This is a genomic window from Mucilaginibacter arboris, assembly GCF_009754915.1.
Classification (GTDB): Bacteria; Bacteroidota; Bacteroidia; order Sphingobacteriales; family Sphingobacteriaceae; genus Mucilaginibacter_A; species Mucilaginibacter_A arboris.
In genome coordinates this window covers 171742-229412 of sequence record NZ_WPIK01000007.1, presented here as the reverse complement: position 1 = coordinate 229412, position 57671 = coordinate 171742, and the positions used below count along the sequence as shown (strand labels likewise).

The following is a 57671-nucleotide window of genomic DNA, read 5'->3' as shown; positions in this document are numbered from 1 at the left end:
AACAGAGCAGGACGTGGACCGGATCAAAACCAAGTACCTTAAAAATATCGAGCTTCAGCTTAACTCTTCCGAACAGATTGGTTTAGGGTTAAGCGAGTATATTGCACAAGGCGACTGGCGGCTGCTTTTTTACCAGCGCGATCAGTTGAAAAAAGTTTCTGCTGCCGATGTTGTACGGGTAGCAGATAAATACTTTAAAGCATCTAACCGTACCATGGGTACGTTTATACCTACCGAAAAACCGGAACGTGCAGAAATTCCTCCTGCACCAAACCTGGCTGCTTTGTTAAATGGTTATACCGGCTCGCAAAATATTGCACAAGGCGAAGCTTTTGATGCCACACCTGCTAATATACAAAGCCGGTTAACTACCAGTAAAATAGGTGGTATTACCGTTAACATGCTGACTAAGAAAAACCGCGGAGAAGCTGTAAATGCTTTATTAACCTTCCGTTTCGGAAACGAAAGCAACCTGCAAGGCAAAGGCATGGCGCCAAGCTTTACAGCAGCCATGTTAAACAAAGGCACTAAAAATAAAACCCGCCAGCAGATTCAGGATGAATTGGATAAACTGAAAGCCCGCGTTAATTTCGGCGGCGATGCTTCAGCAATTACGGCTAATATTGAAACAACACACGAAAACCTGCCCGCTGTGATCAAACTGGTGGCTGAAATGCTGAAAGAACCGGCTTTTCCATCAGCAGAACTTGATAAATTAAAATCAGACCGGATTACCGCGCTGGAAGCACAGCGCAGGGAACCTACCAATATTGCTGTATTAGAACTGCAGCGCTATGCAAGCCCTTACACTAAGGACGATCCTCGTTACGTACGCAGCATAGATGAATCTGTAGCGGCAATTAATGATGTAAAAGAAAGCGATGTCAAAAACTTTTATAAAGACTTTTACGGCGCATCAAACGGTTATATGACCGTTGTTGGCGATTTTGATGCCGCACCGGTAAAAGCTTTAATTACCAGTGAATTTGCCGACTGGAAAAGCCCGCAGCCTTATAGCCGCCTGGTATCAAAATTCAAAACCTATCCGGCCATCAACAAAAAAATTGAGACTCCCGACAAAGCAAATGCTTTCTTTTTTGCGATGACGCCAGTTAAACTAAGCATGAAAGATGCAGATTATCCGGCTATGATTATGGCTGATTATATGATTGGTGGCGGTTTCCTAAATTCCAGGTTAGCTGCCCGGATCCGTCAGAAAGAAGGCATTAGTTATGGTGTAGGTTCCAGTTTCAATGCTGGCTATTTTGATCAGAATAATGGTATGTTTTTAACGTATGCCATTTATGCGCCCGAAAATGCAAAACGCTTAGATGCTGCTTTTAAAGAAGAAATTGATAAAGTAGCCAAAGATGGTTTTACCGAACAGGAACTTACAGAAGCTAAAAAAGGCTTTCTGCAATCGCGGCAGGTAACCCTGGCACAGGACGCATCGCTGGCCAGCACGTTGAACAATTATAGTTATTATGGCGAGAAAATTGCTTTCTGGCAAAAAATGGATGATGAAATCAGCAAGCTTACTTCACAGCAGGTGAACAATGCGGTTAAGAAATATCTGAACAGCAGCAATATCAGCATTGTAAAAGCCGGTGATTTTGATAAAAAACCAACCCCGGCAACTGCTCCATCCGGAAAATAATATTTGCCGGATCCTTTTAAAAACCCGTAGCTGCTTTGGTTACGGGTTTTTTGTTTAGGCAATATTTATTATAATTACGGCCAGCTATTACTGAAGTTGTTTAAACTTTTTTTGGGTTGATGCTTCTTTTATCACCTAAAAATGTTGTACTTGTTTTTGATTGATTTAAGTGGATGCAAATACCAATTTTTACCCGGTAAAAGAAGCAGAAGATTTAGCATGACAGGATTTGTAAAAGCGCTTTATTCAAAGCCTAAGAAAAAAGAATGATACCGGGGACGAACAGACCAATCTAAAAAACATTAATCAGCAACTTCTTTTATAAATTTACCATCCGAAGTGTACCACAAGGTAGCATCAGGTGTTCCGTCAAGGCCAATTTTATAAGTGATCTTCCCTGCCGTATTGATCCATTCCACATCATCAATGGTTGCTTTTGGATATCTGGATCTAATGTTATCAGCAATAGTTTTCGGAAGTGATGAATTAGGAATATCTTTCCCGTAAGATACAGTTTTGCCTGCCGGCGTATAAGTTGCTTTGTGGTCAACTTTTCCCAGATCAAATGATACCTTGTAGTTTGAACCGGATCTTTTCCAATCAATGTCACTGGCATTAGGATATTGTTTGCTAAATGCCGCTTTAACTACAGCAGGAACGTCTTTTGTTTTGATATCCTGTGCCTTGCTGATGGCCAATCCTCCAATCAGAAAGCATATAGCCAGGCATAATTTTCTGTATTTCATTTCTAATCAACAGACGATTATTTGTATGGTTTTTAAAATCGGTTTAAATCATGAATGGTCAATCTATTGGTAATAAATGAAATGAGAAAGTGAGTACCTGTTTAAATCGATACCATCAAAATGTCCATGCTTCTTTGAGCCTGTTTAAAATTTATTCCATATTTTTTTGTATGCTTCTTTTTTTGGCTAAAGCCGCTACCTGCGTTTATATCACCCACGGCCTGAAGGCCGTGGCAATTTTAAAGCCTGGTTTTACGACAGGTTTTTGTTTGTTATGCTGAATTGTACCTGTTCAGACAGAACATTCCTTCATTTTCAAATGTGGTTGCCACGGCCTTCAGGCCGTGTATAAAGGATAACCGGCAACAGGCTTTAGCCAAAAAAAATAAAAAATGAGGGCATTAAAAGAGCATCAAACAAAAGGACAAAATTTAAACAGCTTCTTTTACTCCTATAAAAATTGTGTTGGTATCAAAACACTATCAGTCAATCCACTCAAACTTAGTATAAGGCACTAAAACCTCCGGGATTTTAATACCGTTCTCCGTCTGGTTATTTTCCAGCAACGTAGCAACAATACGCGGCAAAGCCAATGCACTGCCGTTTAAAGTATGCGCCAGTTGGTTTTTACCTTCGCTATTACGAAAACGTAATTTTAAACGGTTGCTCTGAAAAGTTTCAAAGTTGGAAACAGAAGAAACTTCCAGCCAGCGTTGCTGTGCCGCGCTCCAGGTTTCCATATCATAAGTTAAGGCGGAAGTAAAACCCATGTCGCCGCCACATAAACGCAGCACGCGGTAAGGCAAACCTAATTTTTGCAGCAGTGATTGTACATGCAGGCTCATTTCCTCCAAAATCTCATAAGATTTTTCGGGATGGGCAACCTGTACCACTTCAACTTTATCAAACTGGTGCAAACGATTTAAACCACGAACATGTGCGCCGTAAGAACCTGCTTCCCGGCGAAAGCAGGGCGTATAACCACAATTTTTAACCGGCAGTTCTTCTTCCTTTAAAATTACATCACGGTACAAATTGGTCATTGGCACTTCGGCTGTCGGGATCAAAAATAATTTATCTTCTCCCACAAAATACATTTGTCCTTCTTTATCTGGCAATTGCCCCGTTCCAAAACCGGAAGCTTCGTTTACCATTAAAGGCAACATGCGTTCATCGTAACCTGCTTTTTCGGCTTCATCCAGAAAGAAAGCAATCAGCGCACGTTGCAGTTTGGCGCCTTTTCCTTTATAAACCGGGAAACCGGCGCCGGTAATTTTTACACCTAATTCAAAATCAATTAAATTATATTTTGCAGCCAATTCCCAATGCGGCAAGGCATTTTCGGGCAAATTTGGTTTCTCGCCGTTCTCTAAAACCACTTCATTTTCTTCGGCCGTACTTCCTTTAGGCACAGAAATATGTGGTAAATTAGGCAGTAAAAAAAGCTTTTGCTGCTGTTCATTTTCCAGCGCAGCCAAATCCTCGCCCAAACTTTTGATCTCGTTTTTCCAGTTTGAAGTCTGATTTTTAATCGCTTCGGCTTCTTCTTTTTTGCCGCTGCGCATCAGTTCGCCTATTTTTTTTGCTGCGGAATTTGCTTCTGCCGAAACCTGCTCTAACCGGGTTTGTGTTGAACGGCGTTTTTCATCCAAAGTAATAATTTCATCAACCAGTTCCGGTTGTTTAAAATTTCTTACAGACAAACGTTCCAAAACCTTTTCCCTGTTTTCGCGGATATAACTAACTTGCAGCATTATTTTAATTTTTCAGCAAAGATAGTGGTCGGTTGCCGGTTTTCTGTTGCCGGTTGCGAGTTTTTTGGCGAAGAAATATCATGCGTTTAATGAATACCCAGAACTGACAACAGGCAACTTACCACTGGCAACCGAACAATGAACGGCAAACTTTACCTCGTACCCACGCCAATTGGCAATTTGGAAGACATGACTTTTCGCGCCATCCGCATATTAAAAGAAGCCGATCTGATCCTGGCGGAAGATACGCGAACATCTGCACCGATGCTAAAACATTTCGGCATTACCGGAAAAGTTTTCTCGCACCATCAGCATAACGAACATCAATCCACACAGGAAATTATGAAGTTTTTAGCTGAGGGAAAGCAAATTGCACTGATTTCTGATGCCGGAACGCCAGCGATTTCTGATCCGGGCTTTTACTTGGTCCGCGAAGCTTTAAAAAATGGTTTTCCGGTAGAATGTCTGCCTGGCGCAACCGCTTTTGTTCCGGCACTGGTAAATTCAGGCTTGCCAAACGACCGTTTTATTTTTGAAGGATTTTTACCGGTTAAAAAAGGCAGGCAAACGCGTTATTTAAGTTTGAAGGAAGAAGAACGGACGATGATCTTTTATGAATCGCCGCACCGATTACTCAAAACTTTGGACGAAATGATCACGCATTTCGGTGCAGAAAGATTAGCTTCCGTTTCACGGGAATTAACTAAACTATTTGAAGAAACCGTTCGAGGAACGCTAACCGAAATTAAAACTTACTACAAAACACATCCGGTAAAAGGCGAATTTGTTATTGTTGTTAATGGTTTATAGATTATGGTTCATTGTTAATAGTTCATTGTTAATGGTTAATAGTTCATGGTTAATAGATCATAGTTCATTGCCGCAGTTAATCGCCCAAACCTCATACCTGTTACCTCCAAACCTCATACCTGTAACCTCCTACCCTAAATGAAAAACAAACTCCTTTTTCTCTCTATAATTTCCGGTTTACTACTCTGGATTGCCTGGCCGCCAACGCATTATACTACTTTTTTACTCTTTGTAGGATTAGTGCCGATGCTTCTTTTACTGGAAGAAATTATGGAATCCAACTCTAACAGAAAAGGCTTTTTGATTTTCTGGATGAGTTTTCTCGGGTTTTTTATCTGGAACACGCTTTCTGTTTACTGGGTTTATAATTCCATCAAAACAATTGGTGCGTTGGTGGCCGTTCCGATTTCATTTATTCCCTACTCGCTTGGCCCGCTGCTGATGAGTACTGCTTGCTGGTTATACTATCGTTTAAGAAAAATTGCACCTTTAAACTGGAGTTTGGCCGGCTTGGTCTGCTTTTGGATCGGATATGAATATTTGCACCAAAGCTGGGACCTGGCTTTCCCCTGGATGACTTTGGGAAACGGTTTTGCCATCAGTCATCAATGGATACAATGGTACGAATACACCGGTGTTTATGGTGGAACAATCTGGATTTGGCTGGTTAATATTTTAATCTTTTTAATTTATCAGTCACTAAAAAAACAGTCGCAAAAGAAGCATCGGCAGCGTTTGGTGGCTGCTGTTGTACTGGCCATTGTGCTTCCGTTAAGCCTTTCCTTATTCATGTATTTTCAGTATAAAGAACAGGAAGACCCATCAAACATTGTTGTAGTGCAACCCAATATTGATCCTTATGAAAAAGTTGGAACGATATCAACATCAGATCAGATCAATACTTTAATTACACTTTCTAAAAAAGTTGCGCAGCCGAACACTGAATTTATTATCTGGCCGGAAACTGCAATTTTTGATGAAAAAGGCATTGATGAAGATCAGATCAGAAGCAGCAATTATTATTTACAGGTGCAACGCTTCCTTTATCCTTACAAAAATGCAAACGTGTTAACGGGGATCGAATCTTACAAATTCTACAGTCATGACCCAACGCCTTCGTCCGAGCAAATACCTGGATACACTATGTTTGTTGACCGCTTTGATGCAGCCGTAAATATTGAAAACTCGGCTAAAGTTCAATTTTACCACAAATCAAAATTAGTTCCGGGCGTAGAACAAATGCCTTTTGGTTCGGCTTTATCTTTTTTGAAACCGGTTTTTGCACATTTGGGCGGAAGCACAGGCAGTTATGGCAAACAGGATGAACCCACAGTTTTCTACTCGCAAAGCGGAATTGGCGCAGCGCCTGTTATTTGTTATGAATCAATTTATGGCGAATATGTAGGAAAATATGTGCTAAAAGGGGCACAGTTTATCGCCGTTATCACTAATGATGGCTGGTGGGAAAATACTTCCGGCAAAGACCAACATTTGGATTATGCCAAGTTAAGGGCAATTGAAACACGGCGCTGGGTTTGCCAATCGGGCAATACCGGTTTATCTGCTTTTATTAACCAGCGCGGCGATGTGGTGCAGCAAACCAAATGGTGGACACAAACTGCAATCAAACAAGACATCAACCTGAACAGCGACCTTACTTTTTATGTAAAACACGGCGATTACCTGGCCAAGGCTGCTTGTTTAATTGCTTTAATAATTATTATTTTCTTATTAGTTAATAAAGTTATAATAAAAGTAAAATAAAGCTTTACCTTTATTTCAGATTCATTTGTTTTTGAAATAAAGCGTTTTGCCTAAACATCAAAAAAAAATATTTTTTAGTAACAGGTACACGAAAGCCTTTTTCTGTACCATGCTTCTTTTATGCACCTTTTTTTATGCTGATGCGGCAACAATTACTTCTACCAGCACGGGTGGCAATTGGAATGATGGTACAACCTGGGTTGGAGGTGTAAAACCGGGTTCATCGGATGATGTAGTAATTGCACCCAATGCAGTAGTTTTGATGGATGCTGCAAATGTAACTGCAGGAATTGTAAGTTTAACTGTTGCAGCGGGAAGCAGTTTGCAAATGAGTTCTTCGGCTGTAAATAATATCCGTTTCAATATCAAGGGCAATATTGTTAACAACGGAACAATTAACTTTTGGTTAAGCAGTACCTCGGGAGCAAGTTTATATTTAACGGGCAGCAGTAGTACGTGGTCTGGAAACGGGGCCTGGAACCTGGCGCAACTGTTTATCAGCAATTCGGCTTTAGAATTTAACAGTGATTTATCTATCACCATTAACAGGACCATCAGTGTTGGTACAGGCTCTTTAAATGCTTTAAACAAACGCAGTGGTGTTACGTTTATATTATCAGGTACAGAAAATGCTACGCTTGCCAGTGAAAATGCAAGTATTTTTTACGGAAATATTATTGCCGATAAAAGTAACCGTGTAATCACTTTTGCACAAACCGGCACTACTGATGCATATAACCAAATCAATATTTTAGGTGATATTACCCTAAAACCTACTAACCGTTTAACCATAGGCAGTTATAATATTTTAGATATCCCTAATAATTTATCAGGGAGCGGAAGAATAGTTGGAGGAACAAATAGCGATGTACAAATTAGTGGCAGCGGCGCTGCTATTCTTTTTAATTCGGGTGGTTCCGGTTTCAGAAACTTTACGGTTACACGTCCAAACGGTGCAACTATTGACAGTACAGTTTCTGTTTACCAAACATTATCCTTACAAAACCAATGTAAATTATATCTTCCTGCCGGAAAATCAGCCAATGGCAATCAAACTTTTACTGTTGGCCAAAGCGCTTCTGCCGGAACAATTATTGGTGATGGTTATTTAGCACAACAAGCAGCAGCAAATGCTTATCAACTTACAGATTTAACTATCAATGGTACCGCGGCTGTTGTTAACCTCAGGTTTTCGCAAACAAGCAACGAAAACGTTGTCCATAATTTAACGATAAACAAAGCATCGGGCTCCGTTAATTTATTAGACGGAGGCATGCTCCAGGTAAAAAATACTGCTACCATAACTAACGGAACTTTTAATATTGGCAGCGGAACTTTAAAACTTACAGGTTCCATCGTGATGAATGCTAACGGAACTTTAACCGGTTCTTCGCTGGCTAACCTGATTATTGGCAATGATGTAAGCAGCAGCAATGCAACACTTTATTTTAACCAAACCGATGCCCAAAGCCGTTCTTTAAAATCTTATATCCAAACCCGGAACGGAACAATTACTTTAGCAAACCCGGTTGAAGTAAATACCCTGGTTGATTTAAACAGTACCAGCACAGCCAATATTTTAAACGCTGCAAGTAACTTAACTTTAATTTCTAACCAGGCCGGAACAGCAAGGGTCAATACTTTAGGTGCTGCTTCGATCATTGATTCGGTTATTGTACAGCGTTTTATTAAAGGCAGTGATATTTCAAGGCGAGGTTACCGTTTGCTCTCCTCGCCGGTTTACCAGGTCAACAATGCAAATTCGAGCTTGCGCAGGTTTTATTTCAGCCGTTTGCAGGACCAGATTTTAATTACCGGCGCAGGCGGAGCAGCAAATGGTTTTGATCCTTCTCCTGCAAATGGCCCTACTATCTGGAAATATAATGAACCTGCTGCAAATACTGCTTCGCAGGATTTTACCCCGATCGGCAGTATCAGTAAAAATCATTCTATCACTTCACAAGACTTTCTGACTTCTGCCAATGGCTTTTTTTTATTTTTTCGCGGAGACCGGACAAATAATTTAAATAATAAAACCACAGCGCCTTTTCCAGTTCCCGAAGATGTTATCATCAGTTATAAAGGCTTATTGAACCAGGGAAACATTACCGTTACTGCTCCTTCAGGTGCAACCGGCCTGTTATCCTATACAAATCATTCAGAATCAAATGATGGTTTTAATTTGGCTGGGAACCCTTATCCTTCTGCTATTGACTGGGAACTATCTGGCGGAAGCGGAGCGGCAATCGTTCTAACCAATCTTAATCCAACCATTTATATTCTCGACCCGGTTACCAAAAACTATGGCACTTATACCAAAGGTGGTGTTTCTACCGGCGCTGCTACGCGGTATATTGCTTCCGGACAAGGTTTTTTTATAAAAGCAAACAATGCAAACCCAGCCATGATGTTTACAGAAGCAGCTAAAGCAACCGACACTTCTAACCCGGCTGTTTTAGGAGGAAAAACACCTTTGGCAATGGATTTTTTAAGGTTGAAATTACAGCAGGACAGCCTGAACCAGGATGATATTTTGTTAACTTTTAAAGACGGACAAAGCGAAGATTATCATCAGGAAGAAGATGTAGATGATTTAACAGGTATGAATGCAAGTGTTTCTTTATCGGCATTAAGCAAAACCGAAAAAAAGTTATTAGCTGTTGATGCTTTACCGCAGGCAAAACAAGTTAGCACAATAGCCCTTTTTGTGGATGCTGCTGCTAATGGCCATTATCAATTAAAGCTGACTGATTTATCTGATAACTTTAAAAATACGCCTGTTTTTTTAAAAGATAATTTTACTGCCGATTCTGTTGATTTACACAATCAACCCCACTATGCTTTTTTTATCGATAAAAATAATACGGCTACTTTTGGCAGTGGCCGGTTTACCATTTATTTTGGGCCGGACCTAACCACAAGTCCATCTGTTGCAAACCCTAACGCCAGTGTTGTTAATCCGCTTCTAAATATTTCCGGTCCGGCTTCCGTAATGTTGTATCCTAATCCGGCAACAACAGAAGTAAATTTTTTGATCGGTAAAAGAAGCATCAGCAACATCAGGCTTACTATTTACAATAACAATGGTATCAAAATCCATTCGTCTGTCCACCAAAATCAAACCAGTATTAAACACAATGTAGCCATGTTGCCTGCAGGAGTTTATGTGGCAGAATTGCAGGACATTGCAAGCGGTGCTACACTTCAAAATATTAAATTTATTAAGAACTGACCTTGCTTCTTTTATCGAAGTTGTTTAAACTTTTTTTCTGCCCCTGTTTTTTAGATTGATGCTTCTTTTACCACCTAAAAATCTTAATCATGGGTTTTGATTTTTTAGGTTGATGCTTCTTTTATCACCTGAAAATGTTAGGGCCTGTTCAAATTTTGTCTTTTTTTGATGCTCCTTTGATGCCATCTTTTTTTGTGTTTTTGGTTTTTTGGCTAAAGCCGCTTGCCGGTTATCCTTTGTCCACGGCCTAAAGGCCGTGGCAACCGCAATTTAAACCTGACTATACGTCCTGTCCGCACAGCGCCAATTCAGCATTAGTAAACAAAGATCTGTCGTAAAAAACACGCTTTAAAATTGCCACGGCCTTCAGGCCGTGGTGGTATAAACGCAGGGGGCGGCTTTAGCCAAAAACAGGGGCACACAAAAAATTACGGAATAAATTTTAAACAGGCCTTAATGCTCCGGTTTTGATTTTTTTGGCCGATGCTTCTTTTATCACCTAAAAATGTTAATCGTTAGGTTTTGGTTCTTGGTGTCGATGCTTCCTGTGCAGGTTTAAACGGAGCCCTAAAAGTTTAAACAACTTCATTAATAGAAATTGTATATCCTATAATTTCATCCCTATAAATTCAGTTTAGGATTTTGTAAAAAGCTTTTGACAGTTACGTTCTGTTGCTTCAATTTGTAGAAATTTTGCCTTTTGTTGTCCTCCTAAAATTATTTTAATTGACAAACTATTGAAAACAGGCTTCATGTTCTGTGTGCTGAATTACTGATAACCAATACTTCATCTGTACCGTAAACAGGGGATTGATAATAGCGGCGGCTGGCTGAAATCAGTTTTCCATACAATGAGCAAATTTCATTCAAAAAGCATTAACATTTTTATGACCCTCGATCAGAACATGATTGATGGTTATTTTAATAAGCATGACCCTGCGCCTATATACAAAAGGCAATTGAGCCATCAGTTTGAGCAGTATATTTTAGAAACGGTAGCTACAGCTAAACGTTATGATGTGGTTTTTTACAAATTTAAATGTACAACCGAGAGTGATAAACAATATGCAGAACCTTTAATTTATGCCGTCCATCGCCACTTTTCTGATAAAAAAGCAGAAAGGATGAGAGATTTTGCCCGGTTTAAACAACGCAACTGGATTTTATTAGCTGTAGGAATAGTGGTAGCTGTTATATGCCAGGGCTTTTTACCCATTCTGTTAAGCAAGGAACATAACCTGCCTTCTGGTATAAGCAACAGCCTGGATATTTTTGCCTGGGTACTGCTCTGGCATCCTATGGATGAACTCATCTTCCATTGGAACCCTCACTTAAAAGATATTTTACTGCTGGAAAAATTAGGGTCGGCAGAATCAATTATCATAGAACATGAAAAAAAGACTGCTGCCAATAATGACCCTCTTCGGGTTGTGGCATAATGTAACCGCACAACCACATATCGGGCTTCAGCAATATTATTACATGGGGATATACAAAACGTTTACAATAGTGCCGATAGCTACTTACCAAAGCAGTAAAAACTGGTATGCAGAAGGGCGATATAATTATGAGGCAGTTAATACTTTATCTTTATACGGAGGCAAAACTTTTGAGAAAAAAGCTGCGGTTTCTTATTCCGCCAGTCCGATTTTAGGTGTAGTATTAGGGCAAATGAATGGCGGTTCTGCTGGAATAAACCTGGAAATGGATTACAGGAAATTTAATTTCAATACGCAAACGCAATTCACTTTTTCGGTACAGCAATTAACAAACAACTTTATTTACAGTTGGTCTGATTTGACTTATCAATTCTTAGAAAAATTTTCTGCCGGCGTATCCTTACAACAAACAAAATTATACCAGGTAAACGGAGCATTTGAAAAAGGCTTTTTAATAAAAACCGGAATTAAAAACTGGAATTTCCCGCTTTATGTTTTCAGGCCGGAATCTAACGAAAGGTATTTTGTATTGGGCATTAACTATGATTGGCAACAAAAAAATAGTGCTAAAAACAGCACCGGGCAATTATAAACTTACATATACAACTAACAGCTTAAAATAAACAACGCTATGAATACAGGTTGCCTTCTTATAATCTCTGCAGAAAACCTATTGCTTGTACCGTTTTGGTTAACGTGGTGGTTTTATTTACTGCTTATGGTAATTGTTGTAATTGCAGGATACATTTATCATCGGATAAATATGAACGCGGTACTGCACCAGAAAGCAGACGTGGAAAGGAAATTGCTGGAACGTACCGAGCTGCTTTCCTACTCTAAACTAAGTGTACAACGCGCACGTGAAGATGAAGCCCGTGCCAACCATAACAAAAGCTTACTAATTTCTAAGATCAGCCATGATATTCGTACACCTATGAATACGATTATGGGAATGACGGCATTGCTAAACGAAACGGCTTTAAATTATGAACAACAGGAATATACCAGTACTATTTTATACTCAGGAGAAAATTTGCTAAGCATCATTAATGAAATATTGATGAATGATATTTTAGAGTACTCAAAAATAGAATCGGGCCGGGAACTGGAAGCCAAAGAATTTGATTTGCGAACCAATATTGAAGAAGTTTTAGATATTTTTGCTTCAAAGGCCGGACAAACAGATATTGAACTGGCTTATGATATCAGCGAAAAAGTCCCGGTACAACTGATGGGCGATGCTTTGAGGTTACGCCAGATCCTAATGAATTTTGTGGAGAATGCCTTGCGGTTTACTACACGTGGAGAGGTATTTATTGGCGTAAAATTAGTAGAGCAAAAGGAAGATTACCGGTTAAAACTGGAGTTTGAAGTTAGGGATACAGGTGTTGGCTTATCACCCGAAAAATTAGCATCACTTGCAAATAACTTAAAATCAGAAACCACAGAAGGCACTAATTCGGGTTTAGATATAGCGCTTACCGTTTGTAAAAAACTGGTGCGTTTGATGGATGGTTCTGTTAAAGTTGAAAGCCAGGAGAAAAAAGGCACTACCTTTAAGTTCACTATTTTAATGTCGGCCGGCAAACAAACCCCGCATAAGAACACACAGGCAGAAATGTTAAAATTAACAGGTAAAAAAATCTTAATAGCAGATGATAGTTTTACTGTTGGCCATTTACTTAAAAAGCAATTTGACAGCTGGAAGCTTGTACCGTTTTTAGCAGATTCAGGAAAACAGGCTTTGGCGCTTTTAGCACAGCAAGGCAGTTTCGATTTAGCATTGATAGATATGCAAATGCCAGAAATGAATGGTATTGAACTGGCAAAATCTATAAAACAACTTTTCCCGGAACTGCCAATCATACTGCTGAATAAAACCGGAAATGAAGATTATAAAAAACACTCCGCTCTTTTTAGTTCGGTTATCGATAAACCTTTAAAACAGCATGTGTTAAGCGGGCAGGTTTTAAACTTGTTATGGCAAAAAGGCAAAGATGGCTTAGCAAACGATCAGCAAAAACAAAAACTTTCAGTAGAATTTGCTAAACAATATCCGTTAAATATTCTGATAGCTGAAGATGATAAAATGAACCAGAAACTGGTTTCCAAAGTTTTAAACAAACTGGGCTATGAACCGCATGTTTCTGAAAACGGAAAAGATGTATTGGAAGAGGTAAGCCAGAAAAATTACGATTTGATTTTAATGGATGTACAAATGCCGGAAATGGACGGACTGGAAGCAACGAGAATGATCCGGGTTTGCTTAACAGAACAACCTATTATCATTGCCATGACCGCAAACACTTTACAGGGCGACCGGGAAGAATGTTTAAAGGCCGGCATGGATGATTACATTTCAAAACCCGTTAGGCTTGATGGCTTAGTTAACATTATTGAAAAATGGGCATTGCAAGGACAGCAAGGACAATAATTTTCATGCCTTAGCACTACTACTAAGAGCGTGTTTAAATTTATATAATAAAAAATGTTAATGCTTCTTTTATCCTACAAAAATTGGTGTTTGAATCAACTTAAACTAATCAAAAACCAAATACACACAAATTTTTAGGCGGTAAAAGAAGCATAGAAAACTTAATAATTAAATTTTAAACAGGCTCTAAATTAATAAAATAAGTTTTACAGAAAAAATACTTATAAAACCCTGGCGAAATAAACTGCACGAATTACAAACAGGTATTTCTTAAAAATTTATAAAATATAACTAATACATAGTACGTCCCGTAAAACGGGGTGTATTAGTTATATTTCCATGAAAACTACTCCCTATCTCAAGGCTTTTGTATTGCTGTTTGGCATATTAGTAGCTAAAGCAGGTTTTGCACAAAATGTCGGCATCAGTTCAACAAGCAGCTTTACGCCGGATGCATCTGCAGGTTTAGATGTAAGTTATACCAATAAAGGATTGCTGGTCCCGCGTGTTGCACTAACGGCAACCAATGCTGCCGGCCCTATAACTTCCCCCGCAACTTCACTTTTGGTTTATAATACAGCTACGGCCGGCACATCCCCCAATAACGTTACCCCCGGTTATTATTACTGGAACGGCACGGCCTGGACTATGCTGACTACATCAACACAAACGAGTTCTTTATGGGCAACTATTGGTAATGCCGGAACCAGTTATCCAACAAATTTTTTAGGCACTACAGATAACTTTGGCTTACATTTCAAAACCAATAATACCCACCGGTTTTGGTTAGATAGTTTGGGCAGCGTGAGTGTAGGGCTTAATCCTGTATTTACAGCAGGAAGCGCGAGGGAAAGATTTCTTGTTGACGCAGGCTCTACTTCTGCTAACCCTACCCCAACAGGTGCATTTAATGTTATCAGTGGTAAAGGTTATTTAGATAGTTATTTGCAGTTGAATATACAAAATAACTCACCTACGGCTGCTGCAAGTTCTGATATTGTAGCCAGTAATGATGCTGCAACAGAAACGACAAATTATGTTGATATGGGTATTAACTCCAGCGCAAACACCAGTACAGGTGTACTTGGCGGTGCAAATACTGCTTATTTATATGGTGCAGGCAATGATTTTGCCATAGGCAACAGTACTTCTGGTAAAAACCTTCTCTTTTTTACCGGTGGAACAGCTTCTAACGAAAGAATGCGTATTGACGGGACAGGTAATATAGGAATAGGCAATACCGCACCAACCCAAAAAGTAGATATAACAGGAAACTTAAAATTCAGCGGCGCATTAATGCCTAATAATAATGCTGGTACAGCTGGCTATTTTCTAATATCTTCCGGTGCCAATGCAGCACCAACCTGGTATAATGCAACTGCTTACATTAATACAGCAGCCTGGGTGTTGGCTGGAAATGCAGGTACAACTGCCGGAACAAATTTTATAGGCACTACAGATGCTGTAGATTTTGTAGTTAAAACAAGCAATACAGAAAGGGCCAGGGTTAACAGCACCGGAAGTTTTGGAATTGGCAGTAATGCTTTTAACACCACAGCCCCCGAGAGGCTTTTGGTTGATGCGGGGGCTACGTCTTATAACGTTATCAGTGGAAAAGGGAATCTTAACAATTATCTGCAGTTAAACATTCAAAATACAAATGCCGGTACAGGGGCAAGTTCTGATGTAGTAGCTACAAATGACGCAGGAACTGAAGCCAATGGACTAAATTATATTGATATGGGCGTAAATTCAAGCGGTAATACCAGTACAGGGGTATTAGGTGGCGCCAATACAGCATATTTATACAGCACTGGCAATGACCTTGCAATTGGCAATGCAGCTTCGGGCAAAAATCTGCTCTTTTTTACAGGTGGTACAGGCACAAATGAACGGATGAGGGTTGATGGAACAGGAAATGTAGGGATTGCCAATAATGCGCCAACTGAAAAATTAGACATAACCGGAAACTTAAAATTTAGTGGTGCATTAATGCCTAATAATAATGCTGGTACAGCAGGGTATTTTTTGCAATCATCTGGAAGCGGTGCGCCACCTGTATGGTTTAATGCAAGTAATTTAGTTACTACACAAGCCTGGTCCCTTACTGGAAATGCAGGTACAACTGCCGGAACAAATTTTATCGGAACAACTGATGCCACAGATTTTGTTGTTAAAACAAATAGTATAGAAAGAGCAAGAGTTACCAGTGCCGGAAATATAGGTATTGGCACTATTGCGCCTTCGTCTGCATTACACGTGGTTGGTACTAATCCTTTAACGCTTAACGGCGTACAAACAGGAACAAACACCTCTACAGATAGTCTGCTAACCCTTTCTAACGGCGTGGTGAGAAAACTTCCTTTATCAAATTTTGCAGCAACAGCCAATGCTTGGTCAACTACAGGTAATGCTGGCACCACTGCCGGAACAAATTTTATAGGAACTACTGATGCAACAGATTTTATTATTAAAACCAATAATGCAGAAGTAGCCAGGTTTAACAGTGCGGGGAACGTTGCTATTGGTGGTACTGCTTTTAACAGTACAAATCCAGAACAGCTTTTGGTTGATGCAGGAACATCGGCTTCATCTTACAATGTAATTAGCGGAAAGGGAACGCTTAACAATTATTTACAGTTAAACATCCAGAATAACAGTTCTGGCACAGGTGCCAGTTCTGATATAGTGGCAAGCAATAATATAGCAACTGAATCTGCAAACTATATTGATATGGGTATAAATTCAAGCGGAAACACCAGTACAGGTGTTTTAGGCGGGGCAAGTACGGCTTATTTATATGGTACAGGCAATGATTTTGCAATAGGTAACGGGACTTCAGGCAAAAATCTTCTCTTTTTTACAGGTGGTACGGGTTCTACTGAACGCATGCGTATCAATAGTACAGGTTATGTTGGAATTACTAATACAAATCCACTTTCTACGTTAGATGTTATTGGCTCTGGTGGTTATGCTATCACCACCGTAACTACCACCAGTGTAACTTTGGGCGCATCTCACTACACAGTTATCATAACACCATCTGCTGCGGGTACAGTTACTTTGCCTGCTGCGTCAAGTACTACTACCAGAAGGATTTATATAATAGTTAATCAAAACAATACAGCTAAGACATTATTGGGAACCTATAACTATGTAGATTTTAGCGGTACACCAGTACCATCAGCAACTACACCTATATCTATACCGGCGAACAGTAGTATTACTATTCAATCCAGCGGTACTAATTGGTATAGAATTCAATAATTTATTGCGGTATAAATGCGCCTTATTAAAAACCTTCTGCAATGATAGTTCTAATTTAAAAATTGTATGAGTAAATCTAATTTAAACCGTATTACATTCCTACTCATGCTTCTTTTACCTGCATTTTCTTTTGCGCAAGGCATCACAAATAATGGGGCAGCTATTATTGTAAATGGAACATCTACCACTACTTCTAATGTTTATATTAATATTAACGGTACAACAGGTAATTACCTCAATACAGGAACTGGCGTAATCAACTGCACAAATATTGGTTATGATGTTAATGCCGATGGCAGCGCTACCAGTAATATTACTGTAGGCGGAAACTGGACAAACAATGGTTCAACTACCGGCATTACCGGCAATGGTTTAACTACCATTTTTAACAATGCAACTGCCACACAAACAATTGGCGGAACAAGTGCTACCACATTTTTTAATTTAATTTGTCAAGGCCTGGGTAAAACGTTTAGTGCTTCTTCATCAGCTTTTGCAGTTCAGGTTAATCAAAATTTTAGTGTGAGCAGTGCGGTTACTTATTCCAATATTTCTTCGATATTGATTGGAAAGAGTTTTATGGGCAATAGTTCAATAAATTCTGGCAGTTTGCCTGTTACTATTGGAGATGATTATTTGAATACAGCCACAGGTTATAACGTAACCGGAAATTATACTTATAATGGATCGGCAGCAAGTGCAAGCCCGTTAATTGTAGGGGCATTAAATTATAACAACTTAAATATTCTTTCTTCCGATGGCGTTACCAAAGCTGCTCCGGTTAACGGAACAACTACCGTTTCCGGGATTTTAACCGTTGCCGATAAATGTACTTTACAGGCTAATGGAAACCTGACCTTACTTTCTACAGCAAGCGGTACAGCCAGCATTGCTGCATTAACGGGTACTGCAAATATAACCGGAAATGTAAATGTGCAACGTTTTGTTACCGGTAGCTATGGCCGAAGCTACCGGCTGATCTCCTCTCCTGTTTATAACAGTACCAGTTTTTATACCATTGCATCGCTTATCAATAATACACCAATTACCGGCCCTAACCCGGGCACAGGCAGTTTTGATGCTTCCAATACCAATAATGCTTCCATCTGGATGTACCGGGAAGGCGATCCTTTTCCGGCCAATACCGTTATAAAGGATAGCGATTACAAAGGCATTTATTCTTTAACAGAAAACATCCCTGTTGGCACCGGTTTGCTTTTTTTTAACCGTGGCAGCCGCACCAACCTAACTACAAAATTAAGAGGGCCGGTTTTTCCCACACCAGACGATAATGCCATCGTTTTTACCGGCGTACCTAATCAGGGAACAATCAACGTAAAAGTTCCGCAAAACAACATTAACAATTTTACCGTAAGCAGCCCTTATGTTAAAGAAAGTCCCGGTTCATCGGTACAAAGCGCTTATTACTATAAGTACAATTCATCTTATCCACCGGTAGCTAATTTATTAAGGACGAACTGGTATGGAACAAGCGGCAAAACAGGCGACCAGGGTTCAGATGGTTTTAACCTGATCGGAAACCCTTATGCTTCAACTATTGATATTGACCAGGTTACTTTCGGTACAGATGTTAGTCCGCTTGTTTATGTTTATAATCCGGCTACTAAACAATTTTCCTATTATTCAAAAGGCAGTGCAACCAGTGGCTCGGCCGTTACAGATGGCAATGGCGCCAGCCGTTATATTGCAAGCGGAGAAGGCTTTTTTGCAAAATGTAATGTAGTTGGCTCTACCAATGCGGGTGTTACTTTTGCCGAAAGCAATAAGGTAAGTACGCAGCTTACTTCATCCACTTCACCGCTGCTGTTAATGTCGGCACATATTAAAGGAGAGCCGAATGCAGGGCAATTTATTATGGGTGCTCCGGTTAGCAATGGTTTAGATTTAATTGCAGGCGTAACTTCTAAATTAATGCTGCAATTAAAAACAGACAGTGTAAATTATGACGGCATCGGTTTATTTTTCAATAAAAACTTGTCGGCAAATTATGATAAAGAAGATGCATCAGATTTAGATGGCATTACACCAAGCGTGTATTTATCCAGTTATTCTAATGATAATGTACGTTTGGCCATCAATAAAATGCCAACTGTAAACAAAGAGATGCGTATCAGGTTATTTATCGATGCTACTTCTACCGCAAACCAGCAGTTGCGTATTACCGATATGGCTAATATTGCCCCAAAATATAATGTTTATGTGATTGACCATCATCAAAAAGACTCGCTGCTGCTTAACCAGAACAATGCTTATAATTTTAAAATTAACAATGCGGATACTACTACAAACGGAGGGAACCGGTTAGAATTGGTTTTTAAAATTAATCCTGACGGAATTTATAAGCTATTAACTTTTATTGGGGAAATAAATAACCGCAGCATCGTATTAAACTGGACAACAAAAAACGAAGCAGGCTATACTGTTTTTACCGTAGAAAAAAGCACAGATGGCGGCAAAACGTTTCTCGCCATCGGTTCTGTTGCAGCTAACAATACCGGTTCTTATACTTATACTGATAACGATGCAGAAAACGGCAGTGTTATTTATCGTTTAAAACAAACTGTTTTAGACGATACAAGCTATTCTGATCAGGTAAAAATCAATTTCAATGCTTTAAATATCGCTTCTTTTTACGTTTATCCAAACCCTGCCAGCTCTTATATTCAGTTAAACTCGCCACAAGTAATAAAAGGTAATGCAGAAATCCGTATTATTAACATGACTGGCAGTACGGTATTAAAATCAACCGAAAACAGCAATAATGCTTTGCGGATGGATGTTACTTCGCTGATGCCGGGTGTTTATGTTGTTGAATTAACGGATGCAAATAAAAAGGTAATCGGTCGCGCCAAGTTTATTAAAAATTAATTATTAACAGCATGTTACCAATTTTTATGCTGATAAAAGAAGCATCAGGAAATTAATATTAATTTGTTAAATTTGTTAAACATGAAGCTTAAAAAAACCTGTATTTATTTATCAGCAATAATTTTGTTAGTACTGATAAATACGGTAGCGTTAAAAGCTCAGTCACCGGGCACACCTTGTGGAGATCCGGATTTAGATTGCCCTATTGATACACCCGTAATTTTATTGGTTGCAGCAGTGCTTTTTTTAACGGTAAAAAAAATGACTGATGCTAAACAAAAACTAAAAAACAGCCGGTAAAAGAAGCATTGGCATTAGTTGCGTTTGAGGAGAAAATTCAACAGATCGTGTATTGGGTGTTTCATAATTTTTCCCACTTCAACACTTTGTTCTTTACAAATTTCATGTAGTTCTTCCTTTAAATGCCAGGCAACAGAACCAACAAAGTGGCATTTTAATCTTTTATAAGTTGGATAACCTTGAATATTGGTAGTTACAAACTCGGTTAAACCCTGCCGGACCAGGTTTCTGCCATAGTCCCCGCTTTTAATTTCAGCTAAAAAAGCAGCAAAAGAAGCCAGGTAAAAATTTGCGCCAGGTTTGTGATAAACATGTCCAATAACGGTTTCTTTATTAATAGCATACTTTTTAGCGAATAAATTACTTTCTGCTTCAGGCATTCGGCCATATAAATAGTCGGTAACGAGTTTTTTGCCAAAGTAGCTGCCCGAGCCTTCGTCGCCTAAAATATAGCCTAAGCCGTGTTTTCCTTCGTAAATATTTTCTCCGTCAAAATAAGTTATATTAGAGCCTGTACCCATTATGCAGCATAAACCCGTTTCATTGCCACAAGTAGCATAAGCAGAACCCAATAAGTCGCTATCTACGCTTACATAAGCTTGTTTAAATAATTGGCTTAGCACGTTAGAAACTGCTTCGCGCTTATCCGGGCTGGAGCATCCGGCACCGAAAAAGTAAATTTCTTTCACATTTTCAGCTTGGGCCATCAGGCTTTCCTGCTTGTTTATCAGTTTAACCATTTCTTTATCCGAAATAAAAAAAGGGTTAATACCTGCTGTTTTAAACGCTAAATCCGGTTCTCCGGGCGCTACTAATATCCAGTCTGTTTTGGTTGATCCGCTGTCTGCAACTAAAATCATAGATTGATTTCTTCCAGTTTCTGATGAGTAAGAGGTTTGTATAAAAACTGGGTAACAAATGGACTTTCCATTACTTTACGATGATCGAAAGGATCAAGTGATGACGTTAAAATATAAATCATCGGCGAGTTCCCTTCAGGTTTTGATTTTTCGTATTCCTTTAAAAATTCAAACGCATTCATTTGGGGCATGCGTACATCTAAAAAAATAACATCAGGTTTATATTGTCCTTTTTTTAAGTCTTCTAATGCCTCCTCTGCAGATTCTTTTACAATTACTTTTTTTGCAAAAAATTCATTCTCAATTATTTTACGGTTAATCATGTTATCGATGTAATTGTCATCGATTAATAAACATAATTCATATTTGGGTTGTGGCATAGTTTCCTACTAAATTAAATACGTTTATTACTATGCAATAACAATTCCAAACCTTAAATTAATTCAGGCTGATATTTCCTGTAATTTCTTTAAGGCTTATTTCCGATAGTTTTGTTTGGTACTGATTAGTAAAAAAACGCGTTTTTGCATCTAAATAATTTCGTTGTGCTTCTCTTACTTCCAGCGGCGTAATATTACCGAGCCTGTATTTTTCAAGTGTAATATTCAGGTTTTGCCTTGCAATTTCCACGTTTGATTGTCCTACCCGAATTAAATCTAAACCGGATAAAAAATCAATATACAAAGCGTTAATTTGGGTTTCTACCAATTGCTGGATTTGACTTGCCCGGATGCCTGCACCATTTATCTGCAATTTGGCTACCCGCTCCCTGCGTACCTGGTTAAAGCCATCAAATATATTTATACTGGCGGTTAATCCATAATTTAATCCTTTGGTATTTTGTGTTTGGGTAAAACCGGCCGGTGTTGTACTGTTGCTAAAAGCATAACCAGAATTTACACCAATTGCCGGATAGCGCAATGCACGCACTTGCTTTAAATTAATTTCGGTAAGCCGTTTATTAATTTGAGAAGCAAGTATAGCCGGATTAGACTTTTGTGCCTGGGCAATGATATCAGCTAAAACGGGCTGGTTTTGAATAACAATGGTATCCGGAACAGAAAAATCTTCATTTAACTTACGAACTAATAACCGGTTAAAGTTAATTTTAGTTGTATTGAATTGCTGGATTTGTGTTAGAAAATTAGTGGTATCTGTATTAAAGTTTACCTGTGCATTTAACACATCCAGTTTTGCAGCGCGGCCAACGCTGTACCGGTCAGAAGCATAACGTAACTGCAAGCGGGAAATCTGAATTTCTTCTTTCAGTGCTAATAATTGCTGGGTCTGGTTTATCAGATTATAATAAGTGCTGATTACGGAAGCCAAAGTGCTTTGTATGGTATCTCGCTGCTGTACCTGGCTCAGTTTATTCAATTGCTTTAACTGATCGTAATTGGCAAACATGGCAAAACCATCAAAAATAGTCCAGTTAATATTAGGGCCGTAAGTATCACTTGAATTGTGCAGCCTTGGAATTTTGTTTACTGTTCCATCAGAGCGGGTTTGGTTAATATTCAAAATACTGCTGCTGGTAGAAGCATTGGCCGTTAGAACAGGCAAATAACCGGCATTGCCAATGCTTACATTAGCGGCCGAAATGGCAGTATTGTTTTTTGCTAACTGAATGTTATAATTGTTTTTTAAAGCAATACTAACAGCATCTTCTAAAGTAAGCAATGGCGCTGCCTGTTGTGCATAAGTTACTGGCTTTAAAAAAAACAGGCATAAAAGAAGCACCGGTAAAAATTTCGTCAACTTCATTAATATTAAATTTGGTGCTCTGGCAATAGCAACGTCTCTTTTTCTTCTTCTTTATTTTGATTTTCTTGTACCGGTTCATCATCCGGGTTATGTTTTACTTTTGCTGAGAAAACAACAAACATCACCGGAATAATATACAAGGTTAATATCAGCGAAAACATCATTCCGCCCATAATTACAATCCCCAAGGAAACCCGGCTTTTTGCACCGGCGCCCAAAGCAAAAGCAATTGGCACGGCACCGAGCACAACGGCAAAACTGGTCATTAAAATAGGGCGTAAACGGGCAGTTGCTGCTTCTACTACGGCATCAAATTTAGATAATCCGGCATGTTCCATGCGTTGGTTAGCAAATTCTACAATCAGGATACCGTTTTTTGTAACTAAACCTACTAATGTAATCATCCCGATCTCACTAAATATATTTATGGTTTGATTAAACAACCAAAGAGAAAGAAACGCGCCTGCAATAGCCAGCGGAACGGTTAACATCACTACAAATGGATCGATAAAACTTTCAAATTGTGCGGCTAAAACCAGGTAAATTAACAAGAGCGCAAATGCAAAGGCGTACATAATATTTGATGAACCTTCGGCAAAATCCCGCGACGGGCCAGCTAAATCAGAACTGAAACTATCATCCAGCCTGCCTTTAGCAATTCGCTGCATTTCGGCAATACCTTGTCCAATTGTATAACCCGGAGCTAAACCAGCTTGTACAGTTGCAGATTTAAACCTGTTAAAATGGTAGATGGAAGGCGGCGTGGAATTTTCTGTTACTTTTACTACGTTATCCATTTGTATTAGCTTACCAGTAGTGCTGCGTACATAAATAGATTTAAGATCAAGTGGCTGATCACGGTTTGCACGGTCAACCTGAGCAACAACCTGATATTGTTTTCCGTTGATCAGGAAATAATCCAAGCGCCCTGCGCTGTAATATAACTGAAGCGTTTGTGCAATATCTGCAACGGATACGCCTAAATCGCGGGCACGGTCACGATCTGTAGTGATAGAAAGTTGTGGTTTGGTAAATTTTAGGTTTACATCTACAATTTGAAAAACGGGGCTTTTACTTGCTTCAGCCATAAAATCAGGCAAAACTTTCCTGATTTTTTCAAAGTCCTGATTTTGAATAACAAACTGTACCGGTAATGAAGTACGTGCGCCGCTGCCGCCGCCGCTTATAGTTTGCTCCTGAACAACGAAAGCGCGTGCATCCGGAAAACGGGTCAGGTTCTTAGTCATGTAGTCAGCAATTTCCTGCTGGGTACGGACCCGTTTATCAGGATCAACTAATCCGATCCGCCCAAAACCTGAATTAATGTTAGAACCAGGCGAAATAACCGAAATATTTATTTTTTTTTCAGGAATTGAATCTTCTACAAATTGCGAAATTTCGTTCATGTAACGCGTCATGTACTCGTAAGAAGCACCTTCTTGTCCGGTTACGGTATAACGCAATAAACTGCGGTCGTCCAGCGGCGCTAATTCAGAAGGTGTAATTTTAAAAAGGACCCCAACAATAATCAATGAAACAACCAGAATAACAGTGGAAATCCATTTTCGCTTCATAAAAGTGAGAAGCGAACTGGTATAAGAACTGGTCATGTTCTGGAAAAAAGGCTCCGTTTGCTCGTAAAATTTTGATTTCTTCTGATTCTTTCTAATCAGCTTTACATTAAGCATTGGTGTAAGCGATAAAGAAACGAACGCGGAAATCAAAACTGCGCCGGCGACGACGACGGCAAATTCCCTAAACAACCTTCCGGTAAACCCTTGCAAGAAAACAATGGGCAAAAACACTGCTGCCAGCGTTACCGAAGTAGATATCACGGCAAAGAAAATTTCTTCAGAACCTTCAAAAGCAGCTTTGCGAATATCCATCCCTTCTTCTACCTTTTTGTAGATATTCTCGGTGACGACAATACCATCATCTACCACCAAACCTGTCGCAAGTACAATTCCAAGCAGTGTGAGGATATTGATGGAGAAACCAAAAACATACATGATAAAAAAAGCGCCGATCAGCGAAACCGGAATATCAATCAGCGGACGGAAAGCGATCAGCCAGTCCCGGAAAAAGAGATAAATAATGATAACCACCAGCACGAAAGAAATCAGCAATGTTTCCTGTACTTCTTCTATAGATTGATTGATAAAACGGGTATTATCCAATGCAACTTCTACTTTAATATCGGCTGGTAAATCTTTTTTAACTTGCGCTAACCGTTTATAAAAATCTTTTGCAATCTGTACATAATTTGCGCCGGGCTGAGGTACAATTGCCAGCCCAACTTCCGGAACCCCGGATTCACGAAGCGATGTTTCCTCATTTGCAGCGCCTAAAATTGCATAGCCAACATCACTTAAATGAACCACTCTGTTACTGTCCGAACGGATAATCAGGTTGTTAAAATCTTTTTCCGTTGTTAGTTTACCCAACGCGCGTACGACCAGTTCTGTATTGTTGCCTTCAATTTTCCCGGCCGGCAGCTCCACGTTTTCTTTAGCTAAAGCAGCCTGAATATCGGTAGCGGCTAATTGGTAAGCAGTCAGTTTATTAGGATCGATCCACAAACGCATGGCGTACTGGCGTTGCCCCTGCACGTTTACTGCACTTACGCCGGGTATGGTTTGCAAAGCTTCCTGCAATACATTTTCCGCATAATCATCAATTTGCAAAATATTACGCGTGTTACTGCTTACCGTTATCGTGATAATATTATCCGCATTGGCATCAGCCTTGGTTACCACCGGTGGTGCATCAATATCCTGCGGCAACTGGCGCTGTGCCTGCGAAACCTTGTCGCGCACATCGTTTGCAGCTGTTTCTAAATCGGCATCCAGGTTAAACTCAACGGTAATATTACTGGACCCAACCGAACTGGTGGAAGATATATTACGGATACCCGGAATACCATTAATTACTTTTTCTAAAGGCTCCGTAATCTGGGATTCGATTACGTCAGAATTAGCACCGGAATAATTGGTAGAAACAGAAATAATCGGCGGATCTACCGAAGGAAAATCCCTCGTTCCTAAAAACTTATAGCCAATGGCACCAAAAACTACAATAGCAATAGACATTACTGTAGTTAAAACCGGCCTTTTTATACTGGTTGAGGATAAACTCATAGTTTTTACTTAATGATTTTAACAATTTTTAAAGGCACTTTTGGCCTTAACTGGATGATCCCGGACACAATTAAACTATCGCCGGGATTTAACCCGTCAACAATCTGGATTTTAGTAGCTGTACGAACATCCGTTTTTACATTTCTGGATGCCGCTACTCCGTTTGATACCACAAAAACCTTACTGCTTTTAATATCCGGAATTACACATTCTGTAGGAACGAGAATAGTTTTTGGTATTTGTTCTAATGCTAAATTGATTTTGGCGAAACTGCCGGCACGCAGTAAACCTTTAGGGTTTGGCGCTTTCGCACGGATGGTAATAGAACGCGAAGTCAAATCTAAATTAGGTTCAATGGCATATACCGTTCCCACAAAATTATCTCTGGAACTTTCTAAATTAAAATGGATTTTACTTCCATTTTTAATTAAGGGAAGATATTTTTCGGGGACCGAAAACGTAATTTTTGCAGGGTCCATATTTACCAGCGTAGCAATAGAACTTGTGGGGGAAAGATAGCCGCCCGGACTGATGTTTCGTAAACCAATAATACCAGAAAATGGTGCCCGGACTTCCGTTTTGGCTATTTGTGCCCGGATCAGGTCTGCTTGCGACCGAAATACATTTAAAGAAGATAAAGAAGTATCGTATTCCTCTTTACTTACTGCTTCTTTTTGCAGTAAAATCCGGTTACGGTACTCGGTTTGTTCGGCCAATTTAATCTGCACCTGGATTGATTTAAGCGATGCTACCTGGTCCTTGTTATACACCGTAACCAACAACTGCCCTTTTTGAACATGCGAACCTTCTTTAAAATAAATACCTGTAACGTTACCTGCGGTTTCGCTGCGCAGATCAACCTGCTCGTTGGCATTAACGGTTCCGGTAATGTCAATTGCATTGCTAAAAGCCGTATCTTTTACCAGCATCACGTTAACCGGAACAGGTTTATTCAATTTTTTTCCGCCTTTGGCAGAGGCTGGCCCTATTTTCTTTTCTTTTGCCGAAGCACTGTAAAATTTGTTGTAAATTAGATAACCTATTAGTAAAATCAGTAATGGATAAATAATGTATTTTGGCTTCATTGATCGGTTTTTTTCCTTGTTAAAGGAAGGTTTGGGTGTAAATATAACAATCTACTGCTTTCATTCTTCTTCAGTTGACAGCTTGTTTTTTATACGATAAAAACAGCAGTAAATGTTTTGCTGCAAGTAGGTACAGCAAATTCACATCATTCAGGATAACAAAATTACCACTAAAAATTTTAAGTTTTGCTACCGTAGCAAGCATTTTACAACTCTTTAAATTCGCAAAATAATTACATTATTGCTGATTTAAAACTGAATACTGTTTTTAGCATTATAAATATTTAAGCTTTTATGGGCAACGCCAACCTGAACATTCATTTTGAAATTTCTTTTACAGAACCAAAGGCACATTATGTTGATGTAACGATGACGATTAGGGAACTAAATACTGATAACCTGGAACTGATTATGCCCGTCTGGACGCCTGGTTCTTACCTTATCCGCGAGTTTTCTAAAAATATAGAAGCGTTTAAAGTCATCTCCGAAGGAAAAACTGTTCCGCATAAAAAGCTTCGTAAAAACAGTTGGTTTATCAACACCAAAAATTTTGCTGCCGTTACGGTTATGTACCGCGTTTATGCTTTTGAAGTTTCTGTACGCACCAGTTTTGTAGATGCTTCGCACGCTTTTCTCTCCCCTGCCGGCATTTTTTTATATCCTGACGGGATGCTTAATCTTCCATCTACCATCCGCATTGTTCCCTGCAATAACTGGAAAACTGTTTCTACCGGATTGGAAAGTGTTAACAATGATCCATGCTTCTTTTATGCACCTAATTTTGATACGTTGTACGATTCTCCTTTTGAAGTGGGCAACCAGCATGTTTTCTCTTTTACCGCAGCTGGTGTTCTGCACGAAGTAGCCATGTATGGCGGCGGAATGTATGAGGAAGAAAAATTAATAACCGATTTTACAAGGATTATTGAAGAAGAAACCAGGATTTTTGGTGAGAACCCAAACATGCATTTTGTATTCATCATCCACAATTTTAACAATGGCGGCGGTGGTTTAGAGCATTGCAATTCTACCGTTTTAGGTGTTTCCAGAACGGCATATGCGGCAGAAAAAACTTACCAGGATTTTTTGGGATTGGTTTCGCATGAATATTTTCATTTGTGGAATGTGAAACGTTTACGCCCGGAAGCATTGGGCCCTTTTGATTATCAGCAGGAAAATTACACCACCAGTTTATGGATTGCAGAAGGTTTTACCGCTTATTATGATAATTTGGTTTTACGCCGTGCAGGTTTAATTTCCCCTGAAAATTACTTCAAACTGCTTTCTGCAGATATTAACAATCTGGAAAATGTGCCCGGAAGAAAAATACAAACCATAACAGAAGCCAGCTTTGATACCTGGATTAAATTTTATCGCCCAAATGAAAACACACCGAATACTACAGTTTCATATTATATAAAAGGCTCGCTGATTGCGCTTTGTATCGATCTTTTAATTATCCACCAAAGCAATACTGCCTATTCCTTGGATGAGGTGATGAAACGCATGTACAAGCAATTTTACAAAACCGAAAACCGCGGTTATACCGAAGCAGAATTCAGGATAGCACTGGAGGAGGTAGCGGGCTGTACCTTAAACCATATTTACGAGCATTATATAAACGGCGTGGAGGAACTGGATTATAACCACTATTTGGGTTATGCCGGAATGCGTTTGCGCGTTTGTCCGCCAGAAAACAAACCGTTGCCCACAACCGGTTTCACTGCTGCTTTAACTGCCGGAAAATTAATAGTAACCCAGGTAGGGCGCGATACAGCAGCCTGGCTGGCTGGCATCAGCGTAAATGATGAACTATTGGCTATTAATGGTAACCGTATTGCCGATCTGGAAAAAGCATTGCAATTTCAATTACCCGGAGATACTATTGATATAACTTTAATACGCGACGGAAGGCTGCTGCAAATACCTTTAACTTTAGAAAACCAGCATAAAATCAAGTATCAGGTAGAAGAAATAAATGAACCGTCTGTAACGCAAATAGCTGTTCGTAATAAATGGATAAACCTGTAAACTAATAAGTTAAAGTATTAAACGGTTTTTGAACAATATTTATTCCTGCTATTTATAAAACAATTTTCTTTGATTTATCATTTATAGGTTATTGATAATTTAAACCATTTAATCACATTTTTAAAATTATTGTTATGAGATCATTATTGTATATCGTAGCCGTTATCCTGGTTATAGGATGGGCTTTAGGAGTATTTGCTTTCCACGTAGCAGGCGGTATTATCCACGTATTATTGGTAATTGCGGTTATTTCTTTAATTCTGGGCTTGATTAGAAGGGCCTGATGATTAATTTTAAGTTGATCGGAACATAAGAAAAGATCAACTATATTTTGTCTGGGTAAAAGAAGCATTGATGCTTCTTTTACCCAGACTTTTTTGTTGGAAGAATTACAACTTTAAAATAAAAATTGTATATTACTTTTTTAAATAATCTGGCCTGTCAAACACCTTTTTTAATACGTCATTAAGCTGGCCTAACAACTTATCAATTTTACCCTTAGCTTTTATCTCTTACCAGTACTTAACATAGCGGTAAACCTCCTTTTACTAAAACCTCTAATGCCCGCGGTATTATGCCATTTTTCATATAAGCTTTTAATTGCTTCACGGCATCAGTGAAGGAAGTTAACTGATAATAGATATGACAGAAGCAAATGCCGGTTTGATGTAGAATACTTACACTTTTTTTAAGTAAATCATTGAAGCATCTATGCTGGGCAAAGTTTACAACGTTACTTTTCTGTAAGCCAAAAAATATGATTATAATGATAACGCACTGCTAAAACACTATTTCATTTACCTTGTTTTATTGCAAATAATATTGTTATTTTCTTATCCTGTTAGTCTGTAACTTAATAATTTCATTATGAAAGGCCCTAAACTAACTTATATCCTATAGTCATTTCTCTAAATACAAGGATATTCAATTCATTCAGAAAGTTTATAACAACAGATAATAGCATTTATTAAACATTCATCATGAATAAATTAGGCTTAATAGCACTTACAGTTGTTGTGGCAGCAGGCGTAAGTTTTGGTTCTTTTAAGATTATGGAACATAATTTTCAGCCGCAGGCCATAACTGACGGGAATGGGAAAATCAGGTTTGTATCCAGTCGTACCGGTTCCGCTTCTTTAGATAACTACCCGGATTTTACCCAGGCAGCCGGGATAGCCACGAGGCAAGTGGTACATATTAAAGTACAGCTTTCCGGCCAGAATTATAATTCAAGGCCCGAAAGTTATTTTGGTGCCCCTCAGCAATCTGCACCTGTTATGGCATCTGGCTCGGGCGTTATCTTAAGCCAGGATGGCTACATCGTAACTAATAACCATGTGGTGGAAGATGCCAGTGATATCCAGGTTGTATTGACTGATAAGCGAACATTTCAAGCCAAACTAATTGGCCGTGACCCTAACACAGACCTCGCCCTGATAAAAATCGATGCCACGGGCTTAAGTCCTGTTAAATTAGGTAATTCTGATGAAGTGCAGATTGGGCAATGGGTATTAGCCATCGGCTATCCATTGTCTTTAAATACCACGGTTACCGCCGGAATTGTTAGTGCTAAAGAAAGAAGCATTGGCCTCATCGGTAGTAAAGAGCAGGAAAACAACCAGGAAGGTGCCTCGTCGGCTGCCAGTTCTGCAGTTGAAGCTTATATACAAACAGATGCTGCTATTAATCCCGGTAACAGCGGAGGAGCGTTGGTAAATACAAATGGCGAACTCATTGGCATTAATGCCGCCATTGCTTCACAAACGGGAGGTTATCAGGGTTATGGCTTTGCCATCCCCGTTAATCTCACCCGAAAGATCGTTGATGATTTGCGAAAATTCGGAACAGTGAAACGTGGACTTTTAGGCGTAAGCTTTCCTACACCTGCAACCGAAGATGAGGTTTTACGGCAAAGGGGCATTAGTCCCGAAAGTGTTAAAGGTGTTTATATCACCGGCGTGCAGGATGGCAGCGCTGCCGCCGCTGCAGGGTTAAAAGAAGGAGACGTTATTCAAAGTATAGACAGTGTCAAAGTAAACTCCTCTGTAGAACTGTCAGAAAGAATAGCCATGCACCATCCCGGCGATCAGATTAAACTAAGTTACCTGCGGGAAGGAAAAGGAGTGAATACAATTGCTACATTAAAAGGCCAGGCAGCGGAAAATTTAAATGCAAGTACAGGCCCGTCAATCAATGAAATCTATAATAAGCTCGGGGCTAAGTTTGCCCCCCTTGGCCCGCAGATCAAACAACGGTACCAGGTAAACTCAGGAATGGTAGTTACCGCCATTGCCCGTGGCGGTTTTTTTGAACAGATTGGGATACAGCCCGGTTCTATAATTGTCAGCATCAACGGTACAGAGGTTAATAACCCGATAGAGTTAAATAAAGCGTTTATGACTGCAACTCAGGGTACTATCAGAATTGCCTGTATAACCCCGGATGGTTCAAAAATTATATTCAACCTCTCTTTAGGGGCTTAATTGAAATTGGCTTTTGTTGTTAACGGGAAAGGCATTTCTTGAAACAAGTGAAAAAACACTTGCTGCTGTTATGGCTTTTATCCGCTTGATGGTTGAATTTAAATATAAAAGTTGACTCATAGACCTATACGGTTTTGAAAACCTTATAGGTCTGTTATTGACCTGTAATCAATCAAAAACAAGGGCAACCATTTTTAGGTGATAAAAGAAGCATCAGCCTAAAAAAGAGAAAAAGAGAAACAGAAAAAAGGTTTAAACAAGGCCTTTGCCTTAGTTTTCACTTCATCAAAATAAAAAATAAAAGAGCATTCAAGCAGCGTTACAAGGGCCGATCCGGCAAAAGCTTACTTTTTTTCCGAATGCCCCAAATCTTTTTCCGGGTTTATTTGATCTCTTACCAACTGTTTTAACTCCTTAATTTCGGGAAAACGCCCTTCCCGCTTGCGGTCAAAAAGAATATTTTCATCGATAAAAACAGTATAACGGCCGGCAATTTCACTTGGATGAAGCAAAACGCCGTGCAAATCATCTTCGAACGTAGTCAACAATTCCTGCGCCATGTACGCTGCACGCAAAAGCCAGCGGCATTTAGGGCAATATTCAATGGTAATTACAGGTTTTTTAGTGGTAAAAGAAGCAGGCTCCATCAAATTTAAAATCTATGTTTTAGAAGATACTAATTTAAAAATTAAGTATATTCGTAGGTAATACTTTGATGATGATAGTAATTAGTCCAACGGAATTAAGCGAAAACATGGAGAAGTATTTAAACCTGGCAGAAAAAGAACGGGTTGTTATTCAAAGAGGCGAAAACGAGACTTTTGAACTGCGTAAAACCGGGCGTGTAAGCAACGATCCTTTTTTTGACAACCCACAAAATATAGCATCTATTGAACAAGGCATGGCCGATATAAAAGCTGGCAGATATAAAACTTTTAACCCAGAAAAATCAGTATGGGAAAATATACTTTAAACCTATCTGATAAAGCTGTTAAAGATTTAAGTAAAATATTAAAATCAGGCGACAAAAAAAGTATTAAAACAATTGAAAAGATTTTTGAAGAACTTCAACAGAACCCATACGAAGGGATTGGAAAACCGGAAGCCTTAAAATATCAATATAAAGGGTTTTGGTCTCGAAGAATTATATAAAGTCTAATATATTTTTTCAATTAAAATAGTTTTCCCTAAATAGGTTACAGTTAAAAATACTTAAGATTCCAAAAGTTAATTGTAAATTTCTAATGGACTTTATATAACAAAAAAGACAGGCTGATTTATGAGATAAAAGAACTTACAGTTTCTGTATTTATTGTTTCTGCTGCCGGACATTACGATGATAAATAGCTACTTTTTATCTTCCGTCCATTCGTAAACATGCTTATTTGCATCGCCGGTAATTTTTTGGCAATTGCAATTTCCGCCCCATTCTTTCGTCCCGTTTTTAAAATATTCGCATTTCCAGATCGGTGCTTCGTGCTTAATCCTATCAATAATATAACGATTAGCAGAATAAGCTTCGGCACGATGAGGCGAAGCTGTAATTACTACAACAGCAGATTCTGAAATACCAACTTTACCAACACGATGTTGGGCCAAAGCAATCTTTAACGGAAACTTTTCACAGGCATCATCCAAAATTTGCCGGATTAATTTGGATGCCATTGCTTCCTGCGCTTCATATTCCAGATAATCCACATCTGTTTGCGGATCGTTATCACGCACTTCCCCGCTAAAAAGTACAACAGCGCCAGCTTCCGGATGATGCGATTTCGCCAATAATCCAACCAGATCCAAAGGTTCGGCAGATAAAAACGGAAGGTCAGCCGCCACTGCTGGGCGGGATAATGCAGATGGTATCATTTGTAGTTATTGGATAATCAGGGTCAACAAATTCATCATGAACAGCAAAACGGCAAAGATCAAGAACGTTTGCTGCCTGCGGGTTTTGCACTGCCAGTTCTTGTTTTAATGCCGCTATATTTTTTAAGTCGCCTGCTATTTCAAACTCTTTATCAAAATAATCTTTTAAAACAGCAAAAACCTGTATAGTCATAATTTTTAGGTGATAAAAGAAGCATTAACCGCCAATGTTTAACATGCTTAGTTCGCTGCCCACAAAATGGTGCAGTTGTTTTTGGTTCATAGCCAATTGCAGTTTTTCCTGCAAAACATAATCGTTATCATTTGAATCCATTGCAATTGGATGATTGGTGCTTAAACAACCATACATATTTCCATCAGCATCTAAACGCAAACGACTGCAATCCTGGCAAAAAGGTTCACTATTATTGGCAATAATACCAAAAGTATTTCCTTCGGCAGTTTGCCAGTAATTTGCCGTTGCCGAAGTTGCTCTCGGCATTCGTTTAAAATTATATTTTGTTGCGATTGTATCCAATAATTGTTGTTGCGAAAACAAATATTTGTCAGATTCATGGTGCAAATGACCCATCGACATTACTTCCAGAAAACGGACCGGAATATTTTTACTGAAAGCATAATCAACCAAAGGGATAATCTCATCTTCGTTCATGCCTTTCATAATTACGGCGTTTAATTTTACCTGGATACCTTCATTTATAGCAGCTTCAATTCCGTTTAAAACTTTGTCCAAATGACGGCGTTTAGCCATTTTAAAAAAAACAGCTTCGTTTACAGCATCCAAAGAAACATTAATAGCTTGCAAACCGGCAGTTTTTAAAGCAGCAGCCTGACGGGAAAGCAAATAACCATTGCTGGTCATGGTAATTTTGGGAATTCCGATCAGCGTTAAATTTCGAATCAATTCCGGCAATTCGCGATACAATAAAGGTTCTCCGCCCGTTAAACGAATAGTTTCCAGATCGAGTTGTTCGTGCAAACGCGAAATAATACCAGAAAAAAAAGCAGCTGATTTTTGCAGACGATGATCAAAAACAACATCTTCTTCCGATCCCATCGTACAATAAAAACAGTTGAGGTTGCAGGTATTTAACAAGCTTACCCTTAAAGTTTTAAATTTTCTTCCGTATGGATCGTTCAACACTTTCATTGGATTTTTAACACGATAAAAGAAGCATCGTGCAGAATAATTAATTTTAATTTGAACAAATAAAAACTTTATGTGTGTACAACCAAATATACAACGAAATGTTGGTTTAAATATGATGGAACGCAACCAAGCTTCCTGCTTGTAAATCCGATGTTTCTGCCGGATGAACAGCAATTGCGTTAGCCGTTAAAGCAGCTTTTACATCACCTGAACTATTAAACAAAATTGGCGTAACTTCCTGATTTACAATAGCAGGAAAGAATTCATCAAATGTTGTTTTCTTCAGTTTTTGTGTTGATAAAGGAAGCATTGCCAACTCCTTTTCTGACAAACCAAAACAATATCTAAGGTGATGTTCGATAAATAATTTGAACGTTACATGACAGGAAAAAGGATTTCCAGGAAGCGCAAAAACCAATCCGCCGGAAGGCAATTGTCCGCACCAGATTGGTTTTCCCGGTTTGATCTTTACCTGGTGAAACAGCTTTTTAACGCCTAAATTTTCCAAAATCTCCGGAACATAATCTGCATCACCTGCAGAAACGCCTCCGCATAAAATAATCATATCCGAATTTAAAGCTGCGCTGATTGCTTGTTTCAGCTGCTCTTTATCATCCAAAATATGTTTACAAATCGCTGGTTTAATTTGCCATTGTTTCAACAAACTTTTTAATAAAAACTGATTGCTGTTTCGGATTTGAATATCAGAAACTGGCTGCCCGGGTTCTACCACTTCATCGCCTGTGGTAAATAAAGCAACGTTTGGTAATTTTTCTACCTGAACTGTTGCTTTTCCAACCGTAGCCAAAAGTGCAATTACGGATGGTGGACAAATTATATTTTGATCGATAATGCAAGTATTAGCCTGAATATCTTCACCTTTTTTGGCGATGTTTTGGAAAGGTTTTACAGTTTCTACATTAAAGGAAACGTGGCCATTTGTTTCCGTTGCATCTTCCCAGCGGATAACGAGATTAACATTTGGGGGAACAGCAGCACCCGTCATGATTTTATAACATTCACCAGCTAAAACCTCCTGCCCGTAACGCTGACCGGCAAACACTACTTCTTTTACCGCATAATTATTGATGCGTTGCCCCCAATCTTTAAAATTGATGGCATAACCATCCATTGTTGCACGATTGAAAGGCGGATAATCACGATCTGCAAAAACTTGTTCTGCTAAAACCCTTCCGTAAGCTTCATCCAATGATAAAGTTTCTTGTCCGAATGATTTGGCTAAACTGGTGATTATTTGTTGGGCTTCTTTATAATTTAACATTTTTGGTTTGATTAATGTCCGCCGCCCAAAATCATTTTTCGTGCATGAAAAACAGCAGGTAAAATAGCTTGCAAAGATTCTCGTGCGCCGTTTGCACTTCCTGGCAAAGTAACAATTAGTGTTTGTCCGATGGTCCCGGCAACACCACGGCTCATCATGGCTAAAGGTGTACGTTGTTGGCCAAATACACGCATTGCTTCGGCAATTCCATCAGCTTTATGTTCCAGCAATTCTTCAACAGCAGCAACGGTATTATCGCGCGGGCCTAAACCTGTTCCGCCGGTTGTAAAAATGAACGGAACATCTTCCCGAACCCAATCTAAAATTTGCTGCTGGATTTGCTGCTTATCATCCGGTAAAATTTCCAAATATCTTACTTCTGCATTAAAACTTTCCAGCATTTCTTTGATGATTTTTCCGCTTTGATCTTGTCTCGTTCCGGCAGCGGTAGAATCAGAACAAACCAAAACGGCGCAAACCGAAACATCTTCATACAGCAACTGCCGGTCGCTTTTGCCGCCGCGTTTTTCTAACAATTTAATGTGCCCGATTTCCAATTGTTTATCAACCGGTTTCAGCATATCATAAATTTCGAGCGCAGCAACAGAAACTGCTGTCAGCATTTCCATTTCTATTCCGGTCCGGCCGATGGATTTTGCTTCTCCCAAAATCAAAATCCCTGGCCGGTTAAACGCTTTTTCATCTACATATTCTGCATGCTTTTCTTTGTCGAGATAATCAAATTTAATGCTCATGCCATCAATAGCAACCGGGTGGCAATGCGGCAATAATTGCGGTGTTAATTTTGCGCCTAAAAAACCTGCTGCCTGTGCAACATCAAACAAATTACCTTTGGGAAGTTGATTGTTTTTAATGAGTTCTATGGTTGCTTCTGTACAAAAAATTACGCTGACAGCCCGTGCCATACGGAGCGTAATTTGTTTATGGGTAACGTTTTGCATGCTTCTTTTATCAGCATAAAAGCTGGTTTATATAAATTTTTCCGGTTTTAATTCTTTGATATTGATTTCATCACCGATGCTGATAACACCTTCTCCATCATGAACAAGGTTTTGGCCGAAATAAACCTTGTTATTTTTTTTGCGATAACCGGCTAATGTTTTTAACGGTTCTTTTCCTATAATTCCATTTTCCTGATTGATGGTAATAACCGGACAACGGGCACAAGGTTTTACACCATAAAAATTGATGTTACTGATGGTAAAATGCTGCATCTGGTCTTCCTGAAATGGAGTGCCACCGGTAAAAACAATATTTGGCCGGAAACGGTCCATCGGTACAGCTTCTGGCAAACGCCCATTTAATTCATCCAGCGAAGCTTGCCCCACCATTAAAAAAGGATAGGCATCGGCAAAAGAAGTAACCTGATCTGGTTGTGCATATTGCTGGTCTACCTGTCGCAAAGTAGTTTTTGGCATGTAAACTAACCGGCATTTTAACTGCAGCATTTCGGTAAACCAGGCATCAATTTCGCGATCTACAAATTCTGACAAGCATTTATCGTCCCAAATAGTACAAACAGCTGCTTCTTTTGCATCAAACATAAAGGGGATAAAAATTGAACTTTCGGCTTGCTGCTGGTGCATCACCCATAAACCATTATCAACAAATTCAACCTGTAGCAGTGCCATTTCCGGGATTTCCCGTTGCGATAAAAACCGGTTGTTTTCATCTACCAGCATCCAGCGCCGGTCGTGCTCTAAACCACGGTTGCAAACTTGTGCAGTATGAAGTGCAATACCACCGAGTGATTTGATGGGATAAACAAAAAGCCCGCTGATTTTTAACATGCAATAAAGATATAAGCAATTTTATTTTTTGTTGGAAGAAGATTGCAAGTTGTCCTAAAACAGGCAAATTATTTATTGTATTTTTACTATAAGTTTAATTAACAACCGGACTAAAAAAGGGTTTAACGGCTAATTTAAAAACAAGTAATTTATTGTTACCAAATAAATGCTTGTGCCGGAAAATAAAGTAAAACTTAATTTTAATTTATCTATTAAATAGATTGTACCCTAAATCAAGCTGAAGCATATTCTGCATTAAAAAAACACTTAAATTATAATATCATGAATTTACGTTACTTATATATAAGCTTTATTGCTGTTGTCCTATCTTTTGGTGCTTGTAAAAAAGACAAGAAAAACAACATTGTTATTCCCGGAACTGCTGATTTTTCGCGTTACATTGCGGTTGGCAATTCTACCTCTGCGGGTTATGCAGATGGCGGTTTGTACCTTGCCGGACAACAAGTAGCTTTTCCAAACCTGGTTGCGGGGCAAATGAAATTAGCAGGAGGCGGAAATTTCAGTTCCCCTTTATTTTCTGCAGATCAGGCAAATGGTTCCGGTTACCTGAAGCTTACAGGCTATAATACAGACGGAACACCTCAAATTGTACCGGTAACAGATAAACTGGCCGTAAGGGATGTAATACAGATTCCGTTAATTGGCACTGTAACTTTATATACCAAATACAGCGGCGATTTAAACAATTATGCGGTACCGGGTATTAATTTACGCGATGTAACCAACATTGCTTATGGTAATTATAACGGTTATTACGAGCGTATGCTTCCGGGAAATTCACCAACAAACACAACCCCGTATTTAGATTTTGTTACCGCTAAACCTTTTACTTTTTTTACCTGTTGGCTTGGCGATAATGATGTATTAGGTTACGCTACGTCTGATGGTACATCAGCATTATATCCGCTAACCGATAAAGCAACATTTACTTCTACTTACAACAATGTTATTACTGCACTTACAAAAAGCGGTGCCAAAGGTGTTGTTGTTACCATACCCGATGTTACCGTTATACCTTTTTTCCATTATATTACAGTAACAGGTTTGATTGCCGCTGCGCAAAAAATAAATATTGCTTTTACAACTTTGTATATCCAGGCGTTGGATGCAAACGGAAACTATGTTACCCGTGCAGCAACAAATGCCGACCTGATTATGCTAACTTTTAACACCTCGCAATTAGGGGCAACCGTAAACGGTTTGCCTTTATATGGCTTATCGCAAGCCAATCCGCTTTTAAGTAAAGAAGTGCTGGATGTTAATGAAGCCGCAAAAGTTAAAGATTATGTAAACAGTTACAACACCAGTATTAAAGCTGCCGCTGCTGCTAATAACCTGCCTGTTTTTGATACTTATGCTTTATTAAACCAATTGGTAGGCGGTATTACACAAAATGGTGTTACCATTAATACCAATTTTATAAGCGGCGGTTTCTTTTCTTTGGATGGCACGCATTTTACACCGCGCGGCAATGCTTATGTTGCAGATCAGTTAATAAATGTTATCAATACAAAATACGGCTCCAACCTTCCAACGCTCGATATTTCTACTTACAATGCTGTTAAAGTACAGCCGTAACAGATACTGTTTTTATCCATATAAAATCTTTAAAACAGCTGATAGTTATCAAACTATCAGCTGCTTTTTGCCGATGCTTCTTTTAGCACCTGTTTTTATATAAGTAACAGTCGTATTGAAATTTTTACACGTTAAGTTTCCCTTTTCACAAAAAGCATTACCATTTTAAGTTACAATTGAATACTTTTCGTCATTATTTTACTCTTGATGAAAAAACTCCTCCTTTCCTTACTGCTCCCTTTGTTTTGTTTTCAGTTGAAAGCACAAACTGTCACCCAAAATCCTAATCCTGTTAAAGGAAATTATTTGCTTGCTGCGCGTTTCTCTCCGAAGAAATTACAAAAAATGATCTTTTCTACTTCTGTTGATGCCCATTGGTTGAAGAACTCCAACCGTTTCTGGTACATGTTCGAAACCAGTGCGGGTAAAAAATGGTACCTGGTTGATCCTGCTGCCCGAAGCAAGAAACTGCTGTTTGATAATGCCAAAGTTGCTGCCGAAGTTACTTTAATTGTAAAAGACCCTTTTGATGCCCAACATTTGCCAATCGAAAATTTAAAGTTTACCAAGGATGAAAAAAGCATCCAGTTTGATTTAAAAAGCAGTGTTGATGTAGTTAAAAAAGATCGGAAAGATAAAAAAGCTACCGACTCGCTCGAAAAGAAAACCTTTTACTTTCAATACAATTTACAAACCGGAAAACTAATTGAACTGGTAAATTATGATAAAGTAAAACCAAAACCTGCGTGGGCTTCTATTGCGCCGGATAGTTCGGCCATCATTTTTTCCCGCAATTATAATTTGTATTGGATGGACAAAGCCAACTATAAAAAGGCGTTGAAAAATGAAGATGACAGCACAATTGTAGAACACCAGTTAACCAAAGATGGCGTAAAAGATTATGCTTACGGCGGAAGTTTTATGAACGAAACTAACGTTGAGGAGGAAAAAAACAAGAAAAAACGTAAGCCAACACAAGTTTTATGGTCGCCGGATGCCAAACATTTTGCTTTGATCCGTACAGATTCCCGTAAGGTAAAAGATATGTGGGTTATCAATAGTATTGCAGAACCTCGCCCAACTTTAGAAACTTATAAATACCAGCTTCCGGGAGAAAAAGAAAACCCGATGAAAGAAATGCTGCTGTTTGATTTTGATGCCAAAACCTCAAAAAAATTAAATACAGCCTTATTTAAAGATCAGGAATTAACCATGTGGCCGGCACCAGTCCTGCAAAAAAACCGCGACGATGAATTTCGTCCGAACTTGTGGCTGGGAGATAACAGTAAGTTTTACTTTTATCGTACCGGTCGCGATCTGAAAAAGATTGACGTTTGCAGTGTTGATATCCAAACCGGAAAAGTGAATGTTTTGGTCCAGGAACGTTTAAATACTTATGTAGAAATTAACCGCCCGGGTTTGGTTAACGGCGGAAAAGAATTGATTGAATGGTCTGAACGGGATGGTTGGGCGCATTTTTATTTATATGATGAAACCGGAAAATTGAAAAACCAGATTACTTCCGGTTCTTTTCATTGCGATGATATTGTAAATATTGATGCTAAAAACCGCATCTTGTATTTTACAGCTTCGGGCAGGGAAGCAAACGAAAACCCATATTATTCTCATTTATACAGTATTCATTTTGATGGCAGTAACTTGCATTTGTTAAACGGCGGCAACTTTGATCATGCTGCAAGTTTAAATGACGACAGTAAGTTTTTTGTTGATAATTTCTCTCGTGTAAACACTACGCCAAAAGGAATTTTGTGTGATTATATGGGACACAAACTGATGGATTTGGAAACAGCCGACCTGTCAAATTTAATGGCGGCAGGTTACAAGTTCCCGGAACCAATTAAAGTAAAAGCTGACGATGGCATTACTGATTTATATGGCGTATTATACAAACCTTATGATTTTGATGCACAAAAGAAGTATCCGTTAATTGAATATGTTTATCCCGGGCCGCAAACCGAAGCGGTAAATAGTGCTTTCAGTAAAAGCATGGATGCGAATGAAAGATTAGCACAATTTGGGTTTATTGTAGTAACCGTTGGCAACCGTGGCGGCAACCCGGAACGGTCCAAGTGGTACCACAATTACGGCTACGGTAACCTGCGCGATTATGGTTTGGCCGATAAAAAAGCGGCTGCAGAACAATTAGCTGATCGCTATCCTTTTATCGATATTAACCGCGTTGGTATTACCGGGCATTCGGGTGGAGGTTTTATGTCAACCGCAGCGATGTTGGTTTATCCTGATTTTTTTAAAGTTGCTGTTTCGGAATCCGGCAATCACGATAACAGCATTTACAATCGTTGGTGGAGCGAAAAGCACAATGGTTTGAAAGAAGCCGTTACGCCAAAAGGAGATACAACTTTCCAATATTCAATTGATAAAAACCAGGATTTAGCTAAAAACCTGAAAGGGCATTTACTGCTTTCTACCGGCGATATTGATAACAATGTTAGTCCGTCCAACACTATCCGTTTAATCAATGCCCTGATTAAAGCCAACAAACGTTTTGATTATGTTTTATTGCCCGGCCAACGGCATGCGTATGGTGATATGGCCGAATATTTTTTCTGGCAAAAAGGAGACTATTTTTGCAAGTATCTGTTAGGCGATTTTTCTCAACCGGTAGATATTTTGGAGATGGATAAAGAAATAGAAATGAACGGTAAAAAACCAGTTGCCAATTAATCCTTTTATCAATTTTTAGGTGATAAAAGAAGTATTGTAATTGCACTTATAATGAGCACTTTTTTTTAAAGATCGATTTAATTATAATTTTACTGAAAGTATAATTAAATCAATACAAGTACCGTTTTTAATTGTAATTATTCTGAATTTAATAAATTATACAAAACAATACTTGCAGGCCGGCGTTGCATTAACAAAACAAAAATTTATTATTATAGAATAATCTAAGTTTTAAATTTACTATTATTGTTAATTATCAACCTTACATACATTTTTACATGGCAAACGTAACAGAAAAAGAAATCATCAGTTATCTTAAAGAAAAGATAAAAACCATTCAGGCAGAAGCTAAAAAGTACGAAGATCTGTTAAATGCTTTTTCGGGTTCTGCTGCTCCGTCTAAATCAGCAAAACAAACAAAAGACAATATTTTGGATGCTGTTATAGAGGAAGCAGAAGATACTTCTGCAAAAGGCAGCAAAAAGAAAGCTGATGCAAAACCTGCAAAAGGTGGCAAAGCAGCAGCACACAAAGCACTGGAAGTTCCTGCTGAATATACGCCAGACTTAGGGTTAAGCGGTAAAATTGCATTTGCGTTAAATGAAATTGGCGAAGGTTTTGGCCAGGATATTGCCAATGCTATGGCACAATACGAGCCACAAAGCGACCCGGACAAATTGTTTAAACAAATTGCAAGTGTACTTTCTAACCTTAAAGCAAAAGGCGCTTTAACAACCGTTAAAGAAGGCAGAAGGGATAAATATACCCTGGCCAAATAACAGTCGAAAATTACAGGTATTAAATCCTGTTTAACTTGTGATGCTGTTTTTATGCTGATAAAAACAGCATCACAAGTTTGAAAAAATATTTTAATAAGCCGCAGTAAAACGTTTGCGGATGTGTTTTGGCTTTTCCAGTTCATCTATAACTGCCAGGGCCAGATCTTCTACTGATAATACACTTCTGCCCTCTTCATCAAATACCGGATTATCCAAACCCAAACGGTAAACCCCTTTTCTAATACCCGAAGTACCCTGGTGCATTTCAAAAGCCGGGCTAATATAAGTCCAATCCAATTCTTGCTCTTCTTTAAGAATGTTTAAATAATCCCTTGCAGCAGTTGCCCCTGGCTTTATTGCAGCAGGAAAATCAGGCGTATCTACCGCTTGTACACCTGGCGCAACTTCCAAACTTCCGGCACCACCAATTACAATATATCTTTTAATACCAGCCTTTTTAACACCGCTTTGGATAGACTTGGAACCTTTTAAAAATTCATTATAAATATCCGGATTTCCCCAACCAGAATTATAAGCACTAATTACGGCATCACAACCTTTTATCAATTCGGCAACGTTATTTTCATTTAAAACATCACCTGGTTTTACAGTTAAGTTTTCATCTTTAAGCGTAATGTTCTCCGGGTTTCTTACAATTGCTACAACCTGGTGTTTTCTGTTTAAAGCTTCTTTTAAAATGGCAGAACCTACAAATCCCGAAGCTCCGATTAATGCTATTTTCATGATACTGTTTCTTATTAATTTAATTATTGGCTTTTTAAATATTTTAAAGTTATTTTTAATTGTAAAAGATATAAAGTTAGCGATAAAATTAAGGCCTTTTGGTGTATAAACACTTTCAACCTATTATTGATTTTATAGGATGTCTCCGGCTATTTCCAATGCTTCTTTTATCGGCAAATAATTGTAAAATTTAACATATCCTATTGCTTGAACAAACCAGTTCTATTGCTTAAACTAAAAGCTATAAACCTTTTAACACTTTTATTATTTTATAAATACAAAAAGGCCTGTGCACGTTTGGTGCTACAGGCCTTTTCAACTAAAAATAATACTTAGCTTATAAATTATTTTTCTTTGTGGCTAATTGCAGTTTTAAACCTAATTCGAGGTCGCCGTTGGTATAAGTTTTCAAGGCCGAAGTTTCGGTGGTATAAAAGAGCATCAATTGTACATTTGGATTAATATTCGCCCCAAAACCCAAGCTTTCACTTTGTGAGCTGTGGTACATGGTATAAAAATGTAACATTTCATTTTTTAAAGTGAAATTAAGCCCTGCATCCAAAATATCTTTATAACCATAAACCCGACGAAAAACCAATTTAGGCTCGATGGCAGAACCATCAAGCAAACTGGCCAAAGCAATTTTATAACTAACAGAAGTCATGAAAACGGAGCGGTCAACACCAAGTACGGTATTATCATGCTTAAAAAAGTGGTTTAAGTTAGGGATAGCGCCTTGAACAGTTAAATTATTGCTGGTATAAGATACACCAAAATCGCCATCTAAATAAGGACGCTGCTGGTTGTACCGGTCCACCTGAACATCGCCCTGATCACCGTCCACCTGGCTATAATTAATCCGCTCATCAGTAATTCCTGCCGAAAGGCCGAAGTTTAGTTTCTGGTTATCGCCCCCCAACTGCACATGATAAGCGTAGGTAGCAACAGCCCTGGTTTGACGGAGCAAGCCAGCCTGATCATTGCTAACGTTAAAGCCCAAGCCAACATTTTTACCGGCATTATAATCCGCAGAAATTATTTGTGTTTTTGGGCTTCCGGGTATGTTAGTCCATTGCTGGCGTACACCCAGGTTTATAGTCAGCCCTTTGTCCAGCCCGGCCATTGCCGGGTTGGTAAGGTACTGGTTCTGGAAGTACATGGATGAAAAAGGGTTAAGTTGTGCGCTTACTGTTTTTACCTGCATAAAAACAGCAGTAAGCAGCAATAAGCAGGGTATCCCTTTAAAGTTTTTTGCCCGCTTTGAGTTAAATTTTATATTTTGATTGTTCATCGTGTTGTTTCTTTTTTTAGCCCTGCTAATAATGATTATTTTATCTTGGATTTTCTTGCTACCTTATCTGTTCCTTAAAATGGTAATGAAACCCTTTTTAGGGCCTTTGCCAGGGCCAAAATCAATCACATAATAATATGTTCCTTCAGCTAATGGCGAACCCTGGAAGCTACCGTCCCAATCGTTGTTGTAATGCTTTACCTCGAGTAGTTTCCTTCCGCCTTTATCAAAAATTGAAACGGTATTATCAGGATACAGGTCTAAGTTTTTAACTATCCAGGTATCATTCTTACCATCACCGTTGGGCGTTAAGATGTTAGCTGCATCAATCATCGAATAATCATCCGTTACATTGATGGTAATACTGCTTTTAGCACTGCAACCAGAAGCATTGCTTACTGTAACCTGGTAAGTTGTTGTTTGGCTTGGGCGAACTTTAATAACCGCTGAACTGCTTGTGCCGCTAACATTTGGCGATGTATCCCAGCTATAGCTACTTCCGCCTGTTGCCGTAAGTGTTACGGTTTCACCTTTAGAAATTTGTGCTCCTTTATCAGATGTTATCGCTGCTATCGGAAGTTCATTTGCTGTAATGGTAAAGGTTTGGCTAAAACTATCAGTTCCTCCGTTATCTGTGCCACCGTTATCCTTAACCGTTACAGTTACAACTGCTGATCCTGTTGTGGCTAAATCATAGCTTAAAGTTGCCTGACCTGATGATACAGAAGACGCTTTCAAATTAGCAAATAATCCAGGATTAGTCGAGCTAACACTCAAAGTAGTGCTTTGCCCTGTTTCCGAACCAGCAGTAATACCACTTAGCCGTATTGTTTGTGTATAATAGGTGTAACAAACTGTTTGGTTAGAAATAGCGGCAAGCGTTGGTGCTTCGTTTACATCAGAAATATTGATGGTAAAACTTTGTTCAAAGTACAAACCATATTGATTTGTCGTCCGGATCCTAACTGAATAACTGCTCTTAACCTCGTAATCGAAGCTTTTTGTAGTTACTAACTTGTTTCCTGTAATGCTAAACGAAGCATTATCTGCAGAACCTGCTCCCGAAACTAAGGCATAAGTAAAAGTGCTGCTTGCATTAGGGTCTGCAGAAGAAAGTGTTCCCGCTGATGTCCCGGAAGGCTGGTTTTCGTAAAGCGCTATACTATTTAATGCAAGGCCTGTAGGTGCTAAGTCTACACTAAAAGTAATAACATTAGTGCTTGCACTTACGTTTCCGGCTATATCTGTTGCTGTAACATTTACTTTATGGCCGCCTAAGGCCAAAGCAGTAGTTGGGGTATAGCTATAGTTACCATTAGCATCTGCTGTTACCGTTGCCAGCAGTATTCCATCCATATAAATACTTACTGTTGAGCCTGCCTCTGCCGTTCCGGCAATAGTAGGTTTAGTTGTATTAACACTGCCTTTATTAACATCACCTGCTATTACCGGTACAGCCGGCGCTTTTGTATCTACTGTAACGGCTGCCACAACACTTGCTGCACTAACATTTCCTGCTGCATCCTTTGCCTTTGTTGTTAAGTTATGGCTTCCATCTGCAAGGACTGTAGCAGGCGTGATGCTCCAGTTGCCGCTTGCATCTGCCGTTGCTGTGCCGATCACTGTTGTGCCATCGTATAGCGTTACTGTTGAACCTGGCTCTGCTGTACCTGTAATTGTTGGCTTGTTGTTGTTTGTGATTGTACCGCCCGAAGCAAGCACCGGAACTGACGGCGCTGCTGGTACAATTGTATCTACTGTTATGGTTGTTGCGCTTGCTGCACTTATATTTCCAGCTGCATCCTTTGCCTTTGTTGTTAAATTATGGCTTCCATCCGCAAGGGCTGTAGCAGGTGTGATGCTCCAGTTGCCGCTTGCATCTGCTGTTGTTGTGCCGATTACTGTTGTGCCATCATATAATGTTACGGTTGATCCTGGCTCTGCTGTACCGGTAATTGTTGGCTTATTATTATTTGTAATTGTACCACCAGAAGCAAGTACGGGAACAGACGGCGCTGCTGGTGCAATTGTATCCACTGTTATCGTTGTTGCTGTACTAACTGTACTCATATTGCCTGCAGCATCTTTTACTGCTACAGCAAGGCTATGATTTCCGTCGGCAAGAGCTGTAGCAGGTGTTATGCTCCAGTTGCCATTTGCATCTGCCGTTGCCGTTCCGATAACCGTTGTTCCATCATACAAAATAACTGTTGATCCCGGCTCTGCCGTACCTGTAACTGTTGGTTTATTATTGTTTGTAATTGTACCTAACGATGCTAATACTGGTACAGATGGCGTTACTGGTGGCACTGTATCTACTGTAATGGTTGCTACAGGGCTTGCTGCACTAACATTTCCCGCTGCATCCTTTGCTTTTGTTGTTAAGTTGTGGTTGCCATCTGCAAGTGTTATAGCAGGTGTTATGCTCCAGTTCCCATTTGCATCTGCCGTTGCTGTACCTATCACTGTCGTTCCGTCATATAACGTTACTGTTGAACCTGCTTCTGCTGTCCCAGTAACTGTCGGCCTGTTATTGCCTGTAATTGTACCTCCCGATGCAAGTGCCGGCACCGACGGCGCTAATGGCGCAGTAGTATCTACTGTTATCGTTGTTGCAGTACTTGCTGCACTTACATTGCCTGCCGCATCTTTTGCTGTTACGGTAAGGCTATGACTGCCATCTGCCAATGCTGTAACAGGTATTATGCTCCAGTTACCGGTTGGATTAGCTGTCGTGGTACCAATTAATGTTGTTCCGTCATATAAAGATACTGTAGAATTTGCTTCAGCTGTTCCAGTAATCACCGGACGAGTATTAGCAGATATATTACCATTTGCAGGGGCCAGAATACTTGCTACAGCCGGTGCTGTCGTATCTACTGTAATTGTCAAAGCAGAACTTCGCGGGCTGACATTATTAGGGAAAGTTGCTGTAGCAGTAAGACTGTGGGTTCCATCAATCAAAGTAGAGGTTACAATACTCCAGTTACCGCTGCCATCTGCTGTTGCTGTGCCTATCACTGTCGTTCCATCGTATAATGTTACCGTTGAACCTGCCTCTGAAGTACCAGTTATCGTTGGTGTATTACTGTTTGTAATTGTACCGGAAACTAAAACAGGAACAGATGGAGCTATGGTTGCCGGGCGCGTTACATTAACATTATATGTTTTAGTAGTAACACCATCCTGAGCTGTAACTACAATTTGAACATTGGTTGAGCCTACTGGAAGATCTATTGGCCCGGAGGCGTTGCCGCTAACTACAGTTGTATTGTTGATTTTAACTGTAGCATTAGGGTCCGCAGTAAACGGCGTTAAAGTTATTGAAGCAGCATTATCTGCAACAGTAGCTGTATAAGAAATTATTGCAGCAGTAAAGGCAGGTAACAATGTACCTGCACTTAAGGTAAGATTAGTGAGATTAGCGTTGGAAGACTTAACGGTTATTGTAACATTACTGGTTGATGTATTACAGCTATTTGTAATTGACCAACGAAAAACATAAGTACCGGGAGCAAGATTGCCTACGCTTGTGTTATAAAGAGCTGCATTAACAAAAGTGGCTGTAGTAGGGCCACTAATTTGCGACCAAGAACCTGTTCCTGCGGTTGGCTGATTGCCGTTTAAAGTAGCAGAGGTAGTTGTAGCTGTAGTTAATATTGGGATAGTACCCGCATTTGCTGTTGTAGGCTGAGGATTAATAATAACTGTTACCGGTTGAATTACGGAACAGCCGCTGATATTTACCGCTTTAATATAATAAGTACCCGAACTTGCTATTGCAGCCGGACTACTTATTACGGTAGTTGCAGCCGCATTACTATAATAAGAAAATGTTAGGCCAGCATCACTGCCTGCAGTAACAGCCGCCGCAGTAAGATCAACTGTTGCAGGTGCGCATACTGCCGCCGGATTTGTAATGGTAAGTGTTGGGACAGCATTAATTATTGCAGTTACAGTTGCTGTATTTGAAGTTGAGTTGTAATTATCCCCAACCGTAAAATTACAAACTGCCGTACCGGTAACAGAGCTGTTTAAAGGTGTAAAAGTTATGATACCGCTCCCATCCGAAGTAAATGTTCCTTTTGATGCAACAAAATAAGTAGTTTGGGTTCCTGCAGTAGAAGGATCCAAGTCGGTACTGGCGGTGTTTATCACACCATTAGGCCCGTTACTTGTGCTAAAACCGCTTGAAATATTTACACTTCCGGTACCATTAGAACAACTATTTAAGGTTTGGTTAGTTTGGGTTGGTGCAGTTAAAGTAGCTTTAGAAGCCGCCGGAAGATCTACTGTTGTATTTCTGATCTCATGATAATTATTTTCAGCCCCAGTAGAAGCTGCATATCCAAATTTTAAAGTTGAAGGAGCCGGATAATTATAATAATAGTTATTAATAATAGTTACCGGAGCGGAAACTGCATCATGCTGAATCTTTACTGTGATATCATATCCAACACCGCTTGCATCAGGTACAACATCAATATAAGCTTTTCTGTAACCTGCCGTATTTACCACACCACGGTTTCCGCCAGCAATAGTATTAAACCCATGAGTGGATGTAGAAAGCTGAACTGTTCTAAGCATACGATAAGCACCACTTGGATCATTATAAGCACCGCGAATAGTTACTGAGTTGGTTGCACGTCCTGTTCCTCCCACACCAAAATTAGGGTCAGAGAAATTCCCGTATTCATCTATTCCAATACCTAAATAACCCCTTGATAAGCCTGCATTACTTCCTGAATTAGAATACCCTAAAGAACCTCCATAATAACCAACTCTAAAGTTAGCATCAGGCAAGCTACCATCAAAAAGAAAAAAACTTATTCCATCTGCGTTTCCGTTGCTACTTCCATAAGTTGAGTACTCAAAGGCTACTGAGATACCTTTAGTAGCAGGAAAACTATTTGAAACAAAGGCATAACCTGCCTGATTATTTGAATTAGAAGTCAGTCTTAAATAACCATTACCTTCCGCATCTCCTGGCACTCTGGTTGCTGTAAGCAACGCCGTTCCCCCTGTGTTTAGCCCAGGTGCTGTAGAATTCGTAAAACCATTTGTGTAAGGAAACTGGGCGAAAGCTTTGTTAGAAATTAATCCTGCTAAAAACAGCAGCAGGATAAGAATTTGTAATTGTTTTAACATAAAAGAATATGAGATGAAGATTTTAAAGAAAAGGAGTAGTTTTTTTATCGAATGAGGTCAAAATTTAATTTGGAGTTATACGACCTGTTAAGCCTGATGTTTCCAGAAATTGAATAAAATACACTGATAAAAGAAGCATATCATCAGCGGCTTCGTATAAAGCACTTCTACAGCCTTCAAACTGTAATTTATTTTTAGCTTTATTCCATGATGTTACCCGCTCCTCCTTCCGCCCGAAAAAAGTTAGGGATATTGCCTTTAATCGCCATCATCTTCCTGACTGTTTCTGGTGGCCCATATGGCCTGGAGCCCTTATTAGGTTACGCCGGAAAAAATGGCGCGCTCCTGCTGCTCATCATTACACCCATTTTGTGGGATATTCCAACTATCTTCACTGTACTCGAATTGAATAGTATGATGCCCGTTACCGGCGGCTATTATCAGTGGGTAAAAAAAGCATTAGGCTTGCGCTGGGCCTTGTATGAAGGCTGGTGGACCTGGCTTTATACTTTTGTTGACCTGGCCATTTATCCGGTGCTTTTTACAGAATATGCTGCTTTCTTTTTCCCCGGTGCCCATGCCTATAAAATCCCGATCTGCCTTTTCATCATCTGGTCGTCAGCAGGATTAAATATTTTAGGGATAGTTCCTGTTGGCAAGGCTTCCCTGTTTTTAAGCGCTTTGGTACTTACCCCTTTTATCATCCTTTTTTATATGGCGTTCGGCCATCATGCCGGCAGTTTTACCTTTCCGCATTTATCTTTAAAAGGCATTGGTTTTTCTTCGCTGGGATTAGGGCTTTATACCGTAATGTGGAATTTTATTGGTTGGGACAACGTAACCACTTATGCCGAGGAAGTGAACAAACCAATCCGTACTTACCTTATTTCTATATTTACGGCTTTTATCCTAATTTTTTCGGTGTACTTTCTGGCTGTTTTTGTTGCACAACAAGCAGGGATTAATCCGGCAAAGCTCGAGAAAGAAGGCTTTCCGGTTGTTGGGCTTTTAATTGGTGGCCATTGGCTTGGCGCATTGCTTTCTTTTGGCGGGATGGCCAGCGCATTAGGCTTGTACTCGGCCGTTCTGCTTTCGGTTTCGCGCGTGCCCAAAGTTATGGCCGATGATGGCCTGCTTCCCCAAAAAATAAACAAACTTCACCCAAAATACAAAACGCCTTATGTTTCTATTTTGGTTTGCTCTGTAATTATCAGTTTTATGATTTTATGGACTTTTACCGATTTGCTGATTATCGATGTTACCCTTTACGGCGCAGCTTTATTTTTAGAGTTTGTTACGCTGATCATCTTTCGTATCAAATTGCCGGAAATGCCTCGCCCTTTTAAAATCCCTTTAAATATTTATGGTTTAGGGTTGATGGCTTTGCTGCCTTTTAGTGTTTATATAACTGCACTTGCCGGTGCTTTTTCTGCCTCCGGAAATACCTGGCAGCCAGCAGTTTTTGCTATTGGCGCTTTACTTTCCGGAGAAGCAGCTTGGCAAATCATCCGCTATGCCAAAAAACCTTTACCGGCAAATTAACCCATACTGTTTTTACCTGCCTAAAAACAGTATCGCTTTTTAAACCTTTACATATAAAAAACACGTTCATCATGATGAAAAACTGCTTATTTTTATTTTGCCTGCTTTTTTTACCGTTTTTAAGTTCGGCACAGCAAATTTATCGCCGGCAGTCAAGTTTTAGCGAGCGGAACATTCAGCTGGGGTTTACCTTATCGCCTAATATCGGTTGGATGCGGGTTACCAATTCCGGCAATTCTGCTATCAGCACGGGCGCACGCGCTGGCATCAGCTACGGTGTTTTGGGAGATTTTGGTTTCGACCGCAATTACTTTTTTTCCACTGCTTTTACGGTTACCAGCATCAACGGAAACCTGAGCCAACCTTTAATTGCTGATGCTGCAAATTATACCGGCACTTACAAACTTCAATACATTGAGATTCCGCTTACGTTAAAACTTAAAAGCAACCCAACCGACCTTGCCCGCTTTTACGGGCAGTTTGGTTTGGGTACAGGCATCAAAATCAGCGGCAAAGAATCGGTTAACAATTCGGGTAACTACACCTTAACGGATGCAAATATATTCAGGGCAAGTTTGATAGTTGGGGCCGGGGCAGAATGGCACCTTAGTACGGGTTTAAAGCTGCAAACCGGTTTAACCCTAAACCACGGCTTAACCAATACGTTAAGCAATTCGTACGATATCAAGAGCGATTATCTGGCTTTAAGCCTGGGCATATTTTTCTGATAATCGCTTTTTTATAAACCGTTGCTTTAGAAGTTGTTTAAAATTTATTCGGTAATTTTTTTGTGTGCTTCTTTTTTTGGCTAAAGCCCCTGTCTGTGTTTATGCCATCCACGGCCTGAAGGCCGTGGTAATTTTACAGCCCGGTTTTTACGACAGATCTTTGTTTTACTAATGCTGGATTGGCTTTGTGTGGATAGAATGTCCCAATTAGGTTCCAACTGCGGTTGCCGCGGCCTTAAGGCCGTGGATAAAGGATAACCGACAACGGGCTTTAGCCAAAAACACAAAAAATTTAAAAAATTATGGTATAAAAGGGGCATCAAACAAAAGGACAAAATTTAAACAGGCCCTAACATTTTTAGGTGATAAAAGAAGCATCAACACTAAAAAAATCCAAAACTTGGTCAACATTTTTAGGCGATAAAAGAAGCATCAACCCAAAGAAATCAAAAACAATGACCAGCATTTTTAGGTGATAAAAGAAGCATCAACCCTAAAAAAATCCAAAACTTGGTCAACATTTTTAGGCGATAAAAGAAGCATCAACCCAAAGAAATCAAAAACATGGCCAACATTTTTAGGTGATAAAAGAAGCATCAACACTAAAAAAATCCAAAACTTGGTCAACATTTTTAGGCGGAAAAAGAAGCATCAACACTAAAAAAATCAAAAACAATGACCAGCATTTTAGGCGATAAAAGAAGCATCAACCCAAAGAAATCAAAAACAATAACCAACATTTTTAGGTGATAAAAGAAGCATCAACCCAAAGAAATCAAAAACAATAACCAACATTTTTAGGTGATAAAAGAAGCATCAACACTAAAAAAATCCAAAAGCATTGACCAACATTTTTAGGCGATAAAAGAAGCATCAACACTAAAAAAAAGACAGCCAGGAAATAAGCTTAAACAACGTTAGCAACAAAAAGGGACGGTTTCAAAATGAAGCCGCCTTTTTACTGCATCAAAAAACATGAAACTTTATACTGCTGGTTCCTGCTGACTTAAGCAATGGAAACTGCCTAATCCCCAGATAATATCGGTAGAATCTATTCCTACAACTTTACGGTTAGGAAAGCATTTTTGTAAGATCTGCAATGCCCTTTCGTCGTTTTTATCGCGATAAGTTGGCACGATCACTGCTTTGTTTGCGATATAAAAATTGGCGTAACTTGCGGGCAATCTTGTTTCTTCCCAAATTACCGGCGATGGCATGGGCAGCTCAATGATGTTAAGTTTGCGCCCATCCAATAATCTCATTTCTTTCAGTTTTTCGAGGTTTTCCTGTAAGATGTGGTAATTTTCATCTTCCGGGTTTTCCTCCACCACGGTAACAACGGTATCTTCATTTACGAAGCGTGTGATATCATCAATATGCCCGTCGGTGTCATCGCCTACAATTCCGTCTCCCAGCCACAACACCTGCTCAACGCCGTAGTATTTTTTAAGATATTCTTCGATTTGTTCCTGGGTGAGATGCGGATTTCTGTTTGGGTTAAGCAAACAAGCCGTTGTGGTTAAAACGGTTCCTTTTCCGTTAAATTCTACCGAACCACCTTCCATTACAATTCCCGGTTCGTAAAGAGGAAAATCAAAACATTCTGCAATTCGAGTTGGAATAATATCATCCATATTGAAAGGCGGATATTTATTTCCCCAAGCATTGTAATTCCAATCCAGTACTATTTTTTTAGGGGTAAAAGAAGCATTGCGGTTTAACAGAAACGCCGGGCCATGATCGCGGCACCAGGCATCGTTGGTAGGAAAATGAAAGAACTGAACTTTTGTTAAATCAGTACCGATAGCCAGCAATTGCTGTTTGGCAAAAGCTTCCATTTCTTCATCTGCAACATTGATTCGCACCAATTCACCTTCTGTTAAAACCTTAATAAATTCTGTATAATGACGATAAATCATGCCGATTTTAGAAGGCCAGGAAGCTTCCTTGTGCGGCCAGCTTAACCACGTTGCTTCGTGTTTTTCCCATTCCGCAGGGAAATAATAACCTTGTTCTTGCAAATTAGTCTTCATCAATCAAACGCTTAGTTATGGGCTGATAAGAATCAATTCTACGATCACGCAAAAACGGCCAATGTGTACGATAACGATCAGTTTCTGATAGATTCAGTTCCTGCACAATCACTTCTTCCTCATCATGCGAAGCCTGATAAATAACCGTTCCGAACGGATTGGATATAAATGATCCTCCCCAGAATTTTACACCGGCTTCCTCTCCTACGCGGTTTACACTAACTACATGCACGCCGTTAGCCACACCATGCGAGCGCTGAATGGTTTGCCAGGCATTGTATTGCTCGGTATTAGTTGGTAAATCCTGCGTTGTTGCCCAGCCAATTGCTGTTGGATAAAACAGGATTTCTGCGCCCATTAAAGCAGTAATTCGTGCAGCTTCCGGATACCACTGGTCCCAGCAAATTAAAACACCAAAAGTAGCGTATTTGGTTTTCCAGACTTTGTAGCCTAAATCTCCCGGTGTAAAGTAGAATTTTTCGTAAAAACCCGGGTCATCCGGAATATGCATTTTCCGGTATTTGCCCAGATACTTTCCGTCTGCATCAATAACAGCCGTAGTATTATGATACAAACCTTGCGTGCGTTTTTCAAACAGAGAAGCTACAATTACAACATTCAATTCGGCAGCAACTTTAGAAAGTTCATCAGTTGACGGGCCTGGAATTGCTTCTGCCAGTTTAAAATTATCGTAATTCTCTTCATCACAAAAATATAGTGATGTAAACAGCTCCTGCAAACACACAATTTGTGCACCTTTTGCAACCGCTTCGTTTATTTTGCTGATGGCTTTTTGCAGGTTCGCTTCCTTATCTGCCGTGCAAGCCATCTGCACCAATCCTACTTTAACTTTAGACATTTTTTAGCTAAGTTTTTTTAATTGCCGCAAAAATAGAAATTAGGATGATAGTAAATATCATGCTAATTTAATAGCGATAAAAACAGCATCTTTTGTTTTTAATACCGTATTTATGTATCAAAAGCTTTATACGCAGTGCTTAAACAAAACGCAGCACCTTATTTCAATTTTATTAAATTTGCCTGTTAATGGCCCTACCCAAAGAAATCCCCCAACTAAAAACCCCGAAACAAAAGCTTTGGGACCTGCTGAAAACCTTGCTGAAAATTGGATTTACCGGCCTTTTGCTTTGGCTGGTGATCCGCAAAATGGATTACCCGGAAGTAAAACGGATATTACAAACATCCAATCCGCTTTATTTGCTGCTGGCTTTGGTTACTTATTTTACTTCGATGCTATTTGCAGCTTCGCGTTTACTTAGTTTTTTCCGTTCGATCCACCTTCACTTAGGAAGAAAATTTAACATGCGCCTGTACATGCTCGGCCTGTTTTACAACCTGTTTTTACCGGGAGGAATTGGCGGCGACGGTTACAAGATCTGGCTGCTAAACAAAACCTATAAAAAGCCTGCAAAAAAAGTATTCTGGGCGATATTATTTGACCGTTTAAGCGGTTTGTGGGCCATTGGGCTCATTATTGTCGCTTTAGTTGCCTTTATTCCGCAGATCGAGTTCAGTCCGTTAATTATCTACGCAGTTTTTGCAGTTGGAACTGGTGCTTACTACGCTGTTGCACATTACTTTTTCAAAGAATATACCCGCCATTTCTGGTCGGCACATGCTAAAGCAATTGCCGTACAATCTTTACAGGTATTAACTGTCCTTTGTATTCTGCTGGCATTAAATTTTAACGGCAAATATTCACCTTATTTATTTACATTTTTGGTGTCTTCTTTATCTGCCATTTTTCCTTTTACGGTTGGCGGTTTAGGCGCGCGGGAATTTGTTTTTACACATTTCTCCGGTTTTTTCCACATGAATGCAAACCTGGCAGTAGTGGTTAGTTTACTGTTTTATCTTACTTCGGCAATCATTTCCTTAGGCGGATTGTACTACGTGTTCCGTTCGGACAAACTGCAGGAAGGTTTGCCAACGGAAACAGACGATGAAGAACCTGGGCCAGCAATCGCACCCCTTACAAAAGAAAATTTATAAAGATTTGCCCGATAAAAACAGCATCGCTGTTTTTGCTTAAAATTTAAACCCGATTTTTAGAACATGAACATCATCATCACCGGAGCCAGCAGCGGCATTGGCTTTGAAGCTGTTATCGAACTAATTCAACAACCTGGCCATCGTATTATTGCCCTTGCCCGCTCGGAAGAAAAATTAGCCCGGTTGTTGGAAATTTCGCAAAGTTTAAACCCTGATTGTGTACTATATCCTGTTGCCTTTGATATTGTGCATGATGATTATATCGACCTGAAACAGTTTATTACTTCGCATCTGGAAGCACGAATTGACGTGCTCATTAACAATGCCGGCGCTCTAATTAACAAACCTTTTACACAATTAGGCGAAAGCGATTTTGTAGAAATGCTGCAAAGCAATTACCTCGGCCATGTACGCATCATCCAGGCAATGCTTCCTTTAATGGCAAAAAATTCGCATATTTTAAATATCGGAAGTATGGGCGGTTACCAGGGAAGCGCCAAATTTCCGGGCTTATCCGCTTATTCTGCGAGCAAAGCTGCTTTACACACCTTAACAGAATGCTTAGCCCAGGAACTTGTTGAACAGGAAATAAAAGTAAACTGTTTAGCATTAGGTTCAGCACAAACAGAAATGCTGGAACGCGCTTTCCCCGGATACGAATCGCCTGTGATGGCTTTTGAAATGGGCAAATACATTGCTGATTTTGCTTTAACCGGACACAAGTTTTTTAACGGGAAAGTGTTGCCGGTAGCTGTAACAACGCCCTGAGGCTAATCGTTTTTTGGTTCATAGTTCATGGCCGATAACTGATAGCCGCTATCCAATTACCATGAACTATCAACCATCAACTACCTTACTTCTTCCCTCCCATCATCAAAATTTCGTTCACCACAATTTCAGTCACGTAACGTTTAATACCTTCTTTATCGGTATAATTTCTGGACGTTAGCTTGCCCTCGATGCTAATCTCGTCGCCTTTTTTCAGATAACTTTCGGCAATATCTGCCTGTTTTCCCCAAAGCACTAAATTGTGCCATTGTGTTTCGGTTACTTTTTCGCCTTTTTGGTTATGGTAAGTTTCGTTGGTAGCTAACGCGATCTTAGCCATTTTTTTGTTCTGGTCGAAGCTTTTTACTTCCGGGTTGGTACCCAAGTTTCCGACTAAGCGTACGCTGTTTTTTAAAGTGTTCATCATTTTATCTTTTGTTTTAAGTTGATGATACAAAGGTGGGGTGGAGTGGTTATATTAGTCGGATGGTAAGCGGTTATAACTGGATATTTTCGTTTATAAGCGTTTGCAGACGGAACT

43 protein-coding genes (1 of these 43 running past the window's edge) are annotated in these 57671 nt (G+C 39.4%); 22 read left to right on the top strand and 21 right to left on the bottom strand.

Annotated elements, in window-relative coordinates; all coding sequences use genetic code 11:
- On the top strand, nucleotides 1–1657 hold the 3' portion of the coding sequence (locus tag GO621_RS09805; protein WP_157566495.1) for a M16 family metallopeptidase. It extends 1139 nt beyond the left edge of the window; only the last 1657 of its 2796 coding nucleotides appear in the window; the start codon falls outside the window, past its left edge; the stop codon is at nucleotides 1655–1657.
- Between the two features lie 302 nt (nucleotides 1658–1959).
- Here the strand turns inward: GO621_RS09805 and GO621_RS09800 are convergent, their stop codons facing one another.
- Both GO621_RS09800 and serS read right to left on the bottom strand, forming a co-directional pair.
- On the bottom strand, nucleotides 1960–2403 hold the full coding sequence (locus GO621_RS09800) for a PepSY-like domain-containing protein (RefSeq protein WP_157566493.1): 444 nt from the start codon (nucleotides 2401–2403) through the stop codon (nucleotides 1960–1962).
- A gap of 482 nt (nucleotides 2404–2885) precedes the next feature.
- A complete protein-coding gene (gene serS, locus GO621_RS09795) occupies nucleotides 2886–4157 on the bottom strand; it encodes a serine--tRNA ligase (protein WP_157566491.1) in 1272 nt (423 codons plus the stop codon).
- Nucleotides 4158–4295: 138 nt separating this feature from the next.
- On the opposite strand from serS, the gene rsmI reads away from it, so the two are divergent.
- The 9 genes from rsmI (at nucleotide 4296) to GO621_RS09750 (ending at nucleotide 20292) form a co-directional block, all read left to right on the top strand.
- A complete protein-coding gene (rsmI, locus tag GO621_RS09790) occupies nucleotides 4296–4967 on the top strand; it encodes a 16S rRNA (cytidine(1402)-2'-O)-methyltransferase (RefSeq protein WP_157566489.1) in 672 nt (223 codons plus the stop codon).
- A 138-nt stretch (nucleotides 4968–5105) separates the two neighbouring features.
- Nucleotides 5106–6731: an apolipoprotein N-acyltransferase gene (gene lnt / locus GO621_RS09785; RefSeq protein WP_157566487.1), complete on the top strand. Its 1626-nt coding sequence runs from the start codon at nucleotides 5106–5108 to the stop codon at nucleotides 6729–6731.
- 109 nt (nucleotides 6732–6840) lie between these two features.
- Entirely contained in the window at nucleotides 6841–9963 is a 3123-nt protein-coding gene (locus GO621_RS09780; RefSeq protein ID WP_157566485.1) for a T9SS type A sorting domain-containing protein, read from the top strand.
- An 887-nt stretch (nucleotides 9964–10850) separates the two neighbouring features.
- Complete coding sequence (locus GO621_RS09775) at nucleotides 10851–11402, top strand: hypothetical protein (RefSeq protein ID WP_198170201.1); 552 nt, start codon at nucleotides 10851–10853, stop codon at nucleotides 11400–11402.
- A complete protein-coding gene (locus GO621_RS09770) occupies nucleotides 11353–11994 on the top strand; it encodes a hypothetical protein (protein WP_157566481.1) in 642 nt (213 codons plus the stop codon). The genes GO621_RS09775 and GO621_RS09770 overlap by 50 nt, the downstream gene beginning before the upstream one ends.
- A 126-nt stretch (nucleotides 11995–12120) precedes the next feature.
- Complete coding sequence (locus tag GO621_RS09765) at nucleotides 12121–13836, top strand: response regulator (protein WP_198170200.1); 1716 nt, start codon at nucleotides 12121–12123, stop codon at nucleotides 13834–13836.
- A gap of 339 nt (nucleotides 13837–14175) precedes the next feature.
- On the top strand, nucleotides 14176–17103 hold the full coding sequence (locus GO621_RS09760) for a beta strand repeat-containing protein (protein WP_157566477.1): 2928 nt from the start codon (nucleotides 14176–14178) through the stop codon (nucleotides 17101–17103).
- 66 nt (nucleotides 17104–17169) lie between these two features.
- A complete protein-coding gene (locus GO621_RS09755; protein ID WP_157566475.1) occupies nucleotides 17170–19992 on the top strand; it encodes a T9SS type A sorting domain-containing protein in 2823 nt (940 codons plus the stop codon).
- A gap of 81 nt (nucleotides 19993–20073) precedes the next feature.
- Nucleotides 20074–20292 (top strand): hypothetical protein, encoded by a 219-nt coding sequence (locus GO621_RS09750; RefSeq protein ID WP_157566473.1) that lies wholly within the window; start codon nucleotides 20074–20076, stop codon nucleotides 20290–20292.
- 14 nt (nucleotides 20293–20306) lie between these two features.
- On the opposite strand, the gene GO621_RS09745 is transcribed toward GO621_RS09750, so the two are convergent.
- From GO621_RS09745 to GO621_RS09725, 5 genes are read right to left on the bottom strand one after another with little or no spacing between them, the layout of a single operon-like run.
- Nucleotides 20307–21152: an N-acetylglucosamine kinase gene (locus GO621_RS09745; RefSeq protein ID WP_157566471.1), complete on the bottom strand. Its 846-nt coding sequence runs from the start codon at nucleotides 21150–21152 to the stop codon at nucleotides 20307–20309.
- A complete protein-coding gene (locus GO621_RS09740; protein WP_157566469.1) occupies nucleotides 21149–21532 on the bottom strand; it encodes a response regulator in 384 nt (127 codons plus the stop codon). Before GO621_RS09740 ends, GO621_RS09745 begins: the two co-directional genes overlap by 4 nt.
- A gap of 58 nt (nucleotides 21533–21590) precedes the next feature.
- Nucleotides 21591–22916 carry a TolC family protein gene (locus GO621_RS09735; RefSeq protein WP_157566467.1) on the bottom strand — a complete coding sequence of 442 codons (1326 nt, stop codon included), beginning with the start codon at nucleotides 22914–22916 and terminating at the stop codon, nucleotides 21591–21593.
- A 5-nt stretch (nucleotides 22917–22921) separates the two neighbouring features.
- Nucleotides 22922–26053: an efflux RND transporter permease subunit gene (locus tag GO621_RS09730; protein ID WP_157566465.1), complete on the bottom strand. Its 3132-nt coding sequence runs from the start codon at nucleotides 26051–26053 to the stop codon at nucleotides 22922–22924.
- A 5-nt stretch (nucleotides 26054–26058) separates the two neighbouring features.
- Entirely contained in the window at nucleotides 26059–27138 is a 1080-nt protein-coding gene (locus tag GO621_RS09725) for an efflux RND transporter periplasmic adaptor subunit (protein ID WP_157566463.1), read from the bottom strand.
- Nucleotides 27139–27432: 294 nt separating this feature from the next.
- Here GO621_RS09725 and GO621_RS09720 point away from each other — a divergent pair, with 294 nt between their 5' ends.
- The 3 genes from GO621_RS09720 to GO621_RS09710 all read left to right on the top strand — a co-directional run bounded on the left by GO621_RS09720 (nucleotide 27433) and on the right by GO621_RS09710 (nucleotide 31652).
- Entirely contained in the window at nucleotides 27433–29169 is a 1737-nt protein-coding gene (locus GO621_RS09720) for a M61 family metallopeptidase (protein ID WP_157566461.1), read from the top strand.
- A gap of 134 nt (nucleotides 29170–29303) precedes the next feature.
- Nucleotides 29304–29453, top strand: coding sequence for a lmo0937 family membrane protein (locus GO621_RS09715; protein ID WP_157566459.1), 150 nt, complete (start codon nucleotides 29304–29306; stop codon nucleotides 29451–29453).
- A gap of 696 nt (nucleotides 29454–30149) precedes the next feature.
- Nucleotides 30150–31652, top strand: coding sequence for a trypsin-like peptidase domain-containing protein (locus GO621_RS09710; RefSeq protein ID WP_198170199.1), 1503 nt, complete (start codon nucleotides 30150–30152; stop codon nucleotides 31650–31652).
- A gap of 344 nt (nucleotides 31653–31996) precedes the next feature.
- Here the strand turns inward: GO621_RS09710 and GO621_RS09705 are convergent, their stop codons facing one another.
- Entirely contained in the window at nucleotides 31997–32299 is a 303-nt protein-coding gene (locus GO621_RS09705) for a SelT/SelW/SelH family protein (protein WP_157566457.1), read from the bottom strand.
- A 68-nt stretch (nucleotides 32300–32367) separates the two neighbouring features.
- Here GO621_RS09705 and GO621_RS09700 point away from each other — a divergent pair, with 68 nt between their 5' ends.
- Both GO621_RS09700 and GO621_RS09695 read left to right on the top strand, forming a co-directional pair.
- Entirely contained in the window at nucleotides 32368–32625 is a 258-nt protein-coding gene (locus tag GO621_RS09700) for a hypothetical protein (protein WP_157566455.1), read from the top strand.
- Nucleotides 32607–32804: a Txe/YoeB family addiction module toxin gene (locus tag GO621_RS09695; protein WP_157566453.1), complete on the top strand. Its 198-nt coding sequence runs from the start codon at nucleotides 32607–32609 to the stop codon at nucleotides 32802–32804. Before GO621_RS09700 ends, GO621_RS09695 begins: the two co-directional genes overlap by 19 nt.
- A 195-nt stretch (nucleotides 32805–32999) precedes the next feature.
- Here GO621_RS09695 and GO621_RS09690 read toward each other — a convergent pair whose 3' ends face one another.
- The 6 genes from GO621_RS09690 to GO621_RS09665 form a co-directional block, all read right to left on the bottom strand.
- Entirely contained in the window at nucleotides 33000–33515 is a 516-nt protein-coding gene (locus GO621_RS09690) for a molybdenum cofactor biosynthesis protein MoaE (protein ID WP_157566451.1), read from the bottom strand.
- Nucleotides 33475–33708, bottom strand: a complete 234-nt coding sequence (locus GO621_RS09685) for a MoaD/ThiS family protein (protein ID WP_157566449.1) — start codon at nucleotides 33706–33708, stop codon at nucleotides 33475–33477. The genes GO621_RS09690 and GO621_RS09685 overlap by 41 nt, the downstream gene beginning before the upstream one ends.
- A 24-nt stretch (nucleotides 33709–33732) precedes the next feature.
- Nucleotides 33733–34686: a GTP 3',8-cyclase MoaA gene (locus tag GO621_RS09680; RefSeq protein WP_157566447.1), complete on the bottom strand. Its 954-nt coding sequence runs from the start codon at nucleotides 34684–34686 to the stop codon at nucleotides 33733–33735.
- A 106-nt stretch (nucleotides 34687–34792) separates the two neighbouring features.
- A complete protein-coding gene (locus GO621_RS09675; protein WP_157566445.1) occupies nucleotides 34793–35968 on the bottom strand; it encodes a molybdopterin molybdotransferase MoeA in 1176 nt (391 codons plus the stop codon).
- Nucleotides 35969–35979: 11 nt separating this feature from the next.
- Complete coding sequence (gene moaCB / locus GO621_RS09670; protein ID WP_157566443.1) at nucleotides 35980–36930, bottom strand: bifunctional molybdenum cofactor biosynthesis protein MoaC/MoaB; 951 nt, start codon at nucleotides 36928–36930, stop codon at nucleotides 35980–35982.
- Between the two features lie 27 nt (nucleotides 36931–36957).
- Nucleotides 36958–37779: an MOSC domain-containing protein gene (locus GO621_RS09665; protein ID WP_157566441.1), complete on the bottom strand. Its 822-nt coding sequence runs from the start codon at nucleotides 37777–37779 to the stop codon at nucleotides 36958–36960.
- A gap of 282 nt (nucleotides 37780–38061) precedes the next feature.
- Between GO621_RS09665 and GO621_RS09660 the strand changes: the two genes are divergently transcribed.
- The 3 genes from GO621_RS09660 to GO621_RS09650 all read left to right on the top strand — a co-directional run bounded on the left by GO621_RS09660 (nucleotide 38062) and on the right by GO621_RS09650 (nucleotide 42863).
- Nucleotides 38062–39378: an SGNH/GDSL hydrolase family protein gene (locus tag GO621_RS09660; protein ID WP_157566439.1), complete on the top strand. Its 1317-nt coding sequence runs from the start codon at nucleotides 38062–38064 to the stop codon at nucleotides 39376–39378.
- Between the two features lie 207 nt (nucleotides 39379–39585).
- Complete coding sequence (locus GO621_RS09655) at nucleotides 39586–42084, top strand: S9 family peptidase (RefSeq protein WP_157566437.1); 2499 nt, start codon at nucleotides 39586–39588, stop codon at nucleotides 42082–42084.
- Between the two features lie 278 nt (nucleotides 42085–42362).
- A complete protein-coding gene (locus tag GO621_RS09650) occupies nucleotides 42363–42863 on the top strand; it encodes a hypothetical protein (RefSeq protein WP_157566435.1) in 501 nt (166 codons plus the stop codon).
- A 90-nt stretch (nucleotides 42864–42953) separates the two neighbouring features.
- On the opposite strand, the gene GO621_RS09645 is transcribed toward GO621_RS09650, so the two are convergent.
- The 3 genes from GO621_RS09645 to GO621_RS09635 all read right to left on the bottom strand — a co-directional run bounded on the left by GO621_RS09645 (nucleotide 42954) and on the right by GO621_RS09635 (nucleotide 50046).
- Complete coding sequence (locus tag GO621_RS09645) at nucleotides 42954–43607, bottom strand: NAD(P)-dependent oxidoreductase (protein ID WP_157566433.1); 654 nt, start codon at nucleotides 43605–43607, stop codon at nucleotides 42954–42956.
- Between the two features lie 337 nt (nucleotides 43608–43944).
- A complete protein-coding gene (locus GO621_RS09640) occupies nucleotides 43945–44898 on the bottom strand; it encodes a PorP/SprF family type IX secretion system membrane protein (protein WP_157566431.1) in 954 nt (317 codons plus the stop codon).
- 63 nt (nucleotides 44899–44961) lie between these two features.
- Complete coding sequence (locus GO621_RS09635) at nucleotides 44962–50046, bottom strand: Ig-like domain-containing protein (protein ID WP_157566429.1); 5085 nt, start codon at nucleotides 50044–50046, stop codon at nucleotides 44962–44964.
- A 207-nt stretch (nucleotides 50047–50253) separates the two neighbouring features.
- Here GO621_RS09635 and GO621_RS09630 point away from each other — a divergent pair, with 207 nt between their 5' ends.
- Both GO621_RS09630 and GO621_RS09625 read left to right on the top strand, forming a co-directional pair.
- The gene (locus GO621_RS09630; protein WP_157566427.1) at nucleotides 50254–51588 is read left to right on the top strand and encodes an APC family permease; all 1335 of its coding nucleotides are present in this window, start codon (nucleotides 50254–50256) and stop codon (nucleotides 51586–51588) included.
- Between the two features lie 71 nt (nucleotides 51589–51659).
- A complete protein-coding gene (locus GO621_RS09625) occupies nucleotides 51660–52316 on the top strand; it encodes a porin family protein (RefSeq protein ID WP_157566425.1) in 657 nt (218 codons plus the stop codon).
- A 468-nt stretch (nucleotides 52317–52784) separates the two neighbouring features.
- On the opposite strand, the gene GO621_RS18800 is transcribed toward GO621_RS09625, so the two are convergent.
- The 3 genes from GO621_RS18800 to GO621_RS09615 all read right to left on the bottom strand — a co-directional run bounded on the left by GO621_RS18800 (nucleotide 52785) and on the right by GO621_RS09615 (nucleotide 55208).
- Nucleotides 52785–52946, bottom strand: a complete 162-nt coding sequence (locus GO621_RS18800; protein WP_198170198.1) for a hypothetical protein — start codon at nucleotides 52944–52946, stop codon at nucleotides 52785–52787.
- A gap of 353 nt (nucleotides 52947–53299) precedes the next feature.
- Nucleotides 53300–54349, bottom strand: a complete 1050-nt coding sequence (locus GO621_RS09620) for an agmatine deiminase family protein (RefSeq protein WP_157566424.1) — start codon at nucleotides 54347–54349, stop codon at nucleotides 53300–53302.
- A complete protein-coding gene (locus tag GO621_RS09615) occupies nucleotides 54339–55208 on the bottom strand; it encodes a carbon-nitrogen hydrolase (RefSeq protein ID WP_157566423.1) in 870 nt (289 codons plus the stop codon). The genes GO621_RS09620 and GO621_RS09615 overlap by 11 nt, the downstream gene beginning before the upstream one ends.
- 188 nt (nucleotides 55209–55396) lie before the next feature.
- Between GO621_RS09615 and GO621_RS09610 the strand changes: the two genes are divergently transcribed.
- Both GO621_RS09610 and GO621_RS09605 read left to right on the top strand, forming a co-directional pair.
- Nucleotides 55397–56362 (top strand): lysylphosphatidylglycerol synthase transmembrane domain-containing protein, encoded by a 966-nt coding sequence (locus tag GO621_RS09610; RefSeq protein ID WP_157566422.1) that lies wholly within the window; start codon nucleotides 55397–55399, stop codon nucleotides 56360–56362.
- A 63-nt stretch (nucleotides 56363–56425) separates the two neighbouring features.
- Nucleotides 56426–57130, top strand: a complete 705-nt coding sequence (locus GO621_RS09605; RefSeq protein ID WP_157566421.1) for an SDR family NAD(P)-dependent oxidoreductase — start codon at nucleotides 56426–56428, stop codon at nucleotides 57128–57130.
- Between the two features lie 85 nt (nucleotides 57131–57215).
- On the opposite strand, the gene GO621_RS09600 is transcribed toward GO621_RS09605, so the two are convergent.
- Nucleotides 57216–57557, bottom strand: a complete 342-nt coding sequence (locus tag GO621_RS09600; RefSeq protein ID WP_232335628.1) for a single-stranded DNA-binding protein — start codon at nucleotides 57555–57557, stop codon at nucleotides 57216–57218.
- Nucleotides 57558–57671 lie beyond the last annotated feature (114 nt).

Excerpts from the sequence above, each read along its gene's own strand:
- GO621_RS09680 (WP_157566447.1), bottom strand. The coding sequence starts at position 34,686 with ATGAAAGTGTTGAACGATCCATACGGAAGAAAATTTAAAACTTTAAGG.
- GO621_RS18800 (WP_198170198.1), bottom strand. The coding sequence starts at position 52,946 with ATGTTGACCAAGTTTTGGATTTTTTTAGTGTTGATGCTTCTTTTATCA.
- GO621_RS09745 (WP_157566471.1), bottom strand. The coding sequence starts at position 21,152 with ATGATTTTAGTTGCAGACAGCGGATCAACCAAAACAGACTGGATATTA.
- GO621_RS09715 (WP_157566459.1), top strand. The coding sequence starts at position 29,304 with ATGAGATCATTATTGTATATCGTAGCCGTTATCCTGGTTATAGGATGG.
- GO621_RS09635 (WP_157566429.1), bottom strand. The coding sequence starts at position 50,046 with ATGTTAAAACAATTACAAATTCTTATCCTGCTGCTGTTTTTAGCAGGA.
- moaCB (WP_157566443.1), bottom strand. The coding sequence starts at position 36,930 with ATGCAAAACGTTACCCATAAACAAATTACGCTCCGTATGGCACGGGCT.
- GO621_RS09685 (WP_157566449.1), bottom strand. The coding sequence starts at position 33,708 with ATGACTATACAGGTTTTTGCTGTTTTAAAAGATTATTTTGATAAAGAG.
- rsmI (WP_157566489.1), top strand. The coding sequence starts at position 4,296 with ATGAACGGCAAACTTTACCTCGTACCCACGCCAATTGGCAATTTGGAA.
- GO621_RS09725 (WP_157566463.1), bottom strand. The coding sequence starts at position 27,138 with ATGAAGCCAAAATACATTATTTATCCATTACTGATTTTACTAATAGGT.
- GO621_RS09730 (WP_157566465.1), bottom strand. The coding sequence starts at position 26,053 with ATGAGTTTATCCTCAACCAGTATAAAAAGGCCGGTTTTAACTACAGTA.
- GO621_RS09605 (WP_157566421.1), top strand. The coding sequence starts at position 56,426 with ATGAACATCATCATCACCGGAGCCAGCAGCGGCATTGGCTTTGAAGCT.
- GO621_RS09800 (WP_157566493.1), bottom strand. The coding sequence starts at position 2,403 with ATGAAATACAGAAAATTATGCCTGGCTATATGCTTTCTGATTGGAGGA.
- GO621_RS09615 (WP_157566423.1), bottom strand. The coding sequence starts at position 55,208 with ATGTCTAAAGTTAAAGTAGGATTGGTGCAGATGGCTTGCACGGCAGAT.
- lnt (WP_157566487.1), top strand. The coding sequence starts at position 5,106 with ATGAAAAACAAACTCCTTTTTCTCTCTATAATTTCCGGTTTACTACTC.
- GO621_RS09755 (WP_157566475.1), top strand. The coding sequence starts at position 17,170 with ATGAGTAAATCTAATTTAAACCGTATTACATTCCTACTCATGCTTCTT.
- GO621_RS09660 (WP_157566439.1), top strand. The coding sequence starts at position 38,062 with ATGAATTTACGTTACTTATATATAAGCTTTATTGCTGTTGTCCTATCT.
- GO621_RS09750 (WP_157566473.1), top strand. The coding sequence starts at position 20,074 with ATGAAGCTTAAAAAAACCTGTATTTATTTATCAGCAATAATTTTGTTA.
- GO621_RS09640 (WP_157566431.1), bottom strand. The coding sequence starts at position 44,898 with ATGAACAATCAAAATATAAAATTTAACTCAAAGCGGGCAAAAAACTTT.
- GO621_RS09770 (WP_157566481.1), top strand. The coding sequence starts at position 11,353 with ATGAAAAAAAGACTGCTGCCAATAATGACCCTCTTCGGGTTGTGGCAT.
- GO621_RS09720 (WP_157566461.1), top strand. The coding sequence starts at position 27,433 with ATGGGCAACGCCAACCTGAACATTCATTTTGAAATTTCTTTTACAGAA.
- GO621_RS09765 (WP_198170200.1), top strand. The coding sequence starts at position 12,121 with ATGGTAATTGTTGTAATTGCAGGATACATTTATCATCGGATAAATATG.
- GO621_RS09740 (WP_157566469.1), bottom strand. The coding sequence starts at position 21,532 with ATGCCACAACCCAAATATGAATTATGTTTATTAATCGATGACAATTAC.
- GO621_RS09630 (WP_157566427.1), top strand. The coding sequence starts at position 50,254 with ATGATGTTACCCGCTCCTCCTTCCGCCCGAAAAAAGTTAGGGATATTG.
- GO621_RS09625 (WP_157566425.1), top strand. The coding sequence starts at position 51,660 with ATGATGAAAAACTGCTTATTTTTATTTTGCCTGCTTTTTTTACCGTTT.
- GO621_RS09760 (WP_157566477.1), top strand. The coding sequence starts at position 14,176 with ATGAAAACTACTCCCTATCTCAAGGCTTTTGTATTGCTGTTTGGCATA.
- GO621_RS09620 (WP_157566424.1), bottom strand. The coding sequence starts at position 54,349 with ATGAAGACTAATTTGCAAGAACAAGGTTATTATTTCCCTGCGGAATGG.
- GO621_RS09600 (WP_232335628.1), bottom strand. The coding sequence starts at position 57,557 with ATGATGAACACTTTAAAAAACAGCGTACGCTTAGTCGGAAACTTGGGT.
- GO621_RS09650 (WP_157566435.1), top strand. The coding sequence starts at position 42,363 with ATGGCAAACGTAACAGAAAAAGAAATCATCAGTTATCTTAAAGAAAAG.
- GO621_RS09645 (WP_157566433.1), bottom strand. The coding sequence starts at position 43,607 with ATGAAAATAGCATTAATCGGAGCTTCGGGATTTGTAGGTTCTGCCATT.
- GO621_RS09705 (WP_157566457.1), bottom strand. The coding sequence starts at position 32,299 with ATGGAGCCTGCTTCTTTTACCACTAAAAAACCTGTAATTACCATTGAA.
- GO621_RS09665 (WP_157566441.1), bottom strand. The coding sequence starts at position 37,779 with ATGTTAAAAATCAGCGGGCTTTTTGTTTATCCCATCAAATCACTCGGT.
- GO621_RS09610 (WP_157566422.1), top strand. The coding sequence starts at position 55,397 with ATGGCCCTACCCAAAGAAATCCCCCAACTAAAAACCCCGAAACAAAAG.
- serS (WP_157566491.1), bottom strand. The coding sequence starts at position 4,157 with ATGCTGCAAGTTAGTTATATCCGCGAAAACAGGGAAAAGGTTTTGGAA.
- GO621_RS09690 (WP_157566451.1), bottom strand. The coding sequence starts at position 33,515 with ATGATACCATCTGCATTATCCCGCCCAGCAGTGGCGGCTGACCTTCCG.
- GO621_RS09695 (WP_157566453.1), top strand. The coding sequence starts at position 32,607 with ATGGGAAAATATACTTTAAACCTATCTGATAAAGCTGTTAAAGATTTA.
- GO621_RS09655 (WP_157566437.1), top strand. The coding sequence starts at position 39,586 with ATGAAAAAACTCCTCCTTTCCTTACTGCTCCCTTTGTTTTGTTTTCAG.
- GO621_RS09710 (WP_198170199.1), top strand. The coding sequence starts at position 30,150 with ATGAATAAATTAGGCTTAATAGCACTTACAGTTGTTGTGGCAGCAGGC.
- GO621_RS09675 (WP_157566445.1), bottom strand. The coding sequence starts at position 35,968 with ATGTTAAATTATAAAGAAGCCCAACAAATAATCACCAGTTTAGCCAAA.
- GO621_RS09735 (WP_157566467.1), bottom strand. The coding sequence starts at position 22,916 with ATGAAGTTGACGAAATTTTTACCGGTGCTTCTTTTATGCCTGTTTTTT.
- GO621_RS09775 (WP_198170201.1), top strand. The coding sequence starts at position 10,851 with ATGACCCTCGATCAGAACATGATTGATGGTTATTTTAATAAGCATGAC.
- GO621_RS09780 (WP_157566485.1), top strand. The coding sequence starts at position 6,841 with ATGCTTCTTTTATGCACCTTTTTTTATGCTGATGCGGCAACAATTACT.
- GO621_RS09700 (WP_157566455.1), top strand. The coding sequence starts at position 32,368 with ATGATGATAGTAATTAGTCCAACGGAATTAAGCGAAAACATGGAGAAG.